We start from the raw sequence: 57,671 nt of genomic DNA on the forward strand, positions 1-57,671 counted from the left end.
TGCGCGGAATATGTTTTACGGGACATGGTAGAAGACTACCTTTCTCCGGCTGAACGCCGGGGCTAGCCTATGTCCACCAACAGGGGGTCAGGTCCGACGTCACCAGCGTGCCTGGCTACCAGCACACCGGTGTGCCTGGCTACCAGCGTATTAAGAACCCAGCGTATTACGACACGTCGTCAAGCGCGTCGATTACGATATCCGGCAACTCATCTACCGCATTGAGCGTGGCAATCAGTTGGGATGCCGTGCGGGCACCAATGATTGCCGCCGAAATCGGTTTGGCGAGTGCCCATCCGAGAGCTACATCGGTAGTGGTGCGGCCCAGGCCGTCTGCGGCGCGGGCCAAAGCTTCCACAATCCGGCGGCAGCGTTCATCTAGATACGGGTCTACAAAAGCGGCTAAGTGTTCCGAGGCAGCCCTTGAGGTCGGCGGAATGGAATGCCGATATTTGCCGGTCAAAACGCCGCGGCCGAGGGCTGAGGTAGCGAAAAATCCGAGCCCTAAACCATTCGTCATCGCAAAAGTGTCGATTTCCGGATCGCGGTGTAGAAGCGAGTATTCGTCTTGCACTACGGAAAGTAGCGGCAGGCGTTGCTGCTCCAAAATCGTGGCGATCGTAGCTGCCCGCCAGGCTGGATAACCGGAAAGGCCGATGTAGCGCACCATGCCGTTTTCCACCAGGGTGGCCAAAGCTCCCGCTGTTTCTGCATCGGTAGTAGCCGGATCAGGCCCACCCACAATGAGCACGTCTAAATAGTCTGTGCCTAAGCGGCACAGGGTGCGGGCCGTAGATTCGTAAAGCGGGCCGCGGCCCGCTCCGTAGATTTGCCTATCGCCCCGGGTTACAAAACCAGCCCGGCCGCAAATCACCAGTTGGTCACGCGAAACTTCAGAAGTGAGTAACTGGCCGAGTAATTCTTCTGCTGCGCCCGCCCCAAAACCGGGCGAAACATCAATGAGGGAGCCGCCCGCATCAAGGAAGGCGAACAGTTGGCCGCGCGCCTCCGCGGCGTCGGTATCGCGCCCCCAAGTAAGAGTACCTAGACCAATCGAGGATACCGCGAGTCCCGAATTTCCGACGTAACGAAGCTCCATGCTCCCAGAGTAATGCACGAAACCCCCGCTTGCGGGGAGGGCGGGCTATGCTGTGCCGGTGGAGTATTTCGAAGCGATAGTACTAGGCCTCGTGCAGGGCCTCACCGAATTTTTGCCCATCTCATCTTCTGCACATCTGCGGATCGTCGGTGATCTTTTTGGATGGGGTGATCCGGGCGCGGCTTTCACCGCCGTCGTGCAACTGGGCACAGAAGCCGCTGTGATCATCTATTTCTTTAAAGACATTGTGCGAATTATCTCGAAGTGGTTCCGGGCGCTCCCAGTAAAAATCTGGAAAGAGCCCGTTTCCCAATCCGACCCGGACGTACGCATGGGTTGGGTAGTGATTATTGGAACCATCCCAATCGGCGTGTTGGGACTACTTTTCCAGGACACTATTGAAACTCACCTGCGGAATTTGTACATCACCGCCACGGTGCTTGGCGTATTTGCGATTCTCCTGGCGCTGGCAGACCATTACGGCAAGCGCTCGAAGGGCTTGCACAACATCACGCTCCGCGATGGCTTCCTGCTGGGCGTGGGGCAAGCAATGGCACTCATTCCGGGCGTTTCGCGTTCGGGCGGTACGATTACGGTCGGCCGGGCCCTGGGCTACACGCGGGAGGCAGCCGCGCGGGTATCTTTCCTGCTGGCTATTCCGGCCGTCGTCCTTTCCGGCTTCTTTGAGCTTTTCAAGCACATTGGTACCGATGCGATCGCGTTAGGGCCCACGATCGTGGCGACCCTCGTGGCTTTCGTGGTCGGTTACGGGGTAATTGTGTGGTTCTTGCGCTTGATCTCGACGCACACCTACATGCCATTCGTGGTGTACCGCGTGATTATTTCCGTGCTCGTCTTTGCCGGCCTGGCCGGTGGAGTGCTGTCTGTGTACTAGTGGGGTGCTGTCTGTGCACTAAAACATTTCCCGAGGTGGGAGGAAGCCTTCCACCCCGGGGCCGATATTGTCCGGGTACTAGAGATCTAGACACTAAAAATCTGGGTACTAAAGATCTGACGCGAAAAAGAATCCCCAGCCTGCTAATCGTTGGCGTATGAACCGTCTGCGTAGAATCAAGTGAAGTACCTAGCTGTGTGCCACGGCGAAGTGGCCGCCTAGCGGCTATAGCTAATAGGCGGAGCCCGTAGTTGAAGTAAGTGAGTGAGACCAAATGGAAACCTGGACGGCCCCGGCAGTTCCGAAACTCGGAGATTTGCCGGATTTGCAGTTATTCGATTCGGCTACCGGCCAGATCAAGCCGGTAACAGAAACGCAACCGCGGCTCTACACCTGCGGGATCACGCCCTACGATGCCACGCACCTCGGGCATGCTTTCACTTATGTGGCCGCCGACACCTTAGTGCGGTACTGGCTTGCCGGCGGAAAAACTCCGCGCTATGCACAAAACATCACCGATATTGATGATCCACTGTTCGAACGGGCCGCGGCCACCGGCGTGGACTGGAGAGCTCTCGCGGATTCACAAATCGCGCTGTTCCGGGGCGATATGCACGCGTTGGAAGTGCAGGCCCCCGACCAATGGGTGGCGGTTTCCGAAATTTTGGATGAACTAGAAGCAGAAGTGCGCGGGTTAGAACAACACGCGGCCACTTACCGTTTGGCCGATCCGGAAAACCCGGGCGCCGAAGATATCTATATCGATCTGTCTACCGATTCGCAGTTCGCGCAGGCACCTGTTTTCCGCGGCCTGGATTTGGTAACAGAGTTTGACGAACATGGCGGGGATTCGCAGCGGCCTGGCAAACACCACCCGCTTGATCCCATGTTATGGAAGGGCGTACGCGGCGATGAATACCGGCCGGTAGGTGGCAAACCGGGCGCTTGGCGGCCCGGGTGGCATATTGAATGTGCGGTGATTGCGCGTGACCATCTAGGTAGTGCGATCACCGTGCAAGCAGGTGGGAAAGATTTGCTTTTCCCACACCACGAAATGAGCGAATCGCACCTGCGTGAACTTACCGGCGGGCAGTCCCATATCGACTTCCACTTCCATGTGGGAATGGTCGGCTACCAAGGGGAGAAGATGTCGAAATCCCTTGGCAACCTAGTGAAAGTTTCCGAACTTACCGCCTCCGGTGTAGACCCGCGAGCAATCCGTTTAGTATTGCTAAATCACCATTACCGCACCGATTGGGAATACACGCCGGCCCAGCTCACACAAGCCGAAGCCCGCTTGCATAGCTGGCAGGCCGCCACCACCGGCACGCCCGCCAGTAACGATTCCGATGCGGGTGCCGAATCCTGTACCGGAACCGAATGTGGTGCGGGAAGCCTTTCGGATGCGGGCAGTGTTTCTAGTGCCGCCAGCGTTCCTGGTGCCATCAGCGTTTCCGCTGCCGCAAGCCGGCCAGACGCCGTGGCAGGTACCGTCTCCGCATCAGAAACCGCGGTGGAGCGGGCCGTTATTGCGGCGCTTTCGCAGGATTTAGATACTCCGCGAGCGCTGGCACGTGTTGATCAGCATGTGGCCGCTGGCGGCCGTATTGGGCCGCGCCTGCAAGAAGTGATCGCGGCCTTGCTTGGAATCCGCCTCAGCTAAGCTACTGGCACTTGCTGTGGAAAGAATTTGCGGAGTTGTTGGGGAGGGAAGCGTTAGAGTGTCGGAGCGCTGGGATACGGTAGAAGTATGACTCGACATGCTGCGCTTTCTCCTTCCCGCACGAAGGATTTTAAACAGTGTCCGCTTCTTTTCCGGTTCCGGAGCGTGGATCGCCTGCCCGAAGAACCGTCGACGGCGGCGCTACGCGGGACCCTCGTGCACTCGGTTCTGGAACATCTCTACGATGTGCCGCCCGCGCAACGCACCGTCGAATATGCGGTTTCGCAGGTGCTCCCGGCATGGCACAAGCACTTGGAAAAAGATCCGGAGGCAGAAAAACTCTTCGCTGGTCCAGAAGAACTGCAAAACTGGCTTGAATCCGCTCAAACGCTAGTGAGCAACTATTTCCAGATGGAAAACCCGCAGTTTTTGCAGCCCCGCGGGCGCGAACTTTTCGTCAATGCCACTTTGCCTTCCGGCCTGGCGATCCGCGGGATTATTGACCGCTTAGATGAAGCCCCTTCCGGGGCCTTGCGCGTGGTTGATTACAAGACGGGTAAGTCACCGCACGTGCGCTACCAGGCGGAAGCCTTATTCCAAATGCGTTTCTATGCCACTGCTTTGGTGTATTCCGGTGCCGGGCTGCCGGCCCGTACGCAAATCATTTACCTGCGTGATGGGCGCACGCTTACTTACGATCCGACGCCGCTAGACGTAACCGAAATCGAGCAAGATCTCGATAGTACTTGGGAACAAATCGACCGCAAACTCGATACCGGTAACTTCGAACCAAAAACGTCGCGGCTGTGCGATTGGTGCTATTTTAAGTCAATCTGTCCGGCATTCGGCGGTCAGGCTCCGGCTATGAGTGAATCCGGAGCTCAGTACCTGCGCACCGCGCACCGGCCCCGCGAGAATGCGGCAACGGATGCACAAAGTTCGCAAGCACCCGCGGCCTCGCCAGTACCGCAAGATCCCGGCACCCCTGGGGCCGCGCCTACACAAAAGACGCCCGATACTAATCCGGCGTCGTCCGCGGTGCAGGCACAAACCGATAGCGGTGCTAAAACAGACCCAAACGAGTAGCCGACGCAGAGCTAATAACTACCGAAGAGACAAGAGGTAAGCGTGCAAGGAGAACAAAGGCGTGGAGTTTTCCGCGCGGGCGAACGCGTCCAGTTGACCGATAATAAAGGCCGGCACTACACGATTTCCCTGACCCGGGGAGGATATTTCCAGTCCACACGCGGGAATCTGCGCCACGATGCGATTATTGGGCAGCCCGAAGGTAGCGTGCTCGAATCAGAATCGGGGCGCCGCTTCCTGGCCTTGCGGCCCCTTCTTTCGGACTATGTGCTTTCCATGCCGCGCGGGGCTACCGTGGTCTACCCGAAAGATTCCGGGCAGATTATTACCGAGGCTGATATTTTCCCGGGCGCCCGCGTTTTTGAAGCCGGTGCTGGTTCGGGTGCGCTTTCGATTACGCTCATCCAAGCGGCAGGAAGTACCGGCAGGGTGGTTTCTGCCGAACAACGTGAGGATTTTGCGGAAATCGCGGCTGGGAATGTGCGGTCCTGGTTGGGCACGGAACCTACCACCTGGGATTTGCGGGTCGGGGACGCAAGTGCGGTACTTGGCGAGTTCGAGCCCGGCTGGTTCGATATCGTCGTGCTCGATATGCTCGCCCCCTGGGAACATGTTCCCGCGATTACCCAAGCTCTGCGTCCCGGTGGGGTAGTGGTGGTTTATGTAACGACGACGACGCAACTTTCCCGCTTCGCGGAAACCGTGAAAACCACGGGGGCCTTCACCGAACCGATTAGCTCAGAAACCATGCGCCGCACCTGGCATACCGAAGGATTAGCGGTACGGCCAGATCATCGCATGATTGGACACACCGGATTCTTGTGCCGGGCGCGCCGGCTCGCCGCCGACGCCCAGCCGCTCCGGGAAACCCGCCGACCCGCAAAAGGTGCCTATGCTGAACCTGTGCCCGGGGCAGAAGGGCCAAAGTGGACGGCAGAAGATTTTGGCGAACGAGAAATCGCACCCAAAAAACTACGGAAAGTGCGCCGCGATGTGGCACACCGGGCAGACGTAGAATCCAGTGGCGAATCTAGCCCTGGCCCGCAAGGCGCCAAAATTGCGGAAAAGCTCGCCGCGGAAGCTGCCGCGCGTACACAGCAACGTGCACACGACTAATGACTAAATAGATACCGCCCGGCGGCAAGAGCACAGCGCACTGGCTTAGAATAAACACAGTTACAGGGGAGGGACTAATGGCTCTGGAAGAACCGAAAAACTATGCGGCGCTAGAAGCAGAGTTGGCGTCTTTGCGGGAGAAGAACGAACGGCTCTCGACGTCTTTACTGAGCGCCCGTAAACGCATCCAAGATTTGGGCGATCAGCTGGATTCGCTTTCCAAACCACCCGCCTATTTCGGTACCTTCCTGGCCGGGCACAGCGCGGACCATTCCATTGACGTGCTTACCGGCGGGCGGAAAATGAACGTGGCCGCCTCCCCATATGTGGCCATCGAACAACTTCGGCCCGGCCAAGAAGTGCGGCTCAACCAAGAAATGGTTGTAGTAGGTATTGGCACCTACGAAAACGCGGGCCAAATCGTGCAAATTGAAATGGTACTCGATCCACAGCGAGTGCTCGTGCGCGTGCACGCCGATGAAACCCGAGTGATGCGGATTGGCGGCAAACTCGTAGGCACTGACTTGCGGGTAGGCGATACCTATCTGGCCGACACACGTTCCGGTTATATTCTCGAACGTATTGAACGGCCCGATGTGGAACACCTCCTGCTCGAAGAAATCCCGAATGTTTCCTATGCAGACATTGGCGGATTGGGCCAGCAAATCGAAGAAATTCGCGATTCGGTAGAACTGCCCTTCCAGCAACCCGATCTATACCGCGAACACGGCCTGAAACCCCCGAAGGGCATCTTGCTGTACGGTCCGCCCGGAAACGGAAAAACGCTGATTGCCAAAGCCGTGGCAACCTCCCTTTCGCGGCAAATCGCCGCCGGCCAAAGCAGCGCCCCCGCCCAAAGCAACACCATCTGGCAAAGTAGCGCCGCCGGGCAAAACGCTACCTCCGGGAAAGCTGCTTCCTATTTCCTGAATATTAAAGGCCCGCAACTGCTGGATAAGTATGTGGGTGAAACTGAACGCCAGATTCGTGAGATTTTCTCGCGCGCGCGGGACCGGGCCTCGCGGGGCATTCCCGTAATTATTTTCTTTGACGAAATGGAAGCCCTCTTCCGGACGCGTGGATCCGGTATTTCTTCGGATGTGGAAACTACCGTGGTGCCGCAACTGTTAGCGGAGATAGACGGTGTTGAACAACTCGATAATGTGATCGTGATTGGGGCTTCTAATCGGGAAGATATGATCGATCCGGCGCTGTTGCGGCCGGGCCGGCTGGACGTCAAAATTCGCATTGGCCGGCCGGATCGGGAAGGGGCGCTCGATATTATTTCCAAATATCTCACGCCTAATTTACCGTATGCCGAAAGTGAGATCCAAGCGCATGGCAGTGCGCAAGCCGCTGCGCGCGCTCTGGGCGAAGAAATCGTGGCTGAACTTTTCACCTGCACACCCGAAATGGAATACGTGGAACTCACCTACGCCAGTGGTAAGAAAGAAACCCTCTACCTGAAAGATTTCGTTTCCGGAGCCATGCTGGCCGGAATCGTGGGCCGCGTCAAAAAGAACGCGATTAAAACTTTGTTGGAAACCGGGCAGAAGGGTATTACTTCCGCGCATGTACGCGCGGCCGTGGCCGCGGAGGCGAAAGAGAACTCCGAACTGGACCAAATTTCGGATCCCGAAGAATGGGCCAAAGTAAACGGGCGTACCCGCGGGGAACGTATTATCGCCATCCGCCCGCTGTAATACCAAAGGTGTAAAATCACAGCCGGCATATACGTATTACGTTGCCGCGCCAAAACACTCGAAAACACTGGGAGGTTCCGTATGAGTGTCCGCAGAATCGTCGGTCTGGAAACCGAGTTTGGAGTATTGGATCCAGATAATCCGCGCGCCAATCCGATCGAACTTTCGGATATCGTGGTCGATTCTTATGGGCGCCACGGAAGCGCTGCCGGTTGCACAGAACCCGTGCGGTGGGACTACACCGGCGAAGATCCGCTCCACGATGCCCGCGGTTTCCGTTTGGAACGAGCCGCGGCCGATCCTTCCATGCTTACCGATGACCCCACCCGGCCCGCACCCAGCGGCGGAGCACATTTACAACACATAGCGCGGCCCTCCCGCGAAGAACTAGCTCTCCCGCACGCCACCAACACGGTGCTCACCAATGGTGCCCGGCTCTATGTAGACCACGCCCATCCCGAATATTCTTCCCCGGAAGTAACCAATCCGCGCGAAGCCGTGCTGTGGGACCGCGCCGGAGAAGCCATAGCCCGGGAAGCAATGCAAATCTTGCGAGACGGCGGGCGCAATGTAGTGCTCTACAAAAACAATATTGACGGGAAAGGTGCCGCATACGGTAGCCACGAAAACTATTTGGTGAGCCGTGAAGTCGAATTTTCGGAAATCGTCCGCTACGTCACCCCCTTCTTTGTTACCCGCCCGATCCTGTGCGGAACCGGCCGGGTAGGCCTGGGGCCAAGTTCGGAAGCTCCCGGTTTCCAAATCTCCCAGCGGGCAGATTATGTAGAGAACGACGTCGGCCTAGAAACCACTTTCAACCGGCCGATCATTAACACGCGCGATGAACCGCATGCGTGGTCCGACCAATACCGCCGTTTCCATGTGATTGGCGGCGATGCGAACCAGTTCGATGCCTCTATCTTGTTGAAGGTTGGCACCACCGCATTGGTGTTGTGGATGCTCGAACAAGACGAAGTGCCCCTGGGCTTAGAAACCGCGCTGATTGACCAGCCGGTACCGGCCACGTGGATTGTTTCCCGCGATCTCACTTTGCAACAAAAACTAGAAATGTTCTCCGGTCCAGATCGCACGGCCCTCGATATCCAACAGCAATATTTAGATGTTGTGGGTGAGCTAGTAGAAACACATGGCGGGCCGGATTGGGATACCCGGGAAGTGCTCGACCTGTGGCAAAACACGCTCGATAAACTCCGCCACAACCTGTGGGATGCCGCACCCGAAGTGGAATGGGTGGCCAAATACCAGTTACTGGAAGGTATGCGGCAACGTTCCGGGTTGAGCTGGGATTCCGATAAATTGCGGGCAATCGACCTGCAATGGCATGACTTACGTGCCGAACGATCCATCGTCAACAAACTGGCGCAGGCCGGCCGGGTCACGCGTTTCTTTACCGACGCCGAAGTGGCTTGGGCTGTTACCAATCCACCTGCAGGCACCCGGGCCTATTTGCGCGGCGAACTGATCCGCCGGTACGGCAAGCAAGTCATTTCTGCCAGTTGGACTTCCGGCGTCGTCGATGCGGGTGGGGAAGAACTAGTACGCATCCCACTCCTGGACCCGCTGGGTGGTACCCGCGAAAAAGTGGGGGAGGCGCTGGACGCTTCTCCCACTCCGGCCGATTTCATCGCCAAGCTCACAGCCGGCACCGCCGAAAACCAGTAGAAAAGAAAGCACAGTAGCACGATCCTAGTAGGGACTAAGGAGAAGTAATGTCACAACAAGAATTTGCCCAACCGCGGCGCCACAAAGAAGAAACCACTCAAGAAACGGTGGAAACTCCGGTCAAAAACCAGGATTTTGCGATCGACGCACTGCTAGACGATATTGATAGCGTGCTGGAAACCAATGCCTCGTCCTTCGTGCAAGGCTTCGTACAGAAGGGCGGCCAGTGATACCGCGCCGCGTGATGGGGATCGAAACGGAATTCGGCCTAACTTGCGCCTCGACCACCGGGCAGACCCCACCACTAGACCCAGAAACGGCCGCGGATCTCCTTTTCGAACCGGTGGTACAAGAAAACCGTTCCACCAATACTTTCCTGGAGAACGGGGCCCGGCTCTACCTTGACGTAGGCGCACATCCCGAATATGCCACCGCCGAATGCGATTCGCTAACCGACCTGCTTGCAAATGACCGGGCCGGGGATGAAATCTTCGCCGATCTAGCCCAACAAGCGAATACAAAACTTGCGGCGCAAGGCGTGGCCGGAGAAATCCACTTGTTCAAAAACAATGTGGATGCAGCCGGTAATTCTTTCGGTTGCCACGAAAACTATATGTTGCACCGGCGCGCGGATTTCCGGAACCGGATTCAAAGGCTCGTACCCTTCTTCGTGACCCGGCAAATCATTACCGGCGCGGGCATGCTCTTCCGCGCGGAAAACGGCGAAGTCAGCTACGAATTCGCGCAGCGTAGCCACAAAATGTGGGATGCGATTTCTTCCGCCTCAACGCGCGCCCGCCCCATGATTAACACGCGCGATGAACCGCATGGGAACGCCGAAGAATACCGGCGCATGCACGTAATCGTCGGGGATTCGAATATCGCGCAAGCCACTACCGGTCTGAAAATCGCTACCACGGAAGCCCTTTTGATAATGCTGGAAGAAGGGGCGATCATGCCGGATCTGGCGCTGGCTGATGATATGCACGCGATTCGGCTCACCGCGGCAAACCTGCGCGGGCAGGCGCGCCTCGAACTAGCCGCCGGTGGCACCACGGACCCGATCTCCGTACAGGAACGTTTCCGGGATGCGGCGCTAGGCCATTTGGAACGAAAAGGTTACCTAGCCGAACTGGATCCGCTGCGCCGGTATTTGCTGGAGTTGTGGACGCGCGGCCTGGAAGCATTGAAAACCGGAAACCTGGAAAGCGTGGAAACGGAAATCGACTGGGTGGCAAAACTGCATTTGTTGCGCCGGTACATGGATCGTTCCGGGGCCACCCTTGCCGATCCGCGCGTAGCCCGCCTCGACCTGGCCTATCACGATATTGGTCCTGCGGGTTTGCGCCACCAGATGGAGGAAACCGGGATGCTCCGGCAACTGATTTCTCCAGAAGAGGTGGCTCATGCCCGGCAGTACCCGCCGCAAACCACGCGGGCGAAGATTCGCGGAGAGTTTGTACGCCGCGGGAAAGCTGCCCGGCGTGATATTGCCGTGGATTGGACCAGTTTGCGCCTCATGGGGGCCGCCGGAAACTCCACGGTACTGTTGGAAGAACCGCTGGAAACCGAAAATGCGGCAGCCACCCAGCTCATGGCGGAGATCGCGTGACAAAAGCAGGCTTCCTTGTTTCCCTCACCGCCGCGCTCGCCCTGGTATTAGGTGGCTGCGGTAGCGAAAGCGGCGGGGAGTGGTCGGTAGACGTAACCGGTAGTTTTGGGGCCCCGGTCTCCGTGCAGATTACCGGTAAACCGCATTTGCAGGGCATGCGTGCCACCACTTTGAGCGCCGGGGAAGGCGTGATGATTCAAGAATCTTCCCCGGTGCTTTTCCGCGCTACCTCTTTCGATTCGCGCACCGGCAACCAAGTTAACGAATATGACACCGGGCGGGTCCGCCTTCAACATGCCACCGCAGACGAGCTCGGCGACCTCGCCCAATACGTGATCGGCCAAAAAGAAGGTTCGCGGTTGTTAATAGAACGGGGCGGGCTAGTACAAGGCGATAACAACACCGTAGAGATCGTAGTGATCGACCTGTTTTACACGAACGCCCGCGGAAACCCAGTTCCCACCCCCGAGCCACCACCGGCAGGCATGCCCGGTATCAACACCGCCGAAGATGCCGGCCCGGTAATAACTAGCGGAGGCGGCCCGATTTCGAAGCTTGCCATCGTGCCCTTAGTGGCGGGTACCGGCACCCAGGTAGGGGAAGACGACGCCGTTATCGCGCAATATGTACTCGCCAACACGGAAGGTGAAATCTTGGATTCCACGTGGGCGGGGCCCGGCCCGCAAACACTGCACGTCCAAGAAGTAATGACGGGGCTACGTACCGCAATCCAAGACCAAAAAATTGGTAGCCGGATCGCCGTGCTCATCCCCGAGGAACAAGCCCATGGAGAAGGCGACCTGGTAGCAATCGTTGACCTACTGGCCATCCGCGAACCCTAGCCGCGTAAGAGCCGCTAGCATTCTGGCCGTGCTACACGCATTCTGGCTGTGCTACAGGTTTTCTGGCCGCGCTACTAAGTTTCTGGCGGCGCTACTAAGTTTCTGGTGGCGCTACTAGCTTTCTGGTCGCACTACATAGGTAGCAAAATCTGGGGAGTAACGGGCTTGCAAAAGCTCTGTTTCTTGCGCCGCCCAAATATCCCACCAGGAGCTCGGATCGCCTTCCCGCTGCGTCACGCGTGCCCGCCGCGTTGCTACCGGTTCGGTGACCCAAACACTTTCCGTCAAATACGGCGCACAAGCCTGACTGGTAGACCCGCACCCAATAAGGAGCAAGACATCTGCCGTACCTCGAACCGGCTTGCGCATAGCGCCCGTCGCCGCCCAATTTTGCAAGTGCCAATCCCAGGGCTGGAGCTCGAAAAAACCTTGCCGCAAAAAAGGATCCAACATGTGCGCGGCCACCCGTACAGTACCGGCAACTAAACCGTGCCAACCGGCGATATAGTTTTCGAGTTCCACCGCGAGCACCCGTAAACCCGGCCCCGGTTGCGCTCCTTCCTCAGCGGCCGGATGCGCTTCTTTCGTAGTAGCCGGTTGCGCTTCGCCGGTGGCGGTCGGTTGTGCTCCGCCCGTAGCGGTAGCGAGCGCCGGGCTCGCAAGTTTTTCCATTTCCCGCTGGATCCTCCCCGCCAAAGTGGTTTTGCCCGCACCGCTGCGGCCGTCAATACCAAAAATTAGCCTGCCGGGCGCATTTCTCGGCGCGCGGGCAGTATTACCGTTTGGCTGCGGCTGCCGGGCGGTTTGGGCGAGTCGTACCCAATGCCGGGCCAGGGCCTGAACAAACTTGGCATCGGCACGCATATCGTGGGCGGGGGTTATCACCGTTCTAGCTTACCGGGTATCCTTTCCTCGAAATAGAAAAACTAGGGGCGGCCGAAAACCGCACAGCGTACTTTTAGCGGCGTCGTACATACACATAAGGTAGGCCCGGGAAATCTACGCAGAGGGGAGAGCGATGATCCCGCAATCAATTCCGTCACCGAGTGGAAATACTTTTCTCACGCTCGGTCCGATAGAAATCAAGTGGTATGCGATCTGTATCGTGATCGGAATCATAGCCGCCTGGTTTATTGCGGATAAGCGCTATCGCGCAAAGGGCGGAGATTCCGATAAATTCACGACGATCGCGTTCTGGGCGGTAATTTTCGGAATTATCGGTGGCCGGCTCTACCACGTGATTACAGACTGGCAACTCTACTTCGCGCCGGGGAAAAACCCGTGGGCGGCCTTCGATATTCGCGCCGGCGGGCTAGGAATTTGGGGCGCGATCGCGCTGGGTGCCTGCGGTGCGTGGATTGGCGCCCGCCAAGAAAAAGTACGTTTGCTACCCGCTGGCGATGCGCTCGCCCCGGGCCTGCTGATCGGCCAAGCCATTGGCCGGCTCGGTAACTGGTTCAACCAGGAGCTTTACGGGCGCCCCACCGATCTGCCCTGGGGTTTGGAGATCGACGCCGCACATATGCCCCCGGGTATGGCTCCCGGCACCACTTTCCATCCCACCTTCCTGTATGAACTGCTGTGGTGCCTGGTAGGAGCGGGCGTATTGGTGTGGCTGGAAAAGCGTTTCCACCTGGTAGCCGGTCAGTGCTTTGCTGCCTACATCATGGTGTATACCGCCGGGCGGCTGTGGATCGAAACCTTGCGCATCGACCCGGCCAATACCATTTTGGGATTGCGGCTAAACGTGTGGACCGCTATCGGCGTCTTCCTCCTCGGGCTTTTCCTTCTCATTTACCTGCGCCGCCGCTACCAAAACGATCCGGCCGTAGATTCGATAAATCTTCCGGGAGTTACCGCCGCCACACAGCTGCAGCCGGAAGCAGCAGGTTTGGAAGCGGCCACCGATACAGATCCGGCCACCGATCCGGGTGCAGCCACCGATACAGATCCGGCTGCCGATCGGGGTGCAGCCACCGACACAGATCCGGCTGCCGATCGGGACGCCACCACTGGTCCGGACGCCACCACCGATCCGGAATCCACCACCGGTCCGGATACGACGACCGGTGAAGCGACCGTAACTAATACTGATACCGAAGTCACAGCGGCCCGGAATGAGACCCAAAAGTAACCGGAAAATTCGCCGCGGTGATCATCACAAAGGCCTCCAGTCACCATTGGGCTCCTTTGGGCTTGGATAGGATAAAAGCATGCGTAGAGCGAAAATTGTGTGTACCCTCGGCCCCGCCACAGATTCGGCGGAGCGAATTCTCGAACTAGCTCAGGCCGGTATGAACGTGGCGCGGATCAACGCCTCGCACGGCGCTTACCCAGAGCATGAAAAACGTATTGATCGCGTGCGGGCAGCCGCGAAGCAATTGGACCACCCGATCGCCGTCCTAGTTGACCTCCAAGGTCCGAAGATCCGGCTGGAAACCTTCGAAGAAGGACCGGTGCAGCTTAACGTTGGCGATCGCTTTGTTATCACCACCCGGGATGTTGCCGGGAACAAAGAAATCTGCGGAACTACCTATAAGGGCCTGGCCGGCGATTGTCACCCGGGCGATATTCTCCTCATCGACGACGGCAAGGTTTCTTTGCGCGTCGTAGAGGTTAAAGACGGCACCGATGTGGTGACCGAAGTTGTGGTTCCCGGCCCGGTTTCTGACCACAAGGGGATCAACCTGCCGGGCGTGGCAGTTTCTCTACCCGCAATGACGGAAAAGGATGAAGCTGATCTGCGCTGGGCCTTGCACTATGGAGCCGATCTGATCGCGCTCTCCTTCGTGCGGGATGCGAGTGATATTAATCGCGCCCACGAAATTATGGATGAAGAAGGTATTCACCTACCCGTAATCGCCAAAATTGAAAAGCCGCAAGCGATCGAACACTTAGATGCGATCGTGCAGGCCTTTGACGGCATTATGGTGGCCCGTGGCGACCTCGGCGTCGAATTGCCGCTCGAGCAGGTGCCCGTGGTGCAAAAGATGGCTATCTCCTTGGCCCGTAAGCGTGCCAAGCCGGTTATTTTGGCCACGCAGGTGCTCGAATCTATGATTCAGAACCCGCGGCCTACGCGTGCGGAGGCTTCCGACTGCGCTAACGCTGTTTTGGATGGTGCGGATGCGGTCATGCTTTCCGGAGAAACCTCGGTGGGGCTGTATCCGGTGGAATGCGTGCGGACCATGGCTTCCATCATCTCCTTCACCGAAGAAAATGGTTTGGAGCAGATCCCGCAGCTTTCTTCCCTGCATCGCACCCGTAATGGTGTGATTACCCGGGCTGCCTTGGATATTGGGGAAGCCCTGGGTGTGCGGGCTGTGGTGGTGTTCACTGAGACCTCTCACACAGCTCGCCGGGTGACGCGGAATCGTTCTCGCCTCCCCGTTATCTGCTTTACTCCGCGGGAAAAGGTGCGTAACCAAATGGCCTTGCTGTGGGGTGCTGATACTTACATTGCCGACACGGTCTACTCGACTGATGGTATGGTTCAGCAGGTTGAAGATCGACTCACCGAACTCGGGCTCGCAGAGCGTGGGGATCGCGTGGTTATCGTCGCCGGCATGCCAGCCGGTGTGGCGGGTTCAACAAACACGCTTCGCGTGCACAAAATAGGTGAAGCTACTGGCGTGAAGTGATAAGCTAACGTCTTGCCGGCCTGATGGTCGGTCTCGCTTCGGTGGTGGAATTGGCAGACACACTGCACTCAAAATGCAGCGCCGAAAGGCATGAGGGTTCGAGTCCCTCCCGAAGCACGTAGGTTCCTCAGCAACCCGGGTTATACGCGGTGCGGCGCAAATACAATCGGCGCTGGCGTAAAGCTGACGAAGCCGAAGGAGTGATTAGCGATGGCGGGAAAAGCTAGTAAGTCTGCCGATTCTGCGGCACCTGCACAGATCCTTGTAGTAGAAGACGAATCTCTCATCCGTCTGGACATCGTTGAAACTTTAGAAGACGCCGGATACGAAGTTATTGGCGAAGCTGGTACTGGCGATGATGCGATTACCTTGGCGGCCGAACTCGAACCCGAAGTAGTGGTTATGGACGTGAAAATGCCCGGTAAAGATGGCATTACCGCGGCCAAGGAAATCATGGAAAACCAAAACACCGCCGTGGTGATGCTCACCGCATTTTCCCAGCGTGATCTGGTGGAACGCGCGCGCGACGCCGGCGCTATGGCTTATGTGGTAAAGCCCTTCACGCCCGCGGATCTGATTCCCGCCGTCGAAATTGCGCTTTCGCGCCGCCGGGAAATTTCGGCCCTGGAAGACCAAGTGACAGATCTGGAAGATCAGTTTGAAACCCGCAAGCGGGTAGACCGCGCGAAGGGCCTCCTGGAATCTCATATGGGCCTTACCGAACCGGAAGCATTCCGGTGGATCCAGAAAACTTCTATGGATCGGCGTTTGACCATGCGGGAAGTTGCCGACGCGGTGATTGAGCAAGTCGGGAAGGCAAATAAAAACAAGTAGGCCTGCCCGAATCGCCGCGGTGCCGTAGGGTAGAGAACGTGACTGATGAACGTTTTCTCCTGATCGATGGCCACTCGATGGCATTTCGTGCTTTTTATGCCCTGAAACCCGATGGTTTCTACACTAAGAATGGGCAATACACGAATGCCGTACACGGTTTTCTTTCCACTTTGCTGCGGCTAATAAACGAACGGCAGCCCACGCACATTGCGGTAGCTTTCGACCTTCCTGGTGGCACGTTCCGCACCCGCGAATATCACGAATATAAAGCCGGGCGTAAACCCACCCCGGAGCCTTTCAAAGGGCAAGTGGAAACCATCCAACAGGTACTTGACGTGCTTGGTATTGCCTGGCTCACCCAGGAGGATTACGAAGCCGACGATATCCTCGCCACTCTTTCCAAACGCGGCGAAGAAGCCGGTATGCACAACTTCATTGCCTCCGGGGATAAAGATTCCTACCAGTTAGTCTCCGCCCAAACAACGGTGCTTTACGCGAATCCTCGCCTGGGCATGCAAGTGCTGGATCCGGCCGGCGTCGAAGCTAAAACCGGGGTTAGCCCGCAACTCTACCCAGATATGGCGGCGCTCGTAGGCGAAGGTGCCGATAACATTCCGGGAGTACCTGGAGTAGGGCCGAAAACTGCGCAACGCTGGCTCGCCAAGTACGGCGATCTAGAAGGCATCCTCACGCATGCCGATGAAATTACCGGCAAAGTGGGCCAATCCTTGCGCGACAATATCGAGCGAGTAAAACTCAACCGAGAAATCAACCAACTCGTTAGGGACCTGCCACTAGGCAGCGATTTGACGCAATTCCAGCCGCGCGGCGTAGACCAAGCCGCCATGCATGAACTCTTCGATACGCTCGAGTTCTCGCGGTTGCGCAGCCGCGTGCTCAAAGAAATCCCCATCCGCGAAGGTACCGCCGTCTCCGCTGCAACACCTAGCGCAAACGGTGCCGCGCAAGATGAGGGCACTAAACAAGGTAACGGCACCGAAAAGGGAACCGGTGCCGCGCACACCAAAAACGCCTTCGTGCCCGTGGATCTGCAAGCCCTAGAAGTGAGTGAAACTGCCGTGGCCCAGTGGCTGGAAAAGTACGCGGCCGCAGAGGCTTCTGCCGAGGCCCCATCCGTGCTCTACGGGGTATACGTACGAGGCACCACTGATCCGGCTCGTGGTGAGGCCACCGGCATTGCGATTGCGAGCGGCCAGCAGGTACTACTTATCGATCCCAAAACTCTCGGGGAAGCCGATTCGCAGGCGCTAGCCGCGTGGTTGGGCAATGCGCAAATAGCGAAGGTTTTGCACGGAGCTAAAGAAGCTTGGCATGCGCTGCGCGGCTCGGGTTATGCGCTGGCTGGCGTGGCTGCCGATACCGTGCTTTCGGCCTATCTTTTGCATCCGTATCGGCGCCGCTATGAACTTGGCGATTTGGTTTTGCAGTACTTGGGCGTGGATATGGAACGCAGTGCGCCGGAAGGCGTGCTCCCCGGCCTCAGCGATACTGCGGATCCGGACGCAGCGAAGGCTGCCGTGCTCTCCCCGCTTTCCCAGGTTTTGCGCCAAGAACTGCACCAGATTGGGGAAAACGGCGATCTGCTCGCGCTGGAACTAGCTGTTTCCACCACTTTGGAACGCATGGAAGACGTGGGGATAGCGGTAGATAGTGCCTATCTGGAAAACTTGCGGGAAAACTTTGATGCCCGCGTGGAGGCGGCCGCCCGTTCGGCTTATGCGGCGATCGGCCACGAGGTAAACCTATCCAGTCCCAAACAGCTGCAAGGCGTGCTTTTTGACGAACTCAACTTGCCAAAAACACGGCGTACCAAATCCGGGTACACCACTAATGCGGAGGCGCTGGCAGATCTAGCCGCAAAAATTGCGTATAAGGAAACTCCGGAAGCGATTGCCGGGCAGGTTTTCCTCAGCTCCCTGCTAGAACACCGGGACGCCATCAAACTGCGCCAGTCAGTGGAAGGTCTGCAACGTGCGGTGCAAGCTGATGGGCGTATCCACACCACTTTCCAACAGGCGGTGGCCGCCACCGGGCGGCTTTCCTCCACCGATCCGAACCTGCAAAACATTCATGCCCGTACGGAAGAAGGTTTACAGATCCGGGAAGCATTTATTGCCGGGCGAGGCTACGAAGGCCTCATGACAGCCGATTATTCGCAAATCGAGATGCGCATCATGGCTTCTCTTTCCGGTGATGAAGGGCTGATCGAAGCCTTTAACGAAGGGGAGGACCTACACAGCTACGTAGCCTCCCTGGTCTTTGAGATCCCTGAAGAACAAGTTTCTTCCCAGCAGCGTTCGCGTATTAAAGCCATGAGTTACGGTCTGGCTTACGGCCTGTCTGCTTATGGCCTGGCCCGGCAACTACATATCGGGGCAGATGAAGCAAAATCACTCATGGATGCCTACAACGCCCGCTTCGGGAAGGTCCGCCAATATTTGAATTCCCTGGTGGAACGGGCACGCCGTGATGGCTACACGGAAACTATCCTGGGCCGGCGCCGTTATCTACCCGAACTAGACTCTCCAAATCGGCAACTGCGGGAAGCTTCTGAACGGATGGCGCTCAACGCACCGATCCAGGGGAGTGCGGCGGACATCATCAAGATTGCCATGGTGCAGGTGGAAAGCGCTTTGCGTGAAGGTGGGTACCAAAGCCGGATCCTCTTGCAAGTGCATGATGAACTTGTTATTGAGATTGCTCACGGAGAGCGTGAACCGGTCGAGGAAATTGTGCGCCGTGAAATGGGGAACGCCTACGAGCTGCGCGTGCCGCTTTCCGTGGGCGTGGGCTACGGCGATAACTGGCGCGCCGCGGCCCACTAAGAAATTGCCACAGCAGGGCGATAAACCGTGCCCGCGCCGGTGCTAAGCCACGAGGCTAACTTGCGGTGCCGGGCGCGGGCGCGAGTACCGGGCGACACGCCAGGACGTTTCTTTCGCGGCCGCGCACTGGCATTTAGCCACCGAACCCCGTAAGATATTGCGTTGGTGTGGACATCCGTTCACACTGCACCCAGCCTAGGTGGGTGCTAAGTCCAACTATTAACCATCCGGAAGTTTTCAATACACATGACAACGAACACCCCCGAATCCTCGACTCTTCCCGAGGTCGCCATCAACGATATTGGTGATGAGGAAGCTCTGCTCGCCGCAGTCGATAAGACCATCAAGTACTTCAATGACGGCGACATCGTCGAAGGAACAGTCGTCAAGGTCGATCACGATGAAGTTCTCCTTGACATTGGCTACAAAACCGAGGGTGTTATTCCCTCTAAAGAACTGTCTATCAAGCACGACGTCGATCCTGATGACGTGGTTGAAGTAGGCGACACGATCGAAGCCCTCGTCCTGCAGAAGGAAGACAAAGAAGGCCGTCTCCTCCTTTCCAAGAAGCGTGCTCAGTACGAGCGTGCCTGGAAGAAGATCGAAAAGATCAAGGAAGAAGATGGCGTGGTCAGCGGCTCGGTTATCGAAGTGGTCAAGGGTGGCTTGATCCTCGATATCGGTCTGCGTGGCTTCCTGCCGGCTTCGCTGGTGGAAATGCGCCGCGTGCGTGACCTGCAGCCGTATGTGGGCCGCGAACTGGAAGCCAAGGTTATCGAGCTCGATAAGAACCGCAATAATGTGGTGCTTTCGCGCCGGGCTTGGCTGGAAGATACCCAGTCGCAGGTGCGTTCCGACTTCCTGGCTGGCCTGCAGAAGGGCCAGATCCGGGAAGGCGTGGTTTCCTCGATCGTCAACTTCGGTGCCTTCGTGGACCTGGGCGGCGTAGACGGCCTCGTACACGTCTCCGAACTGTCCTGGAAGCACATCGACCATCCGTCTGAAGTGGTTGCGGTGGGCCAGAAGGTCAACGTGGAAGTACTCGACGTCGATCTGGATCGCGAACGCGTTTCCCTCTCCTTGAAGGCAACGCAGGAAGATCCGTGGCAGTCCTTCGCTCGCACCCACGCCATTGGGCAGGTTGTGCCGGGCAAGGTCACCAAGATTGTGCCCTTCGGTGCGTTCGTGCGCGTCGAAGACGGTATCGAAGGTCTCGTCCACATTTCCGAACTTGCTTCGCACCACGTGGATACGCCGGATGAAGTGGTCAAGGTTGGCGAAGAAATCTTCGTCAAGGTAATCGACATTGATCTGGACCGCCGCCGCATCTCGCTCTCGCTCAAGCAGGCGAACGAAGGCGTGGATCCGAACTCCGAAGATTTCGATCCCTCGCTGTACGGAATGGCCGCCGACTACGACGAAGAAGGCAACTACAAGTACCCCGAAGGTTTCGATCCGGAATCGAACGAATGGCTGGAAGGCTACGAAGTCCAGCGCGAAGAGTGGGAGAACGCTTACGCGCAGGCCCAGGCTCGCTGGGAGGCCCACAAGGCCCAGGCCGCCAAGGCTCAGGAACGCGAAGTCGAATACGCTGCCGCTCGGGGTGGCCACGCTCCGCGTACCGCCGCTGATGATGCCGCGCCTTCTTCCTACACTTCGACGACGGACGCTTCGAGCTCGCTCGATTCAGACGCCGATGAAGCTCTGGCCGCGCTGCGTGAAAAGCTCACGAACAACTAAGCGGCAAGCTACGGCAACCAGAAACTTAATATTGGCTTGCTAAGCTCCAGCGGGGCGGTAGGTGCTAAAACTTCTAGCACCTACCGCCCCGCTTTTGCCTGCCATACCGAATTTTGCTTGCCACGCCCAGGGCCGCGCGCCGCGCGCCCGGGGCTCTGGCCCCTCGGTCCGAGAGCCCGGCTTCTCGTGCTTTACCCTTCGCACCTGGCCCTTAGCGCTTTGGTCCCTATCCTTTTGCCCTTCGCGCCTCGTACCAAGCTCGCGCGCTAATCTACAACTATGAGCGCTAAAGTTTTTACTGCCGGCCCAGCCCACGCCCGCAAACTCCGCGATATTGCCCATCCTGCCGGCAGGGCTTTGCGGCTCGGCGTAACCGGCGGCATTGGTACCGGCAAATCCACGGTCACCCAGTTACTTGCCCAGCTCCACGGCAATACCATCGTGGCCGATGCAGATGCTATCGCCCATGAGTTACAAGCACCCGGTTCACCACTTAGCGCGGAACTAGTGGCAACCTTCGGCCCCGAAATTAGTGGCCCCGGCGGGGAAATCAGCCGGCCGCAACTGGCCCAAATAGTGTTTTCCAATCCGCAGGCCCGCCACCAGCTCAATGCCATCATGCATCCGGCGATCCGCCGCCGTGCCCACGAGATTATGGACAGTGCCAGGCCGGAACAATTCGTGATATTCGACGTCGCCCTCTTATTCGAAGTGGGCTGGCAAAAGGACGTAGACGCCGTGCTCCTCGTTACCGCGCCACCCGCGGCGCGCATTACCCGGCTTGCCGGGAGGGGAGTAGCACCGGCAGAAGCACGGCGGCGCATAAAAACCCAAATGAGTGATACCGAGCGGCGTAATGACTCTCACATTGAGGTGAATAATGCCGGCACAGCGGTGCAGTTACGCGAAGTACTAGCCCAGTGCGGGCCCGCCTGGCTCTGGGAAGATCAAAACCACCCCCAAAGTCGCCCCCGTTTGACCTAAGGAAACGTGCGTTTCCGCACGTAAACTGATCTGGTGGTGTGCCTCGCCCCGGCCGCGTTCTAACCAATTGCGGAGAAAGCTCTCGGCGGGCGTGGAAAATACTTTCCGCACGAAGCGCGGAAAATACTTTCCGCACGAAGCGCGGAGAATACTTTCCTCCGTGAAACGCGGAGAGTGTGTTCCGCATGCAGAGAGCTCTATTTCGGCAGGCATGCACGCTCAGCTCTAATAGTGATTCAAAGGAGACCAAGATGAGCGAAATTCCCTGGGCAGGATCCCCGGCCAACGGCGTCGAACTGGTGGAATACAACGGACTGCAGGCCATTAAAATCGCAACCCCAGCGGTTTCGGCACTCGTATACCGTATGGGCGCGCATATCGCGCAGTGGGCTCCGGCCGGTCAAAAGTCGGCAATTTTCCTTTCGGAAGCCTCGAACTTTGCGCTCGGCACGCCGATTCGCGGCGGCATTCCGGTCATCACTCCGTGGTTCGGCCCGGCAGAGGCGGGTTTGCATGGCTGGGCTCGCACCCACGAATGGGAACTTGCGGAAGTCCACGAAACCGGAGGGGAAGTCGAATTGGAACTGCGGCTGCCCGCGAGTGAAGCTTATGGCCCGCACGGCGCGGAGCTGGAATGCGCATTGCGGATCAAGTTGGGCGCGTCCCTCGAAGTCACTTTCACAGTCACGAATGTTTCCACGCGCGAGGTACAGCCGGAAATGGCTTTGCATGCTTATTGGGAAGTCGATGCGCAAGCGGTTACGGTCGCCGGTATTGAAGGGGGCGGCGTGGACCGCCTGCGCGATAACGCGGAGATTTCCGGGCCGCTAGAACCGCTCACCGGGCAAACCGTAGACCGGTTCTACACCTTCCCGGCCGAAATTGTTATTCACGACGCCGGTAACAGCCGCGATATTGTGCTCAGCTCTCCCGAATCGGTGCAGGCAGTGGTGTGGAATCCGGGGGTTTCCGGAGCGCAGTCAAACGCCGATTTCAAAGACGATGATTGGCAGAAGTTCATCTGCGTAGAAGCCACGCGAGTGCGGGATTTCGCGCCGGTTATCAACCCGGGTGAGGCAGCCAGCCTGAGCTTGCGCGCCGAGGTTCGCGCGGCCTAAAACAACGGCGTCGTACGCGACTCACCGCGCTTGGCACAGCTCACCTGCTCCGCACCGCGCGCACTCGCATGTGTCTATCAAAATAAAGCGCCACACGCGCACGCCAAGATGAGGTTTTGCATCCGCACCTTAAGCTGCGCGCTACTTGGCACTTTGCCTGACCAGCTTGATATCTGCGCGCTACCCGGCACTTTGCGCGCGACAAGGCACCTTGCACGCTACTTGGCGATCCTTGCCCCGGGGGTTACTCACCGCTACTCTCGGGGCAGGGAATCGCGGGCCGTACCGGCATGCTTCGAACACGGGTACGATGGTAGGCATGGCAGTTGATACTCGTATCGAACGCGCAGAAAAACCCTTCGAGGTTATCTCCGACTACACGCCTTCGGGCGATCAGCCCCACGCTATTGCGGAGCTGGCGGAGAGGATCAATAACGGAGAAAAGGACGTGGTGCTCCTTGGGGCTACCGGCACCGGTAAATCTGCGACTGCCGCTTGGCTAGTGGAAAAGTTACAGCGGCCCACGCTCATTATGGAGCCGAATAAGACTTTGGCGGCGCAAATGGCAGCCGAATTTCGGGAGCTACTGCCCAATAATGCCGTTGAATACTTTGTTTCCTACTATGACTATTACCAACCTGAAGCCTACGTTCCGCAAACCGATACTTTTATCGAAAAGGATTCTTCGATTAACGATGAAGTGGAACGTCTGCGGCATTCGGCAACCAATTCGCTGCTCACGCGCCGCGATACGGTAGTAGTAGCTTCCGTTTCTTGTATTTATGGCTTGGGTACCCCGCAAGAATATGTAGACCGCATGGTGCAATTGCGTGTGGGGGATAGGATCGACCGCGATGAGTTGCTGAAGCTCTTCGTCGGCATGCAATATACGCGCAATGATATCGAGTTCACGCGCGGTACTTTCCGGGTGCGGGGCGATACCGTGGAAATCATTCCCGTCTACGAAGAACTAGCAATTCGGATCGAGTTCTTTGGCGACGAAATCGACGCGATCTCCACTTTACATCCGCTCACCGGTAATAAGATCGCCGATACCGACACCGCCCATATTTTCCCCGCTTCGCACTATGTGGCCGGGCCGGAAAGAATGGAACGCGCTATCGCTTCCATAGAGGCGGAACTAGAGGAACGGCTCGCCGAGCTCAAGTCGCAAAATAAACTTCTAGAGGCGCAAAGGCTGGAGATGCGCACTACTTACGATCTCGAAATGATGCGCAATATCGGCACCTGTTCTGGAATTGAGAACTATTCGCGGCATATTGATGGGCGCGGGCCGGGCACTCCTCCAAATACTTTGCTGGACTATTTCCCGGACGATTTTCTGCTTATTATCGACGAATCGCATGTTACCGTCCCCCAAATTGGGGCGATGTATGAAGGGGATATGTCCCGTAAACGCACCCTGGTGGAATACGGTTTCCGCCTGCCTTCTGCCATGGATAACCGGCCGCTCAAGTGGGAGGAGTTCCAGGAACGCATCGGACAAACCGTCTATCTTTCTGCGACTCCTGGCAAATATGAACTGGAACGTTCCGATGGTTACGTGGAACAGATTATTCGCCCCACCGGTTTGGTAGATCCGCTCATCCGAGTCAAACCAACGGAAGGGCAAATCGACGATTTGCTCGAAGAAATCCGCGTGCGGGCCGCGAAACAGGAACGCGTGCTGGTTACCACTTTGACCAAGAAAATGGCGGAAGACCTTACCGATTACCTGTCGGAACGGGATGTGCGGGTGGAGTATTTGCATTCTGATGTGGATACTTTGCGCCGCGTGGAGTTGCTGCGGCAGTTGCGGTTGGGCGAATTTGATGTACTGGTAGGTATTAATCTTTTGCGTGAAGGTTTGGATTTGCCCGAAGTTTCCTTGGTTGCGATTCTCGACGCCGATAAACAGGGCTTCTTGCGGTCAACGACGTCGTTGATTCAAACCATCGGCCGGGCGGCCCGCAATGTTTCGGGCGAGGTCCACATGTACGCCGATACGATCACGCCGAATATGCAAGAAGCGATCGAAGAAACTAACCGGCGCCGCGAAAAGCAAATCGCTTACAACAAAGAACACGGGATCGATCCGCAACCTTTGCGCAAGAAGATTTCCGATGTGACCGATATGCTCGCCCGCGAGGACGTAGATACCGAAACGCTCCTGGCCGGTGGATATCGCACCGAACCCGAATACGCGAAGGGGCGTGCCCCCGCCCGAGAAATCGCGCGGGCCGAGGGCGCGGGGCAGTTGCGGGAAATGATCAACGAACTGAGTTTGCAAATGCATGCGGCGGCTGAACAATTACAGTTCGAACTCGCCGCCCGCTACCGGGACGAAATTAAAGATCTCAAATCAGAACTCTGGCACGCCGAACAGGCGCAAAAATAGAGAGCTAATTAGCATTTTCGGTGCGGGCATGTGTGTAGGCCTTTCGGGTAAGGTGGTGCGCCGGGAGGGGAGTACTTCCAGGAAATATCGGTTCGTCATCACGGCGCTAGCTAGATCATGCCGGATCACGCTTGCGCCCGGACCGAGACCGCACCGCACATTTCGCCAGGTGAGGCCCGGTAAGGGGCATACCCAAAGAAAGTCGGGATTGGTGGAAGGAGACCTTCGGTTCATTTAGCTCAAGCTCTACCGGAGGATTCATAGTGATCTCTCATATTGCTACGACCGTTGCTACCGAGGCCCCGGATATGGTGGTCCACCCGTGGGAATGGATCGTGCTCTCAGTGCTCGTGTGCGGTCTACTTGCCTTTGACCTGATGGGGCATATCCGCAAACCACATGAGCCGACGATGAAAGAATCGGCAAAGTGGTTCGCGTTCTACGTTTCCGTGGCCATACTGTTTGGCTTCTACGTGTGGTTGCAGCACGGAGGCGGCTTCGCGATGGAGTACTTCTCCGCCTACGCGCTCGAAGAATCTTTGTCCATGGACAATATTTTCGTCTTCATCATTATTATGGCGTCCTTTGCGGTGCCGCGTGTACTGCAACAAAAAGTACTGTTCTGGGGAATCATCATTGCCCTCGTGTTGCGGCTCGTCTTTATTTTGCTGGGAGCCGCTATCGTTTCCCGCTTCGCCTGGGTGTTCTTCTTGTTCGGAGCCTTCCTGATCTACACGGCTATCGGGCAAGCCCGGCAGGGGATCGCCGGGGATGAAAACGAGGAATATAAAGAAAACGTGCTGGTGCGCATCACTCGCAAGATCTTCCCGGTTACCAATGAATACCACGGAGATCATGCCATCGTTCGCATTAATGGTAAGCGGCATCTAACGCCCTACCTGTTGTGCATCGTGGCGATTGGCGCCGCTGATTTCATGTTCGCTTTGGATTCCATTCCCGCTTCCTTCGGAGTAACCCAAGAGCCCTACATTATTTTCGCGGCTAACGCTTTTGCGCTAATGGGCCTGCGGCAACTCTTCTTCCTCATTGACGGCCTGCTGGAACGGCTCGTCTACCTGCATTATGGATTAGCCGCAATCCTCGGCTTTATTGGCTTGAAGCTCTTCCTGGAAGCTTTCCATACGTATGGCATGTTGGAGTTTATTCCGGCCCCTTCGCCGGCTGGTTCGCTCATTTTGATCCTCGTGATCCTGCTTATTACCGTGGTGGCTTCGGTAGTCAGATCCCGAAAGCTAGCTCGCCAACAAGCAGCTGAAGAAGAAGACGAAGCTACGGAAAGCTAGCCGTGAGGTTTCGGGCTTTATGAGCCTCTAAACGCGATGCTCTTTACGCGAGGCGCCGCCTGGGTTGCAAGGCCGAGGCGGCGCTTTCGTTGGCCGGGCAGCTGCAGTTTCTAGGAGGCGTGATGTGCCCGTTGCGTTTATATGGTGGTTTTATGGCCGTTTAGCGAGCCGGCGGGCAATGATTGCGCATACCAGGATTTGGAGCTGGTGGAAGACGACGACGGGTACCGTCAGCGGGGCAACGATGGGCCCGGGGAAAATAGCTTTGGCCATGGGTAGCCCGGTGGCCAAGGATTTTTTCGATCCGCACATGAGCACCACTATGCGATCTTCGGTCGATAGTTTTGCCAGGCCCGCAGTCCACCAGGTAAGGCCGAGCATGACCGCGAGCATCACGCAACACAGCAGGCTGAGTACCACGATCGTCCCCAGGGTGACTCCCTTCCACGCGCCTTCTGCGGTGGCGTTGAGAACGGAAGAAAAGACGATGAGGATAATCGAGGTGTTATCTACCGTGCGTACTAGCTTGGGGTGGGCGCGCCAAAAATTACCGACGAATGGTTGTAGGCATTGCCCGAGTATGAACGGCAAAAGCAGCTTGAGGAGCACGGAGGTAAGACCGCCGCCGCTAGCCCCACCCACATCCAGGAAGAGCATCACGAGCAGAGGCGTGAGGAACATGCCCAAAATATTTGAGATCGTGGCAGAGGTGACGGCTGCCGCCACATTTCCGCGGGCGATGGACACCATGGTTACGGAGGACTGGATCGTGGAAGGCAGAAGCGAAAGATAGAGAAAACCGAGCGCGAAACCTTCGCCCAAGAAAGGTGCGGTGAGGTGCCCCAACCCAAAACCGACGAGCGGAAAGAACACATAGGTCGAAATAAGCACCAAACCGTGTAGGCGTACATTGCGTAAACCGCGTAGCACATCGCTAGTTCGCAACCGCATTCCATACACGAAGAACACCGTGGCAACGGCCAGGTCGCCCACAATTTCCAAGACGTGGCGGGGCCCGGCAGGCGCATGAATAAGCAAGCCGGCTACCAAAGCTACCAAAATACCGGTTACTAGCGGATCTGGCCGCCACCTTAGAAGTCTCTTCATAACGCTTAGCAACATTACCAGCGTGCAGCGCGGTTTCTTACCGTAACCGTTTGCCTCTCCGCCCACATCCGGGCGGTTAAGACATGCGGCCCTTCTAATTGCATGCCAAGCTGTGTCTCGGGTGCCAAACCATGCCCGCAGGTTTCTGGAGGCAGTTGGTGCGCAGCGGCGGCAGGTTTCTGGCGAGGCCGGTTCCTAGCCGCCGCCGGTGAAACACTTCTCTCGCTACTTTCGAACATTTGTTCCATACGGTAGGATTGGCCAGGTGAGTGACGTTATCCATGTACAGGGTGCCCGCGAAAATAATCTTCGCAATATCACGATTGATATTCCACGCAATGGCCTCGTTGTCTGCACGGGCCTTTCCGGTTCCGGCAAATCTTCTCTCGCTTTTGACACGATTTTTGCGGAAGGTCAGCGCCGCTACGTGGAATCTTTGAGTTCCTATGCGCGCATGTTCCTCGGGCAAATGGATAAGCCGGATGTGGATCTTATTGAAGGGCTATCTCCGGCGGTTGCGATTGATCAGAAGTCCACGAACCGCAATCCGCGTTCCACGGTCGGTACCGTTACCGAAGTATATGACTATCTGCGTTTGCTTTTTGCGCGCGCGGGCGTGCAATACTGCCCGGAATGCGGGGAACGGATCCGGGCCCAATCGGCTGAACAAATCGTGAACTCCCTGCTTGAATACCCGGATGGGACCCGGTTTATGGTCCTCGCGCCGGTAGTGCGTGGGCGCAAGGGAGAATATGCGGACGTACTGGAAGAGCTCGCCCAGGCCGGCTATACGCGCGCCCGTATTGATTCGGAGGATGTCCGCCTTGATAACCCGCCCAAGCTGGATAAAAAACTTCGCCATGATATCGACGTCGTCGTCGATCGCTTGGCGGTGCGGGAAGGTATTCGGACCCGGCTCACCGATTCCGTAGAACAAGCACTCGGATTATCCGGTGGAGTGATGTTCGTGGTGTTTGTGGACGTGGAAGAATCTGATCCGCGCCATATGCGCCGTTTTTCGGAGAAACGTTCCTGCCCCAACGGGCACGAACTCGTACTGGAAGAAATCGAACCCCGCACCTTCTCCTTCAACGCACCCTACGGTGCCTGCCCGGAATGCGACGGGATCGGAAGCAAACTGCAAGTCGCGGAAGACCTCGTAGTACCAGACGTCACCAAAACTTTACGGGAAGGCGCCATCGCTCCGTGGACGCCCCACCAAGATTTCTTCACCCGGCAAATGGAATCACTCGGAGAAGAACTCGGGTTCGACGTCGATACCCCCTGGCAAAAGCTACCCCGAAAAGCAAAAAATGCGCTCCTCGACGGTTCGAACTTTAAAGTCCAAGTGAAATACCGGAACCGCTGGGGGAGGATGCGCGAATACTCCACTGGCTTTGAAGGCGTACGCCGGTATGTGAAACGCAAGCACAGCGAAACCGAATCGGATTGGACTCGCAACCGCTACGAAGGATATATGCGGGAAGTGACCTGCGCCGTGTGTAAAGGTGCACGGCTCAAACCAGAAGTGCTGGCCGTGCGTATTGGTGAGCTCAATATTTACGAATTGTGTTCGCTTTCCATTGCGGATGCGAAAGACTATCTCGATAACGTCAAACTCGATGCTTTCCAAGCAAAAATTGCCGCGCAAGTGCTGCGTGAAGTGCAGGTTCGGCTGGGCTTTTTGGTAGATGTTGGCCTTTCCTATCTAACTTTGGCACGCGGTGCAGCCACGCTTTCTGGCGGGGAAGCACAACGTATTCGTCTCGCCACGCAAATCGGTTCCGGGCTGGTAGGTGTGCTCTACGTACTCGACGAACCCTCAATTGGTTTGCACCAAAAAGACAATGACCGTTTGCTCGCCACCTTGTGTAAGCTCCGCGATCTGGGAAACACCCTGCTCGTGGTAGAACACGATGAAGATACGATCCGCAGTGCCGATTGGCTTATCGATATTGGCCCGGGAGCCGGGGAAAAGGGCGGCAACGTAGTCTATGCGGGGCCGGTAGCCGGAATTTTGGAAGCTCCGAATTCGATCACCGGGGACTATCTAGCCGGCCGGCGCCAGATCGCGGTACCCCAAAAACGGCGGCCCAGTGATCCGAAACGGCAAATTGTGGTGAAAGGGGCGCGGGAAAATAACCTACGCAATATCACCGTGAAATTCCCGATCGGCACTTTTATCGCGGTTACCGGAGTATCTGGTTCTGGTAAATCTACTCTCGTCAACCAGATCCTTTACCAGTCTTTGGCGAACCAGTTGAATCGCGCGCATGGCGTGATCGGTAAACACACGTCTGTTACCGGGATAGATGAGCTCGAAAAAGTAGTGCATGTGGACCAGTCGCCAATCGGGCGCAGTCCGCGGTCGAACCCGGCCACCTATACCGGGGTGTGGGATCGGGTGCGGGAACTATTCGCGCAAACCCAGGAAGCGAAAGTTCGCGGCTATAAAGCCGGCCGGTTCTCCTTCAACGTGAAAGGGGGCCGGTGTGAGGCTTGCAAGGGCGATGGCACGATTAAAATCGAGATGAATTTCTTGCCGGATGTTTATGTGCCGTGCGAAGTGTGCCACGGGGCCCGCTACAACCGGGAAACCCTGGAAGTGCACTACAAGGGCAAAAATGTGGCAGAAGTTCTCGATATGACGATTAGTGAAGCCCTCGAGTTCTTCGACCCCATCCAGCGCATCACCCGCTATTTGGCGACCTTGGAACGAGTGGGTCTGGGATATGTGCGGCTCGGGCAAAGCGCCACCACGCTTTCTGGTGGCGAAGCTCAACGCGTGAAACTAGCTTCGGAACTGCACCGGCGCAATCGCGGAAAAACCGTGTACATTTTGGACGAGCCGACCACCGGTTTGCATTTCGAAGACGTCCGCAAACTATTACTGGTATTGCAAGGCCTGGTGGACCAAGGTAATACCGTGATTGTGATTGAACACAATCTGGACGTCATCAAATCCGCAGACTGGGTGATTGACCTCGGCCCCGACGGCGGAGCGGGTGGCGGAACCGTCGTCGCCACCGGCACCCCGGAACAGGTGGCGCAAGTTCCGGAATCTTATACCGGGCAATACTTGGCGAAACTGCTAGCTAATACGCCCCAGTAAGCCTCACCCGGGCGGAAGGCGCCTAGGCTAGGCAAAAAGGGCGTCTAAGCTGGGCGGAAGGACATCTAGGCTAAGCAAGGCTATCTGAGCTGGGCAAGGCTATCTGAGCTCGGCAAACAGGAATCTGGCCAGGTACGTACGGAGGAGAGGAGAAAAGTGGCTGATCCACAGAGCTATCGGCCCCGCACCGCGGACATTCCCACGGATCCGGGGGTTTACCGGTTTCTCGACGGCGAAGGCCGCGTCCTCTACGTAGGCAAAGCCAAAAACCTGCGCAACCGCCTGCAAAACTATTTCCAACCGCCGGAAAACCTAATTCCGCGCATCCGGAAAATGGTCTTTACCGCCACCCGCGTGGTGTGGGTGGTAGTCGGCTCGGAAGTGGAAGCCCTCACCCTCGAATATACGTGGATCAAACAGTTCGAGCCGCCCTTCAACGTAATGTTTCGGGACAATAAGTCCTACCCATACGTGGCGGTTTCGATGGCGGATGAATATCCGCGTGCCTATATCACCCGGCAGAAACACAGAAAAGGAAACGTATATTTCGGGCCCTACACGAAAGTGTGGGCAATCCGAAAAACGCTGGATTCTCTGCTCCCAATTTTCCATATGCGTTCGTGTACAGACGCGGATTTTCGGCGGGGGCAACGCACCGGCCGGCCATGTTTTAACACCCATCTTGGCCTGTGTAACGGGGCGTGTGCCGGCCTGGTTTCGAAGGAAGAAAACCGGAAAGCTGCCGAAGCTTTTATTGCGTTTATGGATTCGGATGGGCAAGCCCTCATCCGCGAAAAAACACAGGAAATGCGAGAAGCTGCCGCGTCCCTCGAATATGAAAAGGCCGCCCGTTTGCGCGACGAAATTCAGGCTTTGCAGGCGGCTACCGAACGTAACGTAGTAGTTTTTAACGGCAATCTGAATGCCGACGTTATCGGTTTGGAAGCGGATGAAATTGATGCTTCCGTACAGATTTTCTATATCCGGGGTGGGCGCATTCGCGGCCAACGCGGCTGGATTACCGAAACGGACGGGACGGACCCCGCGGAAGTAATTAGCCAGTTACTGCTCCACGTATATGGGGATCCCGAATATGACCGGTACCGTGGGGTGGGAACGCAAAGTAACCGCCGGGTAGAAGCACCGAAGGCGGTAGATGACCGCGACCATACTCCGGCCGGTGCGATACCTTCCGAAATTTGGGTGCCCGTGTTTCCGACCGATAAATCGGAAATCGAACGCTGGTTGGCCGAGCGCCGCGGTGGGCCAGTGCATTTGAAACGCCCTCAACGCGGTCAAAAAGCGCAGCTTGCCGCTACCGTGCACGCCAATGCGAAGCAAGCTTTCGATCGCAATAAGCTCGCGCGCGCCGCCGATATTACGGTGCGTTCCCAAGCCTTGGAAGAACTGCGCGAAGGATTGGATCTGCCGCGCGCGCCCCTGCGGATCGAAGGTTACGACATTTCGCATACCCAGGGCCATCAACAGGTAGGTTCCATGGTCGTATTCGAAGACGGCTTGAAGAAAACCGCTGATTACCGGCACTTTATTGTGAAAGGCCCGGATGGTCAGGGCGTGCCCGATGATACCGCGGCGATGGATGAAGTTTTGCGACGCCGCCTCCGCCGCCTCCAAGAAGGTGCCTATGGTGACGATGCCGGTGGGGAAGAAGATGCCACGCCGGCCACCCTAGAGGCTACCCCCGCGGATGCTACCGGAGCCGCACCGGCCCGCCGTTTTGCCTATAAACCAGACCTCTTCGTAGTCGATGGCGGCCTGCCACAAGTCAATGCCGTGCAACGCGTAGTAGACGAATTCGACGCCGATGTAGCGGTGATCGGCCTGGCTAAACGCCTCGAAGAAGTATGGGTGCCAGGCGAGGAATACCCGGTGATTTTTCCGCGCAATTCCGCCGCTTTGCGGCTCTTGCAACAGGTGCGCGATGAATCGCACCGGTTTGCGATTACTTTCCACCGCAAGCGGCGCGGCCAAGCCATGACCCGTTCGGTACTCGACGAGATCCCCGGGCTCGGCCCCGCTAAACAAAAAGCGTTGCTCAAAAAACTCGGCTCGGTAAAACGTATCCGCGCCGCCTCCACAGAAGAACTACAGCAAGTTCCCGGCGTCGGCCCCAAACTTGCCCGCGAAATCACAGATTTCTTCGGCACCGCCGAAACGGCCGACGCCACAGGCAGCACTGCGCACGGCGCCACGAAGGGCGCTGCCGGAACGGAGGGCACTGCCGATGCGGACGGAACACCAGCCGGAACCACCACCGAAACGTCAGCGACCGCCACGGACGGCGCCACTATCTCCGCTAACTCGGAGTGCGCATCCGCGTAACCTCCCGCGACTATGGCATGATGGTGAATATGAGCGATATCAATGATACTTCGCGCATCCCGAAGGTGGTGCCGCAGGCAGATGCACAGGCCCATCTGCCACCCGCACAGGTGCCTGAAATTATTGTGGTTACCGGAATGTCCGGGGCCGGGCGTACCCGCGCTGCCAACACGCTGGAAGACTTGGGCTGGTACGTCGTCGATAATTTACCGCCGCGGCTCCTCAAAGCCATGGTGGGTTTGATGTCTCCAGATGGGGGAGTGCAGCGGCTTGCCGTCGTCGTCGATGTGCGTTCGCGCGAATTCTTCGCTGAACTAGTGGGCCAACTTGACGTTGTACGCAAATCCGGGGTGGACTACCGGATCATTTTCTTGGACGCCTCTAATGATGAACTTATCCAGCGTTTTGAGGCGGTGCGCCGCCCGCACCCACTCGAACCACACGGACGTTTGCTGGACGGTATTCGCAAGGAACGCAAACTGCTTACAGACCTGCGTAACCGGGCCGATTCCGTAATTGATACCACCGGGCTTTCCGTCCACGATCTTGCCCGGAAAATCCGTTCCCTCGTGGGGGATGGAACGCAAGACAATGTGCGCATAACCGTGATGTCTTTCGGTTTCAAATACGGTCTGCCCATGGACGCCGATAATGTGGCAGACGTCCGTTTCCTCCCCAACCCGTACTGGGTTTCCGAGCTGCGGCACCTTACCGGGCACGATAAACCGGTAGCAGATTTCGTACTGGAACAGGCCGGCGCCCAAGAATTTGTGGACAAGTATTCCGAACTCTTGATTGGCATTCTGGCCGGATACTCGCGCGAACTGAAACCGTATACCACGATCGCGATCGGGTGTACGGGCGGTAAACACCGTTCCGTAGCGATCGCCGGGGCAATTTCTGAAAAGCTGCGCCAAGCCGGGCAATCCGTACGTACCATCCACCGCGATTTAGGACGCGAATAACCAACTTCCACCAAACTAAACCCACGCCGAAGTACTAAATCCACGGCCCTAAAGCCACACCCACTGCCCTAAACCCACGCGCTAAGTGCCACGCGCTAAGATCACGAACTAGAAACGAAGCACACCGCTGTACAGTAGGACCACAATGCAGTCACACCCAGGTAGTCCGGAAACATCGGCGCGGTGGGAGTGCAGGAACCTAGCAGGAACGGAACCGGAACCTAGCAGGAACGGAACCGGAACCTAGCAGGAACGGAACCGGAACCTAGCAGGAACCAAACCAGGCAGTAGCACCGCTGTACAGCATTACAGAAGCCGCAGAGTACAGCATAAAAATGAGGGATCGAGGCGCATGATGGAAAGGGGAAGTCGGGGGCCCAAAGTGGTGGCGCTTGGTGGCGGGCATGGGCTGGCCGCCACGCTTTCCGCATTACGGCTAATTACCAGACGGATTACCGCGGTAGTCACAGTTGCCGACGACGGCGGTAGCTCCGGCCGGTTGCGAAAAGAATTCGATGTGATCCCACCCGGGGATTTACGCCAAGCTCTTTCCGCACTGTGCGATGATGGCGAATGGGGCCAAACTTGGCGCGATGTGTTACAACACCGCTTCCAATCCGATGGGCCTTTGAGTGGTCACGCCCTCGGCAACCTACTCATTTTGGCCATGTGGGAACAACTCGGGGATACCATGCGCGGCCTGGACTGGGTAGGCCAGCTCCTACGGATTAAAGGCCGCGTGGTGCCGATGGCCCCCATCCCGCTCGATATTGAAGCGAAAGTGGAAGAAGATGGCGAAATTCGTCAATATCGCGGCCAGGTAGAGGTAGCTACGGCGCGCGGCCGGGTCAAACACGTAAATCTGATTCCGGAAAATCCGCCGGCCCAACCAGAAGCCCTAGAAGCAATTGATGCGGCTGATTGGGTAGTATTTGGCCCCGGCTCTTGGTACACCTCGGTAATTCCCCACCTATTGGTGCCAGATCTGCACGAAGCGCTCGTCCGCACGAAAGCACGGCGGGTTATGGCACTCAACTTGGGTACGGAACGCGAAACCCTGGGGATGAGCCCGGCCGATCACGTGCGCTCATTCCACGAACACGCCCCCGACTTGCGGCTGGACGTGATTATTGCCGACCCGCGGGCCATCGACGATCTGGATGCCGTGTATGAAGCGGCCAGCCTTACCGGAGCCACGCTCATGCTCCGCCAGGTGCGGATGCGCGAACATCCTTTCCGCCACGATTCTTTGCGCCTTGCTGCTGCTTACCGGGACGCTTTCGAAGGCCTCATGGGCGATATCGAATAGGCTCATGCAGGCTTCGTTCGGGCTTCCAGCGGGCGCATACGCGCTTCCTGCGGGCGTATACGGGCTTCCTGCGGGCCGCAAGGGAATCATGAAGGCCGCAAGGGATATTGAGTAAGAGATGGCGAACCATTTTACTGCACGAAATGGCTTTCGCACGAGGCTGGAGGGCACAGACACGCCGCGCCACGATGCGCTAGGGTATTTTTTCGTGCCCCGCCATTTCGCGGTGCGATAGTACCTGTTTTTAGGTAATCACTGCATTCACTGGGTGCACCGATTGTTTTATTATTGCCCGCAGTAGAGAAAGAGAAGGATACGCATTGCCCGCTTTAACCGTGCCAGTCAAAGAGGAACTCGCGAAAGTGAAACCCACCTCGCGGGCCGCTGCGATCGCCGAAATTTCGGCGATGTTCCGCTTCGGCGGGGGACTGGTGGTACGGGATTCCCGCCTGGCCCTGATGTGCGAACTTGGCCATGAACTCAGCGCGCGCCGCCTCTGCGCGCTCCTCGAACAGGTGCTCGGCGCAGATTCGGCGGTGGCGCAGGTATCCTCGCAAATGAAACAAGGGCTGCGCTACCGGATCTTGGTAGCCGACCCCCGCGAGAGGTTCGCCCACAAACTCGGGCTTTTGGATTCACGTGGCCGCCCCACCGCCGGTATTGCCACTTTTATCGTGGGCGGTACGAAAGCCGATGCGGCCGCGGCATGGCGGGGAGCTTTCCTGGCGCGCGGTTCACTCATGGAGCCGGGGCGCAATGCTTCCTTGGAAGTAGTATGCCCGCAACTGGAAGCCGCCTACGGGCTAGGAGGGTTAGCCCGCCGGCTCGATATTCAGTACCGGGTACGTGAAGCACGCGGCGCCCAAAGGGTAGATATACGCGGTGGGGAAGCAATTTCTGACATGCTGGCCCGCATGGGTGCCAACGATGCCGTTATCCACTGGGAAGAATTACGCGTCAAGAAGGAAGTACAAGGCACCGTGAATCGGCTCGCGAATTTCGACGACGCTAATATGCGCCGCAGCGCCAACGCGGCCGTGATTGCCGTACTGCGCGTGCAACGCGCCTTCGAAATCCTGGGCGATGATATTCCAGCAAACCTGCGCGAAGCCGGGGAAGCCCGCGTGGCCTTCCCGAGTGATTCTTTGGCGATGCTCGGCGAACGCCTCGATCCGCCGGCCACCAAAGACGCCGTGGCCGGGCGGCTCCGGCGGCTCAACGCCCTGGCTGATAAACGGGCCGAAGAACTGAACGTACCCACTACGCTCGACCACGCGCGGGCGGCCGGGCATACGGATATTTAAAATCCGGAAAGCCAGCCCTTTAAGCCCCTGGAAAACTGGCTATTTAAAGCTCCCAGAAAGCTGGCTTTACCTGCGCCTAAAGAACCTTGGGGAACCGCGGAAAACCCTGCTTCGCCGCCCGAAAAAACAGGACTTTAGGCGCTAAATAAGTATGTTCCAGTGGGCTTTGTGCCCAACGTCGCACGCCTTCTTTCCCGACTCCTGCGTTCTTCCCGCGCAAGCCTGTAAAATTACTAGTGGATACGGGAAATCTCCCGTCCCTACCCCGCAAATCCGCGGGAACCATAGAACGCGCTAAAAGCGCGTGAGGAGGAAAACTAAGTGACTGTACGCGTTGCTATTAACGGTTTTGGTCGCATTGGCCGTGCATTCGTTCGCGCCGTGGAGAAGGAAGACTTGGATCTCAACTTTGAGATCGTCGCAGTTAACGACCTGACCGACGTTAAGACGCTTGCGCATCTTCTCAAGTACGACACTGTCGGCGGCCACTTCCCGGGCACCATCGAACTCACCGAAGATGGCTTCTCTGTTGATGGTAAGGAAATCAAGGTTTTCGCCGAAAAGGATCCGGCACAGTTGCCTTGGAAGGAACTCGGCGTTGACATTGTTGTCGAATCCACCGGCCGTTTCCGCACCCGCGAAGGTATGGAGAAGCACATCGAAGCCGGCGCCAAGAAGGTAGTTCTTTCGGCTCCTGGTAAGGATGAAGACGCTACTTTCGTTATCGGTGTCAATGATGACGAATACGATGCTGCTAAGCACACCCTTATTTCCGATGCTTCCTGCACCACGAACTGCTTGGCTCCGCTTGCCAAGGTTCTCCAGGAGAAGTTCGGCATTGAAAAGGGTTTGATGACTACGATCCACGCTTACACCGCGGATCAGAACCTGCAGGATGCCCCGCACAAGGATCTGCGCCGTGCTCGCGCCGCCGCGCAGAACATCGTGCCGACCACCACCGGTGCTGCCCAGGCAGTATCCAAGGTAATTCCTGAGCTCAAGGGCAAGTTCGACGGCTACGCCGTGCGCGTTCCCGTCATCACCGGCTCGCTCGTGGACCTCACCTTCCAGACCTCCAAGGAAGGCATCACGGCGGAAGAAATCAACGCTGCTGTCAAGGAAGCTGCTGAAGGTGAACTGAAGGGCACCCTGGCCTACACCGAAGAACCGATTGTTTCGACCGACATTGTGCTCGATCCGCACCAGTCGATCTTCGATGCTTCGCTCACTAAGGTACTGGGTGACCTCGTCAAGGTTGTTTCCTGGTATGACAATGAGTACGGCTACACGGTGTCGCTGCTCAAGCTCACCAATATCGTTGCTAAGAGCCTGTAGTCAGATCGGCTAGTCCACGCAATGAATGAGGGAGGTGCCCGTGCGTATGATGTTCATGCGCACGGGCACCTTGTGCTGAAAGGAAGATTTTATGAGAACTATTGATTCGCTAGGCGATTTGGCCGGCAAGAAGGTCCTGGTACGGTCCGATTTTAACGTGCCGCTCGACGCGGAAAAGAATATTACGGATGATGGCCGTATTCGCGCTGCCCTTCCGACCCTCAACCGGTTGCTCGAAGCCGGTGCCAAGGTTATCGTGATGGCTCACCTGGGGCGCCCGAAGGGCAAGGTCAACCCGGACTTTTCGCTAGCTCCGGTAGCTAAGCGCCTGGGCGAACTGCTCGGCAAGGAAGTCACGCTGGCCGCCGATACGGTGGGCGAAGATGCTCACGCCAAGGTGGATGCGATGGCCGCGGGCGATGTGGTCCTTCTCGAAAACGTACGTTTTGATCCGCGCGAAACCTCGAAGGTCGAAGCTGAACGCGAAGAGCTTGCCAAGGAATACGCTTCTTTGGCCGATGTTTTCGTATCCGATGGGTTCGGCGTCGTACACCGTGCGCAAGCCTCGGACTACGATGTGGCCAAGCTGTTGCCCTCCGCAGCCGGGGAACTAGTGTTCAAGGAAATCGATTCGCTTTCCAAAGCCACCGATAATCCGGAACGTCCCTACACCGTAGTGCTTGGCGGTTCGAAGGTTTCCGACAAGATTGGCGTTATCGAAAACCTGCTGCAGAAGGCAGACAAACTGCTCATCGGCGGCGGCATGGCCTTTACCTTCCTGCGTGCCAAGGGCCTGGAAATCGGTAGCTCGCTATGCGAAGACGACCAGCTGGAAACTGCGCGCAAGTACATCGAGGAAGCTTCAGCTAAGGGTGTGGAGCTGCTCTTGCCAGTCGATGTAGTAGTGGCAGAAAAGCCGGAAGCGGGAGTTCCTTCCTCGATTGTTTCCGCCAACGATATGCCCGCCACCGAAGCTGGCTTGGATATCGGGCCGGAAACTGCTGATCTGTTCGCGGAAGCCATTGCTGCTTCGAAGACAGTGGTTTGGAACGGGCCGATGGGCGTGTTCGAAGTAGAAGATTTCGCGGCGGGTACGCGCGCGGTTGCGCAAGCCATGCAGGATGCCGAAGGTTTCACTATCGTGGGTGGTGGCGATTCGGCCGCGGCCGTGCGTACGCTCGGCTTCGACGAATCCAAGTTTAACCACATCTCGACCGGCGGCGGCGCTTCTCTCGAATTCCTCGAGGGGAAGACCCTGCCCGGTATTGCTGTTCTGGAGGACTAAATATGGCACGCACCCCAATTATGGCGGGGAACTGGAAGATGAACCTGGACCACTTGGAGGCAACTCATTTGGTCCAAAAGCTCGCCTGGACGCTGGAAGACGTTAAGCACGATTACTCCAAAGTGGAAGTGGTAGTGCTCCCGCCTTTCACCGATCTGCGGTCCGTACAAACCTTGTGCGAATCCGATGGCTTGCAGATTCGTTACGGCGCCCAAGACGTTTCGATCCACGACGAGGGTGCTTATACGGGTGAGATTTCTACTTCCATGCTCACCAAGCTCGGTTGCAACTACGTGGTAGTCGGCCATTCGGAACGCCGCGAATACCACGGGGAAACCAACGAATTCATCGGTCAGAAAGCCAAGAAGGCTCTGGATGCCGGTTTGACTCCGATCATCTGCTGCGGGGAAGCCCTGCAGGTGCGGAAGGAAGGCAAGCAGGTGGAATACGTGGTAGGCCAGATCGATGCGATGCTCGCCGATCTGAGCGCTGCCGAAGTAGCGAAATCTGTAATCGCCTACGAACCGATCTGGGCTATTGGCACCGGTGAAGTGGCCACCCCGGCCGATGCGCAGGAAGTATGCGGAGCCATTCGGGCGCGCATTGCCGAACTCTTCGATGAGGCGACGGCGCAAGCCGTCCGCATCCAATACGGCGGTTCCGTAAAACCGGGCAATGTGGTTGACATTATGGCGCAGCCTGATGTTGACGGCGCCCTCGTTGGGGGAGCCAGCCTGAAGGCGGAAGATTTCGCCCGTATCGTTACCTACCAACAGTAAAGCCGGATTAGCTGACGTGACGAAGAGCGCGAACGAGCATTCCACTCGTTCGCGCTCTTCCGGCTAAGATGCATTATGTTGCAATAGTTTTCGTACCGAAAGGACGCCCCTGGTGACCGTTCTGCTCTACATCTGCGAGGCTTTTCTCCTCCTCACGAGTATCCTCCTTACCCTTTCTATCCTTTTGCATAAGGGCAAGGGAGGCGGTATTTCCGAAATGTTCGGAGGCGGAATTTCCACCTCCATGCGTTCTTCCGGCGTTGCCGAACGAAACCTGAACCGCATCACCGTGGGCTTGGCCCTCATCTGGTTCATCTCGGTGGTGCTAATCGGACTCATCGTCAAGTTCGGCTAAAACAAACTACAAAAAATGGGCTACTCGCGCAGAGTAGCCCATTTTTTTGTGCCTGTATGTGGCCTGCTTTGCCTAGTTAACGTCTTAGCTGGTGCAACTGGCTGGAGATCGTTCAGCTGGCTGGGGAGCTAGTTCAGCTTGCCGGAGCTAGCTCAGCTTGCCGGAGCTAGCTCAGCTTGCTGGAGATAGCTCTGTTGTTGGCTGGAGCTAGTTCTTTTGGCTGGAGCTAGCTCAGCTTGCTGCGGCCGCTGTTTCGTCTTCGGCGTGCAAAAGCACCAGCCCTTCGGTCAATACTTTGGCGTAGGCCGGATCCGGATTCAAATCACGCAGATCCTCGATCAGCATGGCCTCAATCGAACGGCGTGGCAAGGAGACCGCTTGGTCGTGCCGGCCCGGGCGGTGCATTACCGCATAATCGGTGCCGGGGGAGCGCTGCAAACTCATTTCTTGGCCGTCAGTAAAACTGATCGCCACCGCATTCAGTGCGGTCCCGCGTTCCGAAACCAAGTGCACGCGCTTGCCGGTAAGCAAACGCAGCCAAGCCGCCATAAGTTGCGTAGAAGCATTCGAAAGGTTGCCTGCCACCCGGCAGGAAGCAATTTCCCGGTCTACGAATTCATCGAGCATGGCCGCAATATGGTTACGCCACAGCGTCACGCCCGGCCACGCCAAATCCGTATCACCCGGTTCATAGCCTTCGCCCAAAGCGCGTAGCAAACCGATCGGATCGTCAACCGTCCGCGAGGTAGTAATCCGGCGCTGCGCCATCCGGCCCACATCGGTACGGGCCGGGCAGGCCGGCGAATCTTGGATCCACCAGGCCACAATCGGCGTATCCGGAAGCAAAAGCGGCGTAATCAGAGTTTCCATGTTCTCGCTTGCCGCACCGCGCGGCCGCAAAATCACGATCTCGGAGGCACCAGCCTCCGAACCGGTGCGAATCTCCGCATCCAAACGCGATTCGCTCCCCGCCGGATCGTTCGCGGCAGCAGCGCCGGAGCCCGTCGTACCCGGTGCCGTCGTACCCGGTGTGCCCGCGCCCGTCGCGTCTGTGCCCGCTGCCGAACCACCAGCAGCCGGAGCCGCCGTACCAGCCGCAGGTGCGGCATTTTCTTGCGGATTGAGGACGACGATAACGCGGGAAGGATGAGCGCGCGAAGCGCCGGCCGCCGCGGAGAGTGCGTCACGCACGCCACCTTCGGTACGGGCCACAATAATCAGGGTGAGCACGCGTCCCAAAGCTCCGGAACCGGCGGTGCCGCGCAGCTCATCAATTTCCAAACCGACTCTCGCGGACGTCGTGTCCGTCATATGGCTAATCATGATCCTCCTAAGGCCTGCGCCAGGTATGGCCGTTGCGGGCAAGCATGGCATCAGCACCGGCGGGCCCCCATGTGCCCGGTGCGTAAGTTTCCAGCGTTTCGGGGGAGGAGGCCCAATATTCCTCCACTTGGTCTACGATCCGCCAGGATTCTTCCACTTCCGTCCACTGCGGGAAGAGCGGCGGTTCGCCGAGCAGCACGTCTAGAATTAGCCGTTCATAAGCTTCCGGCGTGTATTCGGTGAAAGCATGGCCATAAGCGAAGTCCATGGTCACATCGCGCAAGCGCATTTCCGAACCGGGCACCTTCGCACCCAACTTGAAGGTCACACCTTCATTTGGTTGTACCCGAATCACCAAAGTGTTTTGCCCCAACCCCGCCGCATCATGGAAGGGCAGGAAAGGTGGCCGTTTGAAAACCACAGCGATTTCCGAAACCCGCCGGCCCAAACGTTTGCCAGAACGCAAATAGAAAGGCACCCCAGACCAGCGGCGAGTTTCAATCGCCAACGCCATGGCACCATAAGTGTCCGTTTGCGAATCTTGCGGAATTCCTTCTTCATCCTTGTAGGAGCGCACGTACTCGCCGCCCTGCCAGCCGGCGTCGTACTGGGCCCGCACCGAGTTGAGTTCCACCGGTCCGAAAAGGTGGGTAGCTTTCAACACTTTTTCTTTTTCGGCCCGCACGGCATCCGCATGGGAAGAAACCGGTTCTTCCATCGCGGTCAGAGCCAGCAACTGGAGCAGGTGGTTTTGGATTACATCGCGGGTAGCGCCAATACCGTCATAGTATGAAGCACGTGAACCGATACCAATATCTTCTGCCATGGTGATCTGCACGTGGTCCACATGTGCCGAGTTCCAGATCGGTTCATACAGTTCATTGGCGAACCGTAGCGCCATAATGTTCTGCACGGTTTCTTTGCCCAGGTAGTGGTCGATCCGGAACACCGAATCTTCCGGGAACACGGCCCGCACGGTGGCATTGAGTTCCCGCGCGGAAGCCGCATCGTGCCCGAAAGGCTTCTCGATAACCACGCGCCGCCAGTTCCCATTTTCGCACCGGTTCAGCCCTGCACCGGCCAGTCCTTCGGTAACCACCGGGAATAACTTGGGCGGAATAGACAGGTAGAAAGCAAAATTCCCGCTGGTCCCGCGAGTTTCATCGAGTTCTTGCATGCGGGCCCCGATCGCCCGATACAGTTCGGGGGAGTCGTATTGGCCTTGCACGGTAGAAAGCCCGTTGAGGAGCTGGGCGAGCGCAGTGTCAGTAACCGGGGTTTTCGCGCCGGCGCGGATCGCTTTTTCTGCTTCCGCGTGCGCGTCGATCTCTCGGCGCACTACTCCAATGATTGAGAACGACGGCGGGAGCAAGCCCCGGTTAGTTAGGTCATAAAGTGCGGGCAGAATCTTCCGGCGGGCCAAATCGCCCGTAAATCCGAAAAGCACAATCCCGCACGGACCGGCAATTCTTTGCAAACGCCGATCTTTCAAAGCGCGTAGTGGGTTGAGAGACATCGATTCCTTATTTCACAACTAGGTACAAAACGGGCCCGCGAGTTAAAGAGTCAAATCTAACTTGGCGAAGGCAAGCGAAATTATCGCTTACTCGCGGTTCCAGAGAACGGGCCGAGGCCGGAACGGCACGCTGGCCACTCCGGCCTCGGCCGAGAAAACACTTAGCCCCTGAGATGGTGCAAGCGTGCCGGTAGCTCCCGCGCACGCGGATGGGCCTACCAGCAGATTGCCAGCGGATTGACGCTAGCAAGCGGTTTCCAGCCTGCTAGCGTCAATCCGCGCGATGCTTACAGCTACGCACGGCACTCAAGAGACCTTCTTGAACATTTTACCGGGTACTAGTTTAGCCTGCTTGTGCGATAGATTCACGAGCGGCCGCCACCACGTGCTCGGCGTCGATACCAAAGTGCTTCATCAGCTCCGCACCGGAAGCAGAATCACCGAAGCTATCAATACCGATAGCCTTACCAGCATCACCTACGTAATTGGCCCAGCCCAAGGTAGAACCAGCTTCGATCGCCACCCGGGCCTTTACCTGCGGCAAGATAACCGAATCGCGATATTCGGCAGGTTGCGCCTCGAACCACTCCAACGCGGGCAGGGAGATCACGCGTGCCCCGATACCCTCGCTAGCCAATTGCTTTTGCGCTTCTACCGCTACGGCAACTTCCGAACCGGTGGCCAGCAGCTGCACGTCTACCTTACCGGTAGGCGAATCGGCGAGCACATACCCGCCCTTGGCTACCCCCTCCGCACTGGTACCTTCCAGGATCGGCAGGTTTTGCCGGGTGAGTACAAGCCCGATCGGTCCGCTCTTATGCTCGAGCGCCGCCGCCCAAGCTGCGGCAGTCTCATTTGCGTCTGCCGGGCGTACTATCGTCAGGTTCGGCATGGCCCGCAAGGACCACAGGTGTTCGATCGGCTGGTGGGTGGGGCCGTCTTCTCCCACGCCCACCGAATCATGCGTCCACACGTAAATCGTGGGGATCTCCATGAGCGCCGCCAAACGTACCGCGGAACGCATGTAGTCGGAGAACACGAAGAAGGTGCCGCCATACGGCCGGGTTAGCCCATCGAGCTGAATCCCGTTGAGGATCGCCCCCATCGCAAATTCGCGAATACCAAAGTGCAGGGTACGGCCGTACTCATTACCGGGGAACATCTTCGAACCGCGATGTGCGGGCAAGAAGGAAGGCTCACCCTTCATCGTGGTCTTATTCGAACCGGCCAAATCGGCCGAACCGCCCCACAGTTCCGGCAAAGTTTGAGCCAGGGAGGTGAGGATCTCTCCGGAAGCATTCCGGGTAGCTACCGGCTTATCGCCCACCTGCCACGAGGGGAGGGAATCCTTCCAACCTTCGGGGAGTTTGCCGGCGAGCACGCGGTCTAGCAACTGGCGCTGTTCCGGGTTTTCTTCCTGCCAGGCAGCGAACTTCGGATCCCAGGCGGCGCGGGCTTCCCGGGCGCGGCGCGCCGCATTTTCCCGCGTGTGGGAAAGTACTTCGGGAGCAATATCGAAGCTCTTATCTGGATCGAGGCCCAAAATTTCCTTGGTAGCCCGGATTTCGGCTTCACCCAGGGCTGCCCCGTGGGAAGCACCCGTGCCCTGCAGGTTTGGTGCCGGCCACGCAATGATCGTGGAAAGCTTGATAATCGAGGGTTTGTCGGTAACCTTTTGGGCCGCCACAATTGCCTCGTACAAGGCTTGCGGATCTTCGCGGTAGTCGCCGCCGTTCAGCCAATCCACATGTTGGGTGTGCCAACCATAAGCTTCGTAACGAGCCAGTACATCTTCACCGAAGGCAATCGAAGTGTCATCTTCGATAGAAATCCGGTTATCGTCGTAAATGACGATGAGGTTGCCAAGTTCTTGGGTGCCGGCCAGGGAAGAAGCTTCCGCAGAAACTCCTTCTTGCAGATCGCCGTCTCCCGCGATCACGTACACAAAGTGATCGAAGGGGGATTCGCCCGGTGCCGTGTTGGGATCATACAAACCGTGGTTGCGGCGTGCTGCCATCGCAAAGCCGACGGCGCTGGCCAGGCCTTGGCCAAGCGGGCCGGTGCTCATTTCCACGCCCGCGGTACGGCCGTATTCGGGATGGCCCGGGGTCTTGGAACCGAAGGTGCGCAGCTGCTCGAGATCTTCCATTTCCAGGCCCGAACCGGCCAGGAATAGCTGTACGTACTGGGTGAGCGATGAGTGCCCAGCCGAAAGTATGAACCGGTCGCGGCCGAGCCAGTTTGGATCAGCCGGGTCAAAATTCATTACCCGCTGATATAGCACGTAGGCGGCCGGTGCCAGGGACATCGCCGTACCTGGGTGGCCGTTCCCGACCTTTTGGACGGCATCTGCGGCCAGTGCCCGCGCGGTATCAACCGCACGCTGATCGAGTTCCGACCACTCAAATTTCGCCATCTTCATCTCCTCTTTCAATCGGAACGAACTTCCACGTTCGCACTATTAGCAAAGTCTATTCTGTTCCCGGCCCGATGCGGGAGTATTCCACCGCACGCAAAGCACCACACCTGCAGTGCGGTTAGTGTTTACACGCCGTTGCGAGCGTGGCCGCGGCACAGTGCGTAAACTCAAAAGCGTGGAAAAGCTTAGGGGACCGCAGGCGCTCGTACGGGCGGGGCAGCAATATTTGGCACACCTCGAAGTGGAACGGGCTTTATCTAACAATACGATTGCCGCGTACCGGCGCGACCTGCAAAAATATTTTCAGCATTTGGAAGCGCGCGGGATTAGCCGCCCGGAAGAAATTCAGCAGGAAGATGTGGCGGCTTTTGCCGATACTTTGGCGGGGATGGCAAAAACTTCGATTGCCCGAGCTATAACTGCCGCCCGTTCTTTCCACGCTTTTCTTTTCGGGGAAGGAATTACCGCTACTAACCCGGCGCAAGATGTGCGCCCGCCCAAACTGCCCGGCCGCCTGCCGAAAACCCTGACGATTATGGAGATAGAACGGCTCTTGGAGGCCGCTTCGGCCGGGGAAGGAGAAATCGGCCTGCGCGACCGCGCTTTGCTAGAAATCATGTATGGCACCGGGGCGCGTGTTTCGGAAGCAGTTGGCCTGGCCATTGACGATATCGACGCCGAAACTCGCACGATTCGCCTTTTTGGTAAAGGCCGCAAAGAACGTGTTTTACCGCTGGGCAGCTACGCCATGGAAGCGGTAGAGGCATACCTGGTGCGGGCGCGCCCCGTATTGGCAGCCCGGGCCACCAAATCCACGCGGGCGAAATCCACGCGGGCCAAATCCGCGCCGGCAAAATCTGCAAAAACACAACCTGGATCTTCGGGGAACCTGGGCCCGGGCAGCGCGTTGTTTTTAAATAAGCGCGGCCAGCCACTTTCCCGGCAAAGCGCGTGGGGAATCATCCAGGAAGCAGCGGGCCGTGCCGGTTTGGCGAGCCACGTGAGCCCGCATTCCTTGCGGCATTCTTTTGCCACGCACCTTTTGCAAGGTGGGGCAGATGTGCGGGTAATCCAGGAAATGCTGGGGCATGCTTCGGTAACCACCACGCAGATCTACACCGCAGTATCGCGCGAACGGCTGCTGGAGGTTTATGCCACGGCCCATCCGCGCGCTTTGCGGAGTACGACAGCCGAGCATCCGGGCAAGCCACCCGCGAAAACGGCGTTAGAGCGGGAAAGGAAATCCAAGCAGAAAAAGGAATCGGAGCAGAAATAGGAAAACATCCGGGAAGATGTTCCGCGCCGTTACACGTCTTGCCGCAAACATTAGGTAACCTGGGAGTGTGACCGAACAAGACGCGCTTTTTGACCAGAGAGATTCCGTAGATTTCCCGGAGCCGCAGCCCTTAGAATCGCACGGGCCCGCCCGGATTATTGCGATGTCCAATCAAAAAGGCGGCGTCGGAAAAACTACTACTACGATCAATTTGGCTGCCGCGCTGGCCGGGTATGGGCGGCGCGTACTCGTGGTGGATTTTGATCCGCAAGGGGCCGCCTCGGCTGGTTTGGGAATCGATCCACGGTCCCTAGACCGCACGATTTATGACGAACTAATTGCCGATAAACCGGATGTGCGGCGCATTATTACGCCCACGAGCGTGGCGGGCTTAGATCTGGTGCCTTCCAATATTGATCTTTCCGCTGCCGAAATCGTGCTGATTAACGAAGTGGCGCGCGAACAAGCTTTGGCGCGTGTGCTCCGCCCGGTGTTAGACGAGTATGACCTGATCATTGTGGACTGTCAGCCGTCGCTGGGCTTGCTCACGGTAAATGCGCTAACCGCCGCGCACGGCGTGATGATCCCTTTGGAAACCGAATATTTTGCCATGCGCGGGGTGGCTTTGCTCGTGCAGCAGATTGAACGCGTGCAAGACCGCCTCAATCCGCGGCTGGTTATTGACGGCGTGCTTCTTACCATGGTTGATCGGCGCACTTTGCATGCGCGGGAAGTGGTCAATTCGGTGCGGGAAGGATTCGGGGACAAGGTGTATAACACCTATATTGCCCGCACGGTGAAGTTCCCGGATGCCACGATTGCCGGCCAGCCGATTACGGATTATGCGCCCGAACATCAAGGAGCGCAGGCTTACCGCCGCTTCGCACGGGAAGTTATAGCGCGAGGGCAGTGTGCATAACCCAGAACAATCCGGAGAATTTGAGGTAAACCTCGAGGTGTTTTCCGGGCCGTTTTCGGTGCTGCTAGATCTGATAGCGAAACGGAGCCTGGACCTTACGGAAGTGGCGCTCGGCGAAGTAACTGACGAATTTATCGCTTTTATCCGCGCCCAAAAAGAGTTCGATCTTTCCGCGGCCTCGGAGTTCCTCGTCGTCGCCACTACTTTATTGGCAATGAAAGTAACGCGGCTGCTCCCGCGTTCCGAAGACGAAGCAGAAGACCTCGAATTTTTGGAGCAACGCGACCTACTTTTCGCCAAGCTTTTACAGTACAAAGCGTATAAAGAGGTAGCGGAAAGTTTTGGGGCTCGGCTCGCACGCGGAGCCGGCGCCGTTCCGCGCAATGTTGCCCCCGAACCCGAATATGCGAACGCGCTCCCGCCCGTGCGCATAACGCTGACGGTGGAGGAATTGGCGATGCTTGCCGTGCAGGCCTATACGCGCAGTCACACCGAACCAGTTGTGGAAATCACGCATTTGCATGATCCGGTGGTTCCGGTTTCCACCCAGGTGGAGTACATCGAAACCCAGGTGGCCGGGGGAGCGGATGTTACGTTTGCGCAGTTGTGTGCTGATGCGCCCAATGGGCAGACCGTGGTTTCCCGGTTTTTAGCCGTTTTGGAGCTGATTCGCCGGCGCGCGATCGCCGTGCACCAAGATGCTCCGCTCGCCCCGCTACATATTCGTGCCACTCCGGCAGAAGATACGGGCGCGCCCCTTACCGGTGAGTTCGACGACGCCGCCGCTGCGGAATCTGCCCGCCCGGAAGGCGCGGAGGAGGAAGAAAACTGTGGATGAACATAAAGGTGCCCTGGAAGCGCTCCTGTTTATTGCGGATAACCCCTTGCCGGTAACCCAGTTGGCGGCGGCAATCGGGCAAAACGAAGAGGTCACCACGTTACTTTTGGAAGAATTGCAAGAGGAGTACGCGCAGGGTCGGCCGCGCGGTTTCGTGTTGCGCAATGTGGGAGGCGGCTGGCGGTTTTACACCAATCCGCAATTCGGGGAGATTGTTACCGCACACCTCGTGGAGGGCCATTCGGGTAAACTATCCACCGCTGCGCTCGAAACTCTGGCGGTGATTGCCTACCAGCAGCCCGTTACTCGCGCACAAATCGCGCAAGTGCGGGGAGTATCGGTAGATGGTGTGGTGAAAACTTTGGCGACCAGAGGGTTCATTGAGCCGTGCGGGGAAACGGAAGTTACGGGCGCAACGCTGTGGGGAACAACGAATTATTTTCTGGAAGCGATGGGCATGAATTCCTTAGACGAATTGCCCCCGCTGGCGCCCTATTTACCCGCGCGCGGAGAACTTGATGAAGTGGAGAAGGAAATTCGATGAGAGAACGCTTGCAAAAAGTAATGGCTAATGCGGGAGTGGCCTCCCGGCGCCATTCGGAAGCCATGATTGAACAGGGCCGGGTGGCCGTAAACGGGGAGATTGTTACTCGTTTGGGCACGAAGGTAGATCCGGATAAAGACGTTATCCATGTGGATGGGATGCCGGTTCCCACTCGCCAAGACGATATTACGATCGCCTTGTACAAGCCGCCGGGCGTGGTTTCCACGATGGAAGACGAGATGGGCCGGCCCTCCCTGGCTCAATATGTGGAAGATCGCCCGGAACGGCTCTACCATGTGGGGCGGCTCGACGAAGATACGGAAGGCATTATTCTGCTTTCCAATAATGGCGAGCTCACGCACCGGCTCACCCACCCGTCTTATGAAGTTCCCAAAACCTATGTGGCGCGAGTAAGCGGGCAGGTCACGCGCGGTTTGGGCCGCGTTTTGGAAAACGGCATCACTTTGAAAGACGGCCCGGCCAGCGTAGACAAGTTCATTTTGCGTGAATCTCAGCCGCGCAATTCGATTGTGGAACTAACTTTGCATGAAGGTCGTAACCGTTTGGTGCGGCGCATGATGGGCGAAGTGGGCCACCCGGTACTGGAACTAGTACGCATCCAGTTCGGCAATATTAAGGCCGGCCGCTTGCGCCCGGGCCAATACCGGATTATTGGTGGTTCAGAACTTTCTACACTGATGCATATGGTAGGAATGTAATGTTTTCCACCGTGCGTATTATCGGGGCTGGTCTGCTTGGCGCTTCCCTCGGTTTACGTTTGCAACTAAGCGGTTCGCAGATAGACCTCGAGGATGCTTCGCCGGTGGCGGTGGCCCTGGCCCGCGATTTGGGGGCCGGGCAGGTTGCCGGCCCCGATTCCGCCACCCCGGAACTGGTAATTGTGGCCGTGCCGCCCGATGTGACCGCGCAGCTAGTGTGCCAAGCCCTGGACCGTTTCCCACAGGCCTTGGTGATAGACGTCGCCTCCGTGAAGGAAAAAATCGCGGAACAAGTAGCTGATCACCCGCACGCCGCACGCTACCTGGGTTGCCACCCGATGGCCGGGCGGGAAAGAAGCGGGGCGATTGCCGCTGACGCGGACCTGTTTGAAGGCCGGCCGTGGGTTATCTGCCCGCGCCCCGAAAACCGGAAAGAAGATATTTCGCGCATCCAGAACTTGGCGATTGAAGTGGGTTCGGTGCCGCGCATTATGCCCGCTGCCGAACATGATGAAGCCGTGGCTTTGGTTTCGCATGTGCCGCAATTGGCTTCTTCTTTGGTGGCCGGAGCTTTGCGGGATGCATCCGAAGACCAGTTGGCGCTGGCCGGGCAGGGGTTGCGTGATACTACGCGGATTGCGCATTCGGATGCCTCGCTGTGGGCTTCAATCGCGGCCGGAAACTGCGCGCGCATAGCCCCGATTATGCGGCAGATTTCTGCGGAGGCAGCTACTTTGGCGCAGGCTATGGAAGCCAGCACGGATGATCCGGTTACCGGGCCGGCCGCTCTTGCGGTTGCCAAAGTGGTAGCTGCTGGTAATGAGGGCGTGAACAGGATTCCGGGTAAGCACGGTGGGGCACCGCGCCGCTACGCCACGGTCACGGTGTTGGTCCCCGATAAGCCTGGCCAACTTGGCAGGCTTTTTGGCGACGCCGGTGAAATTGGAGTAAATATCGAGGATTTGCGAATGGAGCATTCGCTAAATCAGAAAGTGGGGCGCGTGGATCTTTCGGTGGTCCCCGCCCGGGCGGACTTTTTGGCCCACGGCCTGGAAGCTCGCGGCTGGCAAGTAATCCTCGAAGAAGGGACGCAGTAAACGGTGAAAAGCGCGGACAATACGGAAACTGCTGCCAGCAACCCGCCGGTGGTGATTGCGATTGATGGGCCGAGTGGCGCCGGGAAATCTACCGCCGCCAAAGCCGTGGCACGGCGCCTAGGTATTGGGTATCTGGACACGGGTGCCATGTACCGGGCTGCCACCTGGTGGGTTTTGCACAAAAATATTTCTTTAACGCCCGGCGAGATCGACGACGCCGCAGTAACCGCTGCCGTGCGCGAAATGGATCTGCAAATGCCGTTGGATCCGGACCAGCAAACAATCCGCCTGGCGGGGGAAGATATAACGCAGGCGATTCGCAGTTCGGAGATTGCTCGGAAGGTTTCGGCGCTGTCTACCAATTTGGAGGTGCGGGATATACTCGTGGCCCGGCAAAAAGCAATTATCGCCGGGGCGCGGCCGGGGATTGTGGCGGAAGGCCGCGATATTACTACCGTGGTGGCGCCCGAGGCCCAAGTCCGGATCTTATTGACGGCTTCCGCCCAAGCTCGTTTGGCCCGCCGCGCTGCCCAAACCCGAGGCAAAGTGGATGCGCAAGCCCTGGCACAAACCCGGCAAGAAGTAGTGGGCCGGGACGAAAAAGATTCCACCGTAGTGAATTTCACCGATCCAGAACCTGGTGTGGAATTGCTCGATACCAGCGATCTGAATATTGAGCAGGTTGTAGATAAAATAATGGCTTTGGTACCGCTGGACGGTTTGGTGCCGCTGGAAAAAACCGATACGAAGTACGCGGAACGTGCAGCGGCACAGCAGACGCACAAAGTACAGTGACCGGCCGGAAGGATAGGCGATAGGCATGAGTAAGCAAGAATTTGCGGGCGTGGAGTTCCCGGAAGGTATTGACCCGGCCGATTTCGTGCCCGCCGACGGGGCGGCAGCGGAAGGTGCCTCCGAAAATGATGCGGCCCGGGAACGGGTGATGCGCGCCAGCCTGGATGCCTATGATCTTTCGGAAGAAGATCTGGCGATGCTCGCGGGCGAGGATTCCGCCGCGGCACTCGGCGCCGAAGGTGGTTTACCCGTCGTCGCCGTGATTGGCCGGCCCAATGTAGGCAAATCTTCGCTCATTAACCGAATCGTGGGGAGCCGGGTCGCGGTGGTGCAAGACGAACCTGGTGTCACCCGGGACCGGGTGTATTACGACGCCGAATGGCTAAACCGGAGATTTACGCTGGTCGATACTGGCGGGTGGGAAACCAATGCGCGCGGGATCCACGAATCAGTAGCAAACCAAGCGGAAATTGCGATGCACAGTGCGGACGCGATTATTTTCGTGGTAGACGCCACCGTGGGGATTACGAATACGGATGAGGCTTTGGTACGTGTGGTCCGCCGCGCGAATGTGCCGGTAGTCCTGGCCGCGAATAAGGTTGATTCGCAAACGCAAGAGGCGGATGCGGCTTACCTGTGGAGTTTGGGGTTGGGCGAGCCGTATCCGATTTCGGCCCTGCACGGGCGCGGCACGGGTGACATGCTCGATGCCCTCATGGAGGTGCTGCCCGAAAAGTCACAGGTAGCAAATCCGCGGCCCAGCGGCGGGCCGCGCCGGATAGCCCTGGTAGGCCGGCCGAATGTGGGGAAGTCTTCCTTGCTCAACCAGCTGGCGGGGGAGAACCGGGTGGTTGTCAATGAACTCGCGGGTACCACGCGTGATCCGGTAGATGAAGTGGTAAACCTGGCGGGTAAGGACTGGATTTTCGTGGATACCGCGGGGATCCGGCGCCGCCTGCACCGCACCCGCGGCGCGGATTACTATTCTTCGCTCCGCACCCGCGGCGCGATCGCCCAAGCCGAACTTGGCTTGGTGCTCATTGATGCTTCCGAACCGCTTTCCGAACAGGATATTCGGGTGATTCAACAGGTGATTGACGCCGGTTTGGCACTCGTGATCGTCTGTAATAAGTGGGATGAAGTTGATGAGGAACGCCGCCACGAACTGGACCGCGAACTGGAAGAAGAGCTCGTGCAAATGCAGTGGGCTGAACGCGTGAACCTTTCGGCGAAAACCGGTTGGCACACCAATCGTTTAGCCGGGGCCATGGAACGTGCCCTGGCCTCTTGGGATAAACGCATAACGACGGCGAAGCTCAACGCTTTCCTAGGGGAGACCGTAGCTGCCCACCCGCACCCGGTGCGGGGCGGAAAACAGCCCCGGATTTTGTTCGGCACCCAAGTTTCGGCCCGTCCGCCACGGTTCGTCCTCTTCGCTTCAGGCTTTTTGGAACACGGCTATCGCCGGTTCCTCGAACACCGCCTACGCGAAGAATTTGGCTTTGCGGGCACGCCAATCCAAATTTCGGTGCGCGTGCGTGAACGCCGCCGCAAATAGCGGGCCCGTAACCGCGCCACGGCACAAGCAGCGGGCGCGCGCAAGGGCACAAACAGCGGGCCCGTAACCGTGCAGTCAGTGGGCGTTCAATCGCTCCACCGGTAGCGGGCCCGTTACGGTTCCAAACGGCCTGGCGTTACGCTTCCAATCGGGCTGGCCTAGTGCAGGGCGGCCGGGAGCACGATGTGCGCGGAAGCGGGGAGCTTTTCAAACTCTTCCACCATGCCGGAGGCGATCTTCCGGGCCCGCCCGAAAGGCAACCTTTCTACCGGTGCCGATACCGAAACGGCGATCTTACTGCCATCGGGAAGATTTAGCGGGACGGAAACACAGGCAATCCCGGTCTCGTTTTCTTCGCACTCGTAGGCCCAGCCTTCGCGCCGCACGCGCTGCAGATTCTCCTTAAAGCTCTGCCGCAATTCCAGGGTGCGAGCCGAGCTGGGGACGCGCTCGTAATACCAATCAATTTCTGAGTCCGTCAGTTCGGCCTCACCGAGCAAAGCCCGGCCGAGCGCCGTCGTCGCCGCCGCAACCTCCCGGCCCACATACGAAACCACTCGGATAGCTCGCGCGGGCTCTACTTTATCGATATAGCGGACCTTGTCATTAACCAGAATCCCGGCATGCACCAGTTCGTTGTAGCGAATCGAAATACTGCGCAAGGCAGGGCGAATAGATTCCAACAAAGTTTCGGTGCGAGTGGCATATCTCACCAGGGGAGTGATGCCGTCACCCAGGTAATAATTCCCGGTAACGATGTCTTGATCTACCCATTCGCGCGCCTTCAAAGTAGAAAGCGTGTGATGCACCGTAGCTTTATTAGCTTCTATTGCAGCGGCAATTTCCCCCAAGCTTTCCCCTTGCGGGCCACATTCGGCAAGATACTCAATAATCGTTAGAGCACGGTCAATTGAGGACAGCCGCTTTACCGGTTCACGCCGTTTACTACGCGCCTCCCGTAAAGCGCGGGCATTAATAGGTTCTTGCCGTGCCTGCTGCTCTTCGCCGCTCATACAAAACTCCTTACACGCCTCCGGTTACCGCTGCGAAAACGCACGGGCCGGTGGCTCCTGATGCACCCGAAATCCACCACAAATCATGTATAGCGCGCCGCAGCGCGCTACCTGTGGGCCAGCACCTTGCGGCCAGCTTCATTGACTTTCAGCCCGGCGGGTGCGAGATATCCGCGCCACAGCCTGGGCTTTTATCGTGCGCGGAAAAGAAAACGATGTACGGCATATTTTAGCGACAGCAACCCGGTTTGAGGAAATGAAGTATAAAGCGCAACAATTTAGGACCCTAAGCACGCCCAAAAATCAAAAAACCATGTAAACTGTTTCCATCCGCTAAACGTGCGTTTCGCATGGTGAAACAATGTCGGGCAAGACCCAGCCTGGCACCCACCCGGAAGAGCGCGCTGGCATGGCCGCCAGCCACCCTTTCGAGCGCGCTGCATTCGTTATAACCAGATTGTAACTGGGGGGGGTACTCATGCCAATACTCTGGCTCTGTGTGGGCATTGCGCTAATGCTCGTTTTAAACATCAAATTTAAGTGGAATTCCATGCTGGCGCTCCTCCTTGCCGCGGTCATAGTGGCTTTGGCGAACGGGCTCACCCCTTCCGCCGCCCTGGATTCGATCACTAAAGGTTTTGGTTCCACGCTCGGCTCGCTGGCAATCATTGTGGTTTTTGGGGCCATCATCGGCAAACTCATGGTCGATTCGGGAGCTTCACATGTTTTAGCGAGCACGCTGATTGATAAATTCGGCGTGCGGTTTATTCGCGTGGCGGTAGCAATTATCGGCGTCATCTTCGGAATCGCCATGTTCTACGAAGTAGCTTTCCTCATGCTTGCCCCGCTCATTATTTCCATTGCCCGGGAAGCCAAGATTTCCTGGCTTAGTCTGGCCGTCACCGGGGTAGCGGCAGCAACCGTGGCGCATTCAATTTTCCCTCCGCAGCCCGGACCGGTAGCCCTGATCGAGGCCTACCATTCCGATTACGGCACGGTTTACCTGCTGGGGATTCCTATGGTGATCTGCATGATCGCCGTGGGTGGCTTCCTTTATCCGCGCCTGTTGCACAAATGGTCGGGTATGACGGGCCGGCCGGTACCCAATTTCATGCGCAAGGATGAAGACGTAGTCATTGATAATCCGCCCTCATTTGCGGTTTCGCTATTCGTTCCGCTATCGCCGGCGCTCATTATGATCGCTGTCACCATCTGCAATATTTTTGTAGATAAGGAAAGCACGCTTGGGCAATGGCTGAACTTCTTCGGCTCCTCCCAAGTAGCTATGGCAATTGCTTTGCTCTTGGCCTTCGTACTCTTTGGTACCCGCCAGGGCCACGATATGAACTGGAACATGGAGCGTTTCAATTCCGGTGTTTCTAGCATTGCCGGCGTCATTATGATCATCGGCGCGGGTGGGGCATTCAAGCAAGTGGTACTCGATTCGGGGGTGGGCGATTATATTGGCGGCCTAATGACGGCCGGCTCTGTTTCGCCGTACATCATGGCGTGGTTGATAGCCGTCATTATCCGGCTCGCCACGGGCCAAGGTGTGGTGGCGGCAATGACGGCTGCTGGTATAATTGTGGGAGCTGTCACAGATCCGGCAACGGGGATGATTATCTCCACAATCAATCCCGCTTTGCTGACTTTGGCTACTGCCTGCGGGGCAAACTTCTTGACCCACATCAATGATGCGTCCTTCTGGCTCTTTAAAGAGTATTTTGATCTCTCGATCAAGGAAACGCTCATTACGTGGGGCGGGTTGCTTGCAACCGGGTCCATCACCGGTCTCGCCTATGTCATGGTCTGCTCGATCTTCATATAAGCGAAGGCTGATAGCACACCGCAAAACGCGGGGTGTAAAGCCAGGCTCCTCGGGGAGCGAACTACAATCAAAGGTGATAAATCTATGAAATTAAATATTGAGTCTCTCAGTACCGATGCTGCCGCGTATGCCGAAGCCGGCGTGCGGGTTCCTCGCTTCGACGTGGCAAAGATGCAGGCCGAAGGCAAGAAATCGCCGCGTTGGGTACACCTGGGTGCGGGCAATATCTTCCGCGTTTTCCAAAACCGCATTGCCGATGACCTCCTTGCCGATGGCGAGTTCTGGCCGATTACCGCGGTGCAGCCGCGCGGCCCGGAATCTTTGGAACGTTCCTTGCGGGCATATGACGATCTCACCTTGGCCGTCACCCTTTCCAATGCGGCCACCGAATACCGCGTAATTGCCGGTATTTGCGAATCTCTAGCTTCGGAACGCGAAGAAGATTACGAACGCTTGCGGGAAATCTTTACCCAACCGCAGGTATCGATCGTCACCATCACGATTACCGAAAAGGGCTATGTGATTACTGATTCCCATGGCAATCTGCGGGAAGACGTACTCACTGAACTCGCAAATGAGCCGGATTCGAACCACTTGCACACCATGGTGGAACTGGCGGGCTTGCTCTACGCCCGGTACCAAAACGGGGGAGCCCCAATCACCCTTATCTCCACCGATAACTTCTCCCACAATGGCGATGTGCTGAAGACAGCGCTGACCACTATTGTGGAAGCTTGGGCGCAGCGCGGCGCGGTTCCGGCAGAGTTCGTTGCCTGGTTGGAAGACGAAAAGAACGTCACCTACCCGATCACGGTGATCGATAAGATCACCCCGCGTCCTTCCGAAAAGGTAGCGGCACAGATCGCTGAACTCGGGTTTACAAACCTCGGGATCGAACTTGTAGGCCGCACCCCGATGGCTGGTTTCGTGAATGCGGAACCGGCAGAATACCTGCTCATTGAGGATAAGTTCGCGGGTGCTCGCCCGCCGCTTGAGAAGTACGGCGTGATCCTTACTGATCGCGAAACCTGCGATAAGTTCGAGCGGATGAAGGTTACTACCTGCCTCAACCCGCTCCACACTGCCCTTGCCATTACGGGATGCCTCTTGCGCTTCCCGACCATTGACTCCGAGATGCGGGACGCAGATCTTTCGCGGCTCGTCCACATCCTCGGTTACCAAGAAGCGATGCCGGTGGTCACCGATCCCGGCGTCGTTTCTCCGGAGGAATTCCTCAAGGAAGTGCTGGAAGTTCGCTTCCCGAACCAAGCCCTGCCCGATTCCCCGCAGCGTATTGCGATGGATACTTCGCAAAAACTGCCGATCCGCTTCGGCGTCACTCTCACTGAGTACCAGAAGCGGGGGCTG

Annotated in this window: 44 protein-coding genes and 1 tRNA gene (1 of these 45 running past the window's edge); 38 read left to right on the plus strand and 7 right to left on the minus strand. The window is 57.5% G+C overall.

What is annotated here, in order from left to right:
* Positions 1-166 precede the first annotated feature (166 nt).
* Positions 167-1,099, minus strand: a complete 933-nt coding sequence (locus BLT47_RS04245; protein WP_049620356.1) for an aldo/keto reductase — start codon at positions 1,097-1,099, stop codon at positions 167-169.
* Between the two features lie 58 nt (positions 1,100-1,157).
* Between BLT47_RS04245 and BLT47_RS04250 the strand changes: the two genes are divergently transcribed.
* The 9 genes from BLT47_RS04250 (at position 1,158) to BLT47_RS04290 (ending at position 11,699) form a co-directional block, all read left to right on the plus strand.
* Positions 1,158-1,994 (plus strand): undecaprenyl-diphosphate phosphatase, encoded by an 837-nt coding sequence (locus BLT47_RS04250; RefSeq protein ID WP_074662223.1) that lies wholly within the window; start codon positions 1,158-1,160, stop codon positions 1,992-1,994.
* A 274-nt stretch (positions 1,995-2,268) separates the two neighbouring features.
* Entirely contained in the window at positions 2,269-3,657 is a 1,389-nt protein-coding gene (locus BLT47_RS04255) for a hypothetical protein (protein WP_074662056.1), read from the plus strand.
* Positions 3,658-3,744: 87 nt separating this feature from the next.
* Positions 3,745-4,743 (plus strand): RecB family exonuclease, encoded by a 999-nt coding sequence (locus tag BLT47_RS04260; protein ID WP_083330057.1) that lies wholly within the window; start codon positions 3,745-3,747, stop codon positions 4,741-4,743.
* Positions 4,744-4,785: 42 nt separating this feature from the next.
* Complete coding sequence (locus BLT47_RS04265) at positions 4,786-5,859, plus strand: tRNA (adenine-N1)-methyltransferase (protein ID WP_049620358.1); 1,074 nt, start codon at positions 4,786-4,788, stop codon at positions 5,857-5,859.
* 77 nt (positions 5,860-5,936) lie between these two features.
* Positions 5,937-7,562, plus strand: coding sequence for a proteasome ATPase (arc, locus tag BLT47_RS04270; protein WP_074662059.1), 1,626 nt, complete (start codon positions 5,937-5,939; stop codon positions 7,560-7,562).
* A gap of 81 nt (positions 7,563-7,643) precedes the next feature.
* The gene (gene dop / locus BLT47_RS04275) at positions 7,644-9,245 is read left to right on the plus strand and encodes a depupylase/deamidase Dop (RefSeq protein ID WP_049620360.1); all 1,602 of its coding nucleotides are present in this window, start codon (positions 7,644-7,646) and stop codon (positions 9,243-9,245) included.
* Positions 9,246-9,292: 47 nt separating this feature from the next.
* A complete protein-coding gene (locus BLT47_RS04280) occupies positions 9,293-9,475 on the plus strand; it encodes a ubiquitin-like protein Pup (protein WP_049620361.1) in 183 nt (60 codons plus the stop codon).
* A complete protein-coding gene (gene pafA, locus BLT47_RS04285; RefSeq protein ID WP_083330070.1) occupies positions 9,475-10,857 on the plus strand; it encodes a Pup--protein ligase in 1,383 nt (460 codons plus the stop codon). The genes BLT47_RS04280 and pafA overlap by 1 nt, the downstream gene beginning before the upstream one ends.
* A complete protein-coding gene (locus tag BLT47_RS04290; RefSeq protein WP_074662062.1) occupies positions 10,854-11,699 on the plus strand; it encodes an FKBP-type peptidyl-prolyl cis-trans isomerase in 846 nt (281 codons plus the stop codon). The genes pafA and BLT47_RS04290 overlap by 4 nt, the downstream gene beginning before the upstream one ends.
* A 114-nt stretch (positions 11,700-11,813) precedes the next feature.
* Here the strand turns inward: BLT47_RS04290 and BLT47_RS04295 are convergent, their stop codons facing one another.
* Complete coding sequence (locus BLT47_RS04295; RefSeq protein WP_074662065.1) at positions 11,814-12,584, minus strand: nucleoside/nucleotide kinase family protein; 771 nt, start codon at positions 12,582-12,584, stop codon at positions 11,814-11,816.
* A 133-nt stretch (positions 12,585-12,717) separates the two neighbouring features.
* On the opposite strand from BLT47_RS04295, the gene lgt reads away from it, so the two are divergent.
* The 10 genes from lgt (at position 12,718) to BLT47_RS04345 (ending at position 26,564) form a co-directional block, all read left to right on the plus strand.
* On the plus strand, positions 12,718-13,833 hold the full coding sequence (lgt, locus tag BLT47_RS04300; protein ID WP_083330058.1) for a prolipoprotein diacylglyceryl transferase: 1,116 nt from the start codon (positions 12,718-12,720) through the stop codon (positions 13,831-13,833).
* A 79-nt stretch (positions 13,834-13,912) separates the two neighbouring features.
* On the plus strand, positions 13,913-15,340 hold the full coding sequence (gene pyk / locus BLT47_RS04305; RefSeq protein WP_074662067.1) for a pyruvate kinase: 1,428 nt from the start codon (positions 13,913-13,915) through the stop codon (positions 15,338-15,340).
* A 35-nt stretch (positions 15,341-15,375) separates the two neighbouring features.
* Positions 15,376-15,457 (plus strand) — tRNA-Leu (locus tag BLT47_RS04310).
* 93 nt (positions 15,458-15,550) lie between these two features.
* Positions 15,551-16,174 (plus strand): ANTAR domain-containing response regulator, encoded by a 624-nt coding sequence (locus BLT47_RS04315; protein ID WP_074662070.1) that lies wholly within the window; start codon positions 15,551-15,553, stop codon positions 16,172-16,174.
* A gap of 38 nt (positions 16,175-16,212) precedes the next feature.
* Positions 16,213-19,020 carry a DNA polymerase I gene (polA, locus tag BLT47_RS04320; RefSeq protein WP_074662073.1) on the plus strand — a complete coding sequence of 936 codons (2,808 nt, stop codon included), beginning with the start codon at positions 16,213-16,215 and terminating at the stop codon, positions 19,018-19,020.
* Positions 19,021-19,266: 246 nt separating this feature from the next.
* Positions 19,267-20,760 (plus strand): 30S ribosomal protein S1, encoded by a 1,494-nt coding sequence (gene rpsA / locus BLT47_RS04325; RefSeq protein WP_049620367.1) that lies wholly within the window; start codon positions 19,267-19,269, stop codon positions 20,758-20,760.
* A gap of 279 nt (positions 20,761-21,039) precedes the next feature.
* Entirely contained in the window at positions 21,040-21,744 is a 705-nt protein-coding gene (gene coaE / locus BLT47_RS04330; RefSeq protein ID WP_049620368.1) for a dephospho-CoA kinase, read from the plus strand.
* A gap of 251 nt (positions 21,745-21,995) precedes the next feature.
* On the plus strand, positions 21,996-22,862 hold the full coding sequence (locus tag BLT47_RS04335) for a D-hexose-6-phosphate mutarotase (RefSeq protein WP_074662076.1): 867 nt from the start codon (positions 21,996-21,998) through the stop codon (positions 22,860-22,862).
* Between the two features lie 319 nt (positions 22,863-23,181).
* Positions 23,182-25,260, plus strand: coding sequence for an excinuclease ABC subunit UvrB (gene uvrB / locus BLT47_RS04340; protein ID WP_074662080.1), 2,079 nt, complete (start codon positions 23,182-23,184; stop codon positions 25,258-25,260).
* A 263-nt stretch (positions 25,261-25,523) separates the two neighbouring features.
* A complete protein-coding gene (locus BLT47_RS04345) occupies positions 25,524-26,564 on the plus strand; it encodes a TerC family protein (protein ID WP_083330059.1) in 1,041 nt (346 codons plus the stop codon).
* A gap of 150 nt (positions 26,565-26,714) precedes the next feature.
* Here BLT47_RS04345 and BLT47_RS04350 read toward each other — a convergent pair whose 3' ends face one another.
* The gene (locus tag BLT47_RS04350) at positions 26,715-27,671 is read right to left on the minus strand and encodes a bile acid:sodium symporter family protein (protein ID WP_074662233.1); all 957 of its coding nucleotides are present in this window, start codon (positions 27,669-27,671) and stop codon (positions 26,715-26,717) included.
* Between the two features lie 265 nt (positions 27,672-27,936).
* Here BLT47_RS04350 and uvrA point away from each other — a divergent pair, with 265 nt between their 5' ends.
* The 9 genes from uvrA (at position 27,937) to secG (ending at position 40,458) form a co-directional block, all read left to right on the plus strand.
* Positions 27,937-30,783, plus strand: coding sequence for an excinuclease ABC subunit UvrA (gene uvrA / locus BLT47_RS04355; RefSeq protein WP_074662085.1), 2,847 nt, complete (start codon positions 27,937-27,939; stop codon positions 30,781-30,783).
* Positions 30,784-30,939: 156 nt separating this feature from the next.
* Positions 30,940-33,126 carry an excinuclease ABC subunit UvrC gene (uvrC, locus tag BLT47_RS04360; protein WP_083330060.1) on the plus strand — a complete coding sequence of 729 codons (2,187 nt, stop codon included), beginning with the start codon at positions 30,940-30,942 and terminating at the stop codon, positions 33,124-33,126.
* Between the two features lie 29 nt (positions 33,127-33,155).
* Positions 33,156-34,091, plus strand: coding sequence for an RNase adapter RapZ (rapZ, locus tag BLT47_RS04365; RefSeq protein WP_082160180.1), 936 nt, complete (start codon positions 33,156-33,158; stop codon positions 34,089-34,091).
* A 352-nt stretch (positions 34,092-34,443) separates the two neighbouring features.
* Entirely contained in the window at positions 34,444-35,400 is a 957-nt protein-coding gene (locus BLT47_RS04370) for a gluconeogenesis factor YvcK family protein (protein WP_065415291.1), read from the plus strand.
* 320 nt (positions 35,401-35,720) lie between these two features.
* On the plus strand, positions 35,721-36,704 hold the full coding sequence (gene whiA / locus BLT47_RS04375) for a DNA-binding protein WhiA (RefSeq protein WP_065415292.1): 984 nt from the start codon (positions 35,721-35,723) through the stop codon (positions 36,702-36,704).
* A 321-nt stretch (positions 36,705-37,025) separates the two neighbouring features.
* Positions 37,026-38,039, plus strand: a complete 1,014-nt coding sequence (gene gap / locus BLT47_RS04380) for a type I glyceraldehyde-3-phosphate dehydrogenase (protein WP_049619106.1) — start codon at positions 37,026-37,028, stop codon at positions 38,037-38,039.
* Between the two features lie 91 nt (positions 38,040-38,130).
* Complete coding sequence (locus tag BLT47_RS04385; RefSeq protein WP_065415293.1) at positions 38,131-39,324, plus strand: phosphoglycerate kinase; 1,194 nt, start codon at positions 38,131-38,133, stop codon at positions 39,322-39,324.
* 2 nt (positions 39,325-39,326) lie between these two features.
* Positions 39,327-40,103 (plus strand): triose-phosphate isomerase, encoded by a 777-nt coding sequence (gene tpiA, locus BLT47_RS04390; RefSeq protein ID WP_049619104.1) that lies wholly within the window; start codon positions 39,327-39,329, stop codon positions 40,101-40,103.
* 112 nt (positions 40,104-40,215) lie between these two features.
* Entirely contained in the window at positions 40,216-40,458 is a 243-nt protein-coding gene (secG, locus tag BLT47_RS04395) for a preprotein translocase subunit SecG (protein ID WP_049619103.1), read from the plus strand.
* A 231-nt stretch (positions 40,459-40,689) separates the two neighbouring features.
* On the opposite strand, the gene BLT47_RS04400 is transcribed toward secG, so the two are convergent.
* The 3 genes from BLT47_RS04400 to tkt form a co-directional block, all read right to left on the minus strand.
* Positions 40,690-41,769: a glucose-6-phosphate dehydrogenase assembly protein OpcA gene (locus BLT47_RS04400; protein ID WP_244924534.1), complete on the minus strand. Its 1,080-nt coding sequence runs from the start codon at positions 41,767-41,769 to the stop codon at positions 40,690-40,692.
* A 19-nt stretch (positions 41,770-41,788) separates the two neighbouring features.
* On the minus strand, positions 41,789-43,297 hold the full coding sequence (gene zwf, locus BLT47_RS04405) for a glucose-6-phosphate dehydrogenase (protein WP_049619101.1): 1,509 nt from the start codon (positions 43,295-43,297) through the stop codon (positions 41,789-41,791).
* Positions 43,298-43,640: 343 nt separating this feature from the next.
* Positions 43,641-45,713 (minus strand): transketolase, encoded by a 2,073-nt coding sequence (gene tkt, locus BLT47_RS04410; protein WP_143021766.1) that lies wholly within the window; start codon positions 45,711-45,713, stop codon positions 43,641-43,643.
* Positions 45,714-45,891: 178 nt separating this feature from the next.
* Between tkt and xerD the strand changes: the two genes are divergently transcribed.
* The 8 genes from xerD to der all read left to right on the plus strand — a co-directional run bounded on the left by xerD (position 45,892) and on the right by der (position 53,462).
* Positions 45,892-46,992, plus strand: a complete 1,101-nt coding sequence (xerD, locus tag BLT47_RS04415) for a site-specific tyrosine recombinase XerD (RefSeq protein WP_176764480.1) — start codon at positions 45,892-45,894, stop codon at positions 46,990-46,992.
* Between the two features lie 67 nt (positions 46,993-47,059).
* The gene (locus BLT47_RS04420; RefSeq protein ID WP_049619099.1) at positions 47,060-47,911 is read left to right on the plus strand and encodes a ParA family protein; all 852 of its coding nucleotides are present in this window, start codon (positions 47,060-47,062) and stop codon (positions 47,909-47,911) included.
* Positions 47,904-48,749 carry a segregation and condensation protein A gene (locus BLT47_RS04425; protein WP_074662103.1) on the plus strand — a complete coding sequence of 282 codons (846 nt, stop codon included), beginning with the start codon at positions 47,904-47,906 and terminating at the stop codon, positions 48,747-48,749. The genes BLT47_RS04420 and BLT47_RS04425 overlap by 8 nt, the downstream gene beginning before the upstream one ends.
* Positions 48,742-49,293, plus strand: a complete 552-nt coding sequence (gene scpB / locus BLT47_RS04430) for an SMC-Scp complex subunit ScpB (RefSeq protein WP_083078671.1) — start codon at positions 48,742-48,744, stop codon at positions 49,291-49,293. Before BLT47_RS04425 ends, scpB begins: the two co-directional genes overlap by 8 nt.
* On the plus strand, positions 49,290-50,012 hold the full coding sequence (locus BLT47_RS04435; RefSeq protein WP_049619097.1) for a pseudouridine synthase: 723 nt from the start codon (positions 49,290-49,292) through the stop codon (positions 50,010-50,012). The genes scpB and BLT47_RS04435 overlap by 4 nt, the downstream gene beginning before the upstream one ends.
* On the plus strand, positions 50,012-51,109 hold the full coding sequence (locus tag BLT47_RS04440) for a prephenate dehydrogenase (protein WP_074662106.1): 1,098 nt from the start codon (positions 50,012-50,014) through the stop codon (positions 51,107-51,109). Before BLT47_RS04435 ends, BLT47_RS04440 begins: the two co-directional genes overlap by 1 nt.
* A 3-nt stretch (positions 51,110-51,112) precedes the next feature.
* Positions 51,113-51,904 (plus strand): (d)CMP kinase, encoded by a 792-nt coding sequence (gene cmk / locus BLT47_RS04445; protein ID WP_083330063.1) that lies wholly within the window; start codon positions 51,113-51,115, stop codon positions 51,902-51,904.
* A 25-nt stretch (positions 51,905-51,929) separates the two neighbouring features.
* Positions 51,930-53,462, plus strand: a complete 1,533-nt coding sequence (der, locus tag BLT47_RS04450; protein ID WP_083330064.1) for a ribosome biogenesis GTPase Der — start codon at positions 51,930-51,932, stop codon at positions 53,460-53,462.
* Positions 53,463-53,620: 158 nt separating this feature from the next.
* Here der and BLT47_RS04455 read toward each other — a convergent pair whose 3' ends face one another.
* Entirely contained in the window at positions 53,621-54,475 is an 855-nt protein-coding gene (locus BLT47_RS04455) for an IclR family transcriptional regulator (RefSeq protein ID WP_083078674.1), read from the minus strand.
* A gap of 478 nt (positions 54,476-54,953) precedes the next feature.
* Between BLT47_RS04455 and BLT47_RS04460 the strand changes: the two genes are divergently transcribed.
* Both BLT47_RS04460 and BLT47_RS04465 read left to right on the plus strand, forming a co-directional pair.
* Positions 54,954-56,303, plus strand: coding sequence for a gluconate:H+ symporter (locus BLT47_RS04460; RefSeq protein ID WP_074662111.1), 1,350 nt, complete (start codon positions 54,954-54,956; stop codon positions 56,301-56,303).
* Positions 56,304-56,387: 84 nt separating this feature from the next.
* Positions 56,388-57,671, plus strand: partial view of a mannitol dehydrogenase family protein gene (locus BLT47_RS04465; protein ID WP_074662114.1) — the 5' portion only. Its footprint extends 321 nt past the window's final position; only the first 1,284 of its 1,605 coding nucleotides appear in the window; its start codon is at positions 56,388-56,390; its stop codon lies beyond the right edge, outside the window.

The sequence above is a fragment of the Actinobaculum suis genome, from assembly GCF_900102025.1.
In the GTDB taxonomy this organism is placed as follows: domain Bacteria; phylum Actinomycetota; class Actinomycetes; order Actinomycetales; family Actinomycetaceae; genus Actinobaculum; species Actinobaculum suis.

Bases quoted from the DNA above. Each gene is read 5' to 3' on its own strand.
- BLT47_RS04245 (WP_049620356.1), bottom strand. From the start codon at position 1,099: ATGGAGCTTCGTTACGTCGGAAATTCGGGACTCGCGGTATCCTCGATT.
- BLT47_RS04255 (WP_074662056.1), top strand. From the start codon at position 2,269: ATGGAAACCTGGACGGCCCCGGCAGTTCCGAAACTCGGAGATTTGCCG.
- BLT47_RS04260 (WP_083330057.1), top strand. From the start codon at position 3,745: ATGACTCGACATGCTGCGCTTTCTCCTTCCCGCACGAAGGATTTTAAA.
- arc (WP_074662059.1), top strand. From the start codon at position 5,937: ATGGCTCTGGAAGAACCGAAAAACTATGCGGCGCTAGAAGCAGAGTTG.
- dop (WP_049620360.1), top strand. From the start codon at position 7,644: ATGAGTGTCCGCAGAATCGTCGGTCTGGAAACCGAGTTTGGAGTATTG.
- BLT47_RS04280 (WP_049620361.1), top strand. From the start codon at position 9,293: ATGTCACAACAAGAATTTGCCCAACCGCGGCGCCACAAAGAAGAAACC.
- lgt (WP_083330058.1), top strand. From the start codon at position 12,718: ATGATCCCGCAATCAATTCCGTCACCGAGTGGAAATACTTTTCTCACG.
- pyk (WP_074662067.1), top strand. From the start codon at position 13,913: ATGCGTAGAGCGAAAATTGTGTGTACCCTCGGCCCCGCCACAGATTCG.
- BLT47_RS04315 (WP_074662070.1), top strand. From the start codon at position 15,551: ATGGCGGGAAAAGCTAGTAAGTCTGCCGATTCTGCGGCACCTGCACAG.
- rpsA (WP_049620367.1), top strand. From the start codon at position 19,267: ATGACAACGAACACCCCCGAATCCTCGACTCTTCCCGAGGTCGCCATC.
- coaE (WP_049620368.1), top strand. From the start codon at position 21,040: ATGAGCGCTAAAGTTTTTACTGCCGGCCCAGCCCACGCCCGCAAACTC.
- BLT47_RS04335 (WP_074662076.1), top strand. From the start codon at position 21,996: ATGAGCGAAATTCCCTGGGCAGGATCCCCGGCCAACGGCGTCGAACTG.
- uvrB (WP_074662080.1), top strand. From the start codon at position 23,182: ATGGCAGTTGATACTCGTATCGAACGCGCAGAAAAACCCTTCGAGGTT.
- BLT47_RS04350 (WP_074662233.1), bottom strand. From the start codon at position 27,671: ATGAAGAGACTTCTAAGGTGGCGGCCAGATCCGCTAGTAACCGGTATT.
- rapZ (WP_082160180.1), top strand. From the start codon at position 33,156: ATGAGCGATATCAATGATACTTCGCGCATCCCGAAGGTGGTGCCGCAG.
- BLT47_RS04370 (WP_065415291.1), top strand. From the start codon at position 34,444: ATGATGGAAAGGGGAAGTCGGGGGCCCAAAGTGGTGGCGCTTGGTGGC.
- BLT47_RS04385 (WP_065415293.1), top strand. From the start codon at position 38,131: ATGAGAACTATTGATTCGCTAGGCGATTTGGCCGGCAAGAAGGTCCTG.
- tpiA (WP_049619104.1), top strand. From the start codon at position 39,327: ATGGCACGCACCCCAATTATGGCGGGGAACTGGAAGATGAACCTGGAC.
- BLT47_RS04400 (WP_244924534.1), bottom strand. From the start codon at position 41,769: ATGACGGACACGACGTCCGCGAGAGTCGGTTTGGAAATTGATGAGCTG.
- zwf (WP_049619101.1), bottom strand. From the start codon at position 43,297: ATGTCTCTCAACCCACTACGCGCTTTGAAAGATCGGCGTTTGCAAAGA.
- tkt (WP_143021766.1), bottom strand. From the start codon at position 45,713: ATGGCGAAATTTGAGTGGTCGGAACTCGATCAGCGTGCGGTTGATACC.
- BLT47_RS04435 (WP_049619097.1), top strand. From the start codon at position 49,290: ATGAGAGAACGCTTGCAAAAAGTAATGGCTAATGCGGGAGTGGCCTCC.
- BLT47_RS04440 (WP_074662106.1), top strand. From the start codon at position 50,012: ATGTTTTCCACCGTGCGTATTATCGGGGCTGGTCTGCTTGGCGCTTCC.
- der (WP_083330064.1), top strand. From the start codon at position 51,930: ATGAGTAAGCAAGAATTTGCGGGCGTGGAGTTCCCGGAAGGTATTGAC.
- BLT47_RS04455 (WP_083078674.1), bottom strand. From the start codon at position 54,475: ATGAGCGGCGAAGAGCAGCAGGCACGGCAAGAACCTATTAATGCCCGC.
- BLT47_RS04460 (WP_074662111.1), top strand. From the start codon at position 54,954: ATGCCAATACTCTGGCTCTGTGTGGGCATTGCGCTAATGCTCGTTTTA.